At 51.8% G+C, this 57292-nt stretch carries 54 protein-coding genes and 4 pseudogenes (1 of these 58 cut by a window edge); 32 read left to right on the plus strand and 26 right to left on the minus strand.

Going from position 1 to position 57292, the window contains the following annotated elements; translation table 11 throughout:
- Nucleotides 1–746: 746 nt before the first annotated feature.
- Together WG31_RS14070 and WG31_RS14075 are read left to right on the plus strand one after the other, a co-directional pair.
- On the plus strand, nucleotides 747–989 hold the full coding sequence (locus tag WG31_RS14070; protein WP_063355034.1) for a type II toxin-antitoxin system Phd/YefM family antitoxin: 243 nt from the start codon (nucleotides 747–749) through the stop codon (nucleotides 987–989).
- Nucleotides 986–1411: a type II toxin-antitoxin system VapC family toxin gene (locus WG31_RS14075; RefSeq protein ID WP_063355035.1), complete on the plus strand. Its 426-nt coding sequence runs from the start codon at nucleotides 986–988 to the stop codon at nucleotides 1409–1411. The genes WG31_RS14070 and WG31_RS14075 overlap by 4 nt, the downstream gene beginning before the upstream one ends.
- Nucleotides 1412–1983: 572 nt before the next feature.
- On the opposite strand, the gene WG31_RS14080 is transcribed toward WG31_RS14075, so the two are convergent.
- Nucleotides 1984–3063: an IS5 family transposase gene (locus tag WG31_RS14080; RefSeq protein WP_063355063.1), complete on the minus strand. Its 1080-nt coding sequence runs from the start codon at nucleotides 3061–3063 to the stop codon at nucleotides 1984–1986.
- A gap of 158 nt (nucleotides 3064–3221) precedes the next feature.
- Here WG31_RS14080 and WG31_RS14085 point away from each other — a divergent pair, with 158 nt between their 5' ends.
- Genes WG31_RS14085 through WG31_RS14105 form a run of 5 tightly spaced genes read left to right on the plus strand, consistent with a single transcriptional unit; the run spans nucleotide 3222 to nucleotide 10575 of the window.
- Nucleotides 3222–3821 (plus strand): restriction endonuclease subunit S domain-containing protein, encoded by a 600-nt coding sequence (locus WG31_RS14085; protein WP_063355036.1) that lies wholly within the window; start codon nucleotides 3222–3224, stop codon nucleotides 3819–3821.
- Nucleotides 3822–3858: 37 nt separating this feature from the next.
- The gene (locus tag WG31_RS14090; protein ID WP_063355037.1) at nucleotides 3859–5385 is read left to right on the plus strand and encodes a type I restriction-modification system subunit M; all 1527 of its coding nucleotides are present in this window, start codon (nucleotides 3859–3861) and stop codon (nucleotides 5383–5385) included.
- Complete coding sequence (locus tag WG31_RS14095; protein WP_063355038.1) at nucleotides 5375–6508, plus strand: restriction endonuclease subunit S; 1134 nt, start codon at nucleotides 5375–5377, stop codon at nucleotides 6506–6508. Before WG31_RS14090 ends, WG31_RS14095 begins: the two co-directional genes overlap by 11 nt.
- Before the next feature lie 31 nt (nucleotides 6509–6539).
- Nucleotides 6540–9836 carry a type I restriction endonuclease subunit R gene (locus tag WG31_RS14100; protein WP_063355039.1) on the plus strand — a complete coding sequence of 1099 codons (3297 nt, stop codon included), beginning with the start codon at nucleotides 6540–6542 and terminating at the stop codon, nucleotides 9834–9836.
- Nucleotide 9837: 1 nt separating this feature from the next.
- Complete coding sequence (locus WG31_RS14105; protein ID WP_063355040.1) at nucleotides 9838–10575, plus strand: M48 family metallopeptidase; 738 nt, start codon at nucleotides 9838–9840, stop codon at nucleotides 10573–10575.
- Nucleotides 10576–10754: 179 nt separating this feature from the next.
- Here WG31_RS14105 and relB read toward each other — a convergent pair whose 3' ends face one another.
- Together relB and WG31_RS15620 are read right to left on the minus strand one after the other, a co-directional pair.
- A complete protein-coding gene (gene relB / locus WG31_RS14110) occupies nucleotides 10755–10943 on the minus strand; it encodes a type II toxin-antitoxin system RelB family antitoxin (protein WP_063355041.1) in 189 nt (62 codons plus the stop codon).
- Nucleotides 10944–11225: 282 nt separating this feature from the next.
- Nucleotides 11226–11675 carry a hypothetical protein gene (locus WG31_RS15620; RefSeq protein ID WP_157884545.1) on the minus strand — a complete coding sequence of 150 codons (450 nt, stop codon included), beginning with the start codon at nucleotides 11673–11675 and terminating at the stop codon, nucleotides 11226–11228.
- A 179-nt stretch (nucleotides 11676–11854) separates the two neighbouring features.
- Here WG31_RS15620 and WG31_RS14120 point away from each other — a divergent pair, with 179 nt between their 5' ends.
- Together WG31_RS14120 and WG31_RS14125 are read left to right on the plus strand one after the other, a co-directional pair.
- Nucleotides 11855–12133, plus strand: coding sequence for a BrnT family toxin (locus WG31_RS14120; RefSeq protein ID WP_063355043.1), 279 nt, complete (start codon nucleotides 11855–11857; stop codon nucleotides 12131–12133).
- Nucleotides 12121–12450 carry a helix-turn-helix domain-containing protein gene (locus WG31_RS14125; RefSeq protein ID WP_063355044.1) on the plus strand — a complete coding sequence of 110 codons (330 nt, stop codon included), beginning with the start codon at nucleotides 12121–12123 and terminating at the stop codon, nucleotides 12448–12450. The genes WG31_RS14120 and WG31_RS14125 overlap by 13 nt, the downstream gene beginning before the upstream one ends.
- A 198-nt stretch (nucleotides 12451–12648) precedes the next feature.
- On the opposite strand, the gene WG31_RS14130 is transcribed toward WG31_RS14125, so the two are convergent.
- The 3 genes from WG31_RS14130 to WG31_RS14140 all read right to left on the minus strand — a co-directional run bounded on the left by WG31_RS14130 (nucleotide 12649) and on the right by WG31_RS14140 (nucleotide 14402).
- On the minus strand, nucleotides 12649–13728 hold the full coding sequence (locus WG31_RS14130) for an IS5 family transposase (RefSeq protein WP_063355045.1): 1080 nt from the start codon (nucleotides 13726–13728) through the stop codon (nucleotides 12649–12651).
- A gap of 90 nt (nucleotides 13729–13818) precedes the next feature.
- Complete coding sequence (gene mazF / locus WG31_RS14135; protein ID WP_063355046.1) at nucleotides 13819–14163, minus strand: endoribonuclease MazF; 345 nt, start codon at nucleotides 14161–14163, stop codon at nucleotides 13819–13821.
- Nucleotides 14160–14402, minus strand: a complete 243-nt coding sequence (locus tag WG31_RS14140; RefSeq protein ID WP_063355047.1) for an AbrB/MazE/SpoVT family DNA-binding domain-containing protein — start codon at nucleotides 14400–14402, stop codon at nucleotides 14160–14162. Before WG31_RS14140 ends, mazF begins: the two co-directional genes overlap by 4 nt.
- Nucleotides 14403–14708: 306 nt before the next feature.
- Here WG31_RS14140 and WG31_RS16225 point away from each other — a divergent pair, with 306 nt between their 5' ends.
- Both WG31_RS16225 and WG31_RS14150 read left to right on the plus strand, forming a co-directional pair.
- Complete coding sequence (locus tag WG31_RS16225) at nucleotides 14709–14963, plus strand: DUF6538 domain-containing protein (protein ID WP_342446847.1); 255 nt, start codon at nucleotides 14709–14711, stop codon at nucleotides 14961–14963.
- Nucleotides 14964–15013: 50 nt separating this feature from the next.
- Nucleotides 15014–16093, plus strand: a complete 1080-nt coding sequence (locus WG31_RS14150) for an IS5 family transposase (protein WP_063355049.1) — start codon at nucleotides 15014–15016, stop codon at nucleotides 16091–16093.
- A 92-nt stretch (nucleotides 16094–16185) separates the two neighbouring features.
- Here WG31_RS14150 and WG31_RS14155 read toward each other — a convergent pair whose 3' ends face one another.
- On the minus strand, nucleotides 16186–16698 hold the full coding sequence (locus WG31_RS14155) for a DUF6538 domain-containing protein (protein ID WP_245191583.1): 513 nt from the start codon (nucleotides 16696–16698) through the stop codon (nucleotides 16186–16188).
- A 677-nt stretch (nucleotides 16699–17375) separates the two neighbouring features.
- On the opposite strand from WG31_RS14155, the gene WG31_RS14160 reads away from it, so the two are divergent.
- The gene (locus WG31_RS14160; RefSeq protein ID WP_063355050.1) at nucleotides 17376–18230 is read left to right on the plus strand and encodes a 5'-methylthioadenosine/S-adenosylhomocysteine nucleosidase family protein; all 855 of its coding nucleotides are present in this window, start codon (nucleotides 17376–17378) and stop codon (nucleotides 18228–18230) included.
- A gap of 170 nt (nucleotides 18231–18400) precedes the next feature.
- Entirely contained in the window at nucleotides 18401–20431 is a 2031-nt protein-coding gene (locus tag WG31_RS14165) for an STAND family AAA ATPase (protein ID WP_157884546.1), read from the plus strand.
- A gap of 225 nt (nucleotides 20432–20656) precedes the next feature.
- On the opposite strand, the gene tnpC is transcribed toward WG31_RS14165, so the two are convergent.
- The 4 genes and pseudogenes from tnpC to WG31_RS14185 form a co-directional block, all read right to left on the minus strand.
- Nucleotides 20657–22267: an IS66 family transposase gene (gene tnpC / locus WG31_RS14170; RefSeq protein ID WP_063353329.1), complete on the minus strand. Its 1611-nt coding sequence runs from the start codon at nucleotides 22265–22267 to the stop codon at nucleotides 20657–20659.
- A 63-nt stretch (nucleotides 22268–22330) separates the two neighbouring features.
- Nucleotides 22331–22678 (minus strand): IS66 family insertion sequence element accessory protein TnpB, encoded by a 348-nt coding sequence (tnpB, locus tag WG31_RS14175; protein WP_020944072.1) that lies wholly within the window; start codon nucleotides 22676–22678, stop codon nucleotides 22331–22333.
- Nucleotides 22675–23034 (minus strand): IS66-like element accessory protein TnpA, encoded by a 360-nt coding sequence (gene tnpA / locus WG31_RS14180; RefSeq protein ID WP_063353330.1) that lies wholly within the window; start codon nucleotides 23032–23034, stop codon nucleotides 22675–22677. The genes tnpB and tnpA overlap by 4 nt, the downstream gene beginning before the upstream one ends.
- 103 nt (nucleotides 23035–23137) lie before the next feature.
- Nucleotides 23138–23599 (minus strand): annotated as a pseudogene (locus tag WG31_RS14185) (transposase); the annotation flags it as partial.
- 96 nt (nucleotides 23600–23695) lie between these two features.
- Here WG31_RS14185 and WG31_RS14195 point away from each other — a divergent pair.
- Nucleotides 23696–24834 (plus strand): IS3 family transposase gene (locus tag WG31_RS14195; protein ID WP_145912893.1). Its coding sequence is split into 2 segments (ribosomal slippage): nucleotides 23696–23951 and nucleotides 23951–24834, totalling 1140 coding nucleotides; the frame shifts between segments, so codons are not numbered across the junction.
- A gap of 40 nt (nucleotides 24835–24874) precedes the next feature.
- Here WG31_RS14195 and WG31_RS15265 read toward each other — a convergent pair.
- Nucleotides 24875–25114 (minus strand): annotated as a pseudogene (locus tag WG31_RS15265) (transposase); the annotation flags it as partial.
- A gap of 435 nt (nucleotides 25115–25549) precedes the next feature.
- On the opposite strand from WG31_RS15265, the gene WG31_RS14200 reads away from it, so the two are divergent.
- On the plus strand, nucleotides 25550–27124 hold the full coding sequence (locus tag WG31_RS14200; protein ID WP_063355052.1) for a hypothetical protein: 1575 nt from the start codon (nucleotides 25550–25552) through the stop codon (nucleotides 27122–27124).
- A 529-nt stretch (nucleotides 27125–27653) separates the two neighbouring features.
- On the opposite strand, the gene WG31_RS15875 is transcribed toward WG31_RS14200, so the two are convergent.
- Nucleotides 27654–28490 (minus strand): hypothetical protein, encoded by an 837-nt coding sequence (locus tag WG31_RS15875; protein WP_167348744.1) that lies wholly within the window; start codon nucleotides 28488–28490, stop codon nucleotides 27654–27656.
- Nucleotides 28491–28833: 343 nt separating this feature from the next.
- Here WG31_RS15875 and WG31_RS14210 point away from each other — a divergent pair, with 343 nt between their 5' ends.
- Both WG31_RS14210 and WG31_RS14215 read left to right on the plus strand, forming a co-directional pair.
- Complete coding sequence (locus tag WG31_RS14210; RefSeq protein WP_063355053.1) at nucleotides 28834–30342, plus strand: tyrosine-type recombinase/integrase; 1509 nt, start codon at nucleotides 28834–28836, stop codon at nucleotides 30340–30342.
- 521 nt (nucleotides 30343–30863) lie between these two features.
- A complete protein-coding gene (locus tag WG31_RS14215) occupies nucleotides 30864–31880 on the plus strand; it encodes a replication protein RepA (RefSeq protein WP_244183984.1) in 1017 nt (338 codons plus the stop codon).
- Here the strand turns inward: WG31_RS14215 and repB are convergent.
- Complete coding sequence (gene repB / locus WG31_RS14220; protein WP_063355055.1) at nucleotides 31877–32884, minus strand: plasmid partitioning protein RepB; 1008 nt, start codon at nucleotides 32882–32884, stop codon at nucleotides 31877–31879. The two genes, WG31_RS14215 and repB, sit on opposite strands and share 4 nt — an antisense overlap.
- A gap of 51 nt (nucleotides 32885–32935) precedes the next feature.
- Nucleotides 32936–34138 (minus strand): plasmid partitioning protein RepA, encoded by a 1203-nt coding sequence (repA, locus tag WG31_RS14225; RefSeq protein ID WP_063355056.1) that lies wholly within the window; start codon nucleotides 34136–34138, stop codon nucleotides 32936–32938.
- Between the two features lie 487 nt (nucleotides 34139–34625).
- Here repA and WG31_RS14230 point away from each other — a divergent pair, with 487 nt between their 5' ends.
- Nucleotides 34626–39752 carry a DEAD/DEAH box helicase family protein gene (locus tag WG31_RS14230; RefSeq protein WP_063355057.1) on the plus strand — a complete coding sequence of 1709 codons (5127 nt, stop codon included), beginning with the start codon at nucleotides 34626–34628 and terminating at the stop codon, nucleotides 39750–39752.
- Nucleotides 39753–39939: 187 nt separating this feature from the next.
- Nucleotides 39940–41850: a ParB N-terminal domain-containing protein gene (locus tag WG31_RS14235; protein ID WP_035362435.1), complete on the plus strand. Its 1911-nt coding sequence runs from the start codon at nucleotides 39940–39942 to the stop codon at nucleotides 41848–41850.
- Between the two features lie 64 nt (nucleotides 41851–41914).
- Here WG31_RS14235 and WG31_RS15625 read toward each other — a convergent pair whose 3' ends face one another.
- A complete protein-coding gene (locus tag WG31_RS15625; RefSeq protein WP_003625676.1) occupies nucleotides 41915–42193 on the minus strand; it encodes a helix-turn-helix domain-containing protein in 279 nt (92 codons plus the stop codon).
- On the minus strand, nucleotides 42162–42434 hold the full coding sequence (locus tag WG31_RS15630; protein ID WP_003625670.1) for a BrnT family toxin: 273 nt from the start codon (nucleotides 42432–42434) through the stop codon (nucleotides 42162–42164). Before WG31_RS15630 ends, WG31_RS15625 begins: the two co-directional genes overlap by 32 nt.
- A gap of 350 nt (nucleotides 42435–42784) precedes the next feature.
- On the opposite strand from WG31_RS15630, the gene WG31_RS14250 reads away from it, so the two are divergent.
- Nucleotides 42785–43183: a hypothetical protein gene (locus tag WG31_RS14250; protein WP_020936783.1), complete on the plus strand. Its 399-nt coding sequence runs from the start codon at nucleotides 42785–42787 to the stop codon at nucleotides 43181–43183.
- 153 nt (nucleotides 43184–43336) lie between these two features.
- The gene (locus WG31_RS14255) at nucleotides 43337–46135 is read left to right on the plus strand and encodes a DUF4132 domain-containing protein (protein ID WP_003625666.1); all 2799 of its coding nucleotides are present in this window, start codon (nucleotides 43337–43339) and stop codon (nucleotides 46133–46135) included.
- A gap of 331 nt (nucleotides 46136–46466) precedes the next feature.
- On the opposite strand, the pseudogene WG31_RS15275 reads toward WG31_RS14255, so the two are convergent.
- The 4 genes and pseudogenes from WG31_RS15275 to WG31_RS14275 all read right to left on the minus strand — a co-directional run bounded on the left by WG31_RS15275 (nucleotide 46467) and on the right by WG31_RS14275 (nucleotide 49017).
- A pseudogene (locus tag WG31_RS15275) lies at nucleotides 46467–47191 on the minus strand (IS5 family transposase).
- 152 nt (nucleotides 47192–47343) lie between these two features.
- Complete coding sequence (locus WG31_RS14265; protein ID WP_003626726.1) at nucleotides 47344–47919, minus strand: MucR family transcriptional regulator; 576 nt, start codon at nucleotides 47917–47919, stop codon at nucleotides 47344–47346.
- Nucleotides 47920–48042: 123 nt separating this feature from the next.
- On the minus strand, nucleotides 48043–48321 hold the full coding sequence (locus tag WG31_RS14270) for a hypothetical protein (RefSeq protein ID WP_003626728.1): 279 nt from the start codon (nucleotides 48319–48321) through the stop codon (nucleotides 48043–48045).
- 441 nt (nucleotides 48322–48762) lie between these two features.
- The gene (locus WG31_RS14275; protein ID WP_003626732.1) at nucleotides 48763–49017 is read right to left on the minus strand and encodes a hypothetical protein; all 255 of its coding nucleotides are present in this window, start codon (nucleotides 49015–49017) and stop codon (nucleotides 48763–48765) included.
- A 286-nt stretch (nucleotides 49018–49303) separates the two neighbouring features.
- On the opposite strand from WG31_RS14275, the gene WG31_RS14280 reads away from it, so the two are divergent.
- The 11 genes and pseudogenes from WG31_RS14280 to WG31_RS14320 all read left to right on the plus strand — a co-directional run bounded on the left by WG31_RS14280 (nucleotide 49304) and on the right by WG31_RS14320 (nucleotide 53789).
- A complete protein-coding gene (locus WG31_RS14280) occupies nucleotides 49304–49606 on the plus strand; it encodes a hypothetical protein (RefSeq protein ID WP_003626733.1) in 303 nt (100 codons plus the stop codon).
- Nucleotides 49599–49745, plus strand: a complete 147-nt coding sequence (locus WG31_RS15880) for a hypothetical protein (protein WP_020936778.1) — start codon at nucleotides 49599–49601, stop codon at nucleotides 49743–49745. Before WG31_RS14280 ends, WG31_RS15880 begins: the two co-directional genes overlap by 8 nt.
- Before the next feature lie 70 nt (nucleotides 49746–49815).
- Complete coding sequence (locus WG31_RS15635) at nucleotides 49816–49962, plus strand: hypothetical protein (protein ID WP_157884547.1); 147 nt, start codon at nucleotides 49816–49818, stop codon at nucleotides 49960–49962.
- A gap of 68 nt (nucleotides 49963–50030) precedes the next feature.
- Nucleotides 50031–50177, plus strand: a complete 147-nt coding sequence (locus WG31_RS14285) for a hypothetical protein (protein ID WP_003626735.1) — start codon at nucleotides 50031–50033, stop codon at nucleotides 50175–50177.
- A gap of 657 nt (nucleotides 50178–50834) precedes the next feature.
- A pseudogene (gene ssb, locus WG31_RS14290) lies at nucleotides 50835–51323 on the plus strand (single-stranded DNA-binding protein).
- Between the two features lie 62 nt (nucleotides 51324–51385).
- A complete protein-coding gene (locus WG31_RS14295; protein ID WP_003626739.1) occupies nucleotides 51386–51826 on the plus strand; it encodes a hypothetical protein in 441 nt (146 codons plus the stop codon).
- Nucleotides 51823–52239, plus strand: coding sequence for a hypothetical protein (locus tag WG31_RS14300; protein ID WP_003626740.1), 417 nt, complete (start codon nucleotides 51823–51825; stop codon nucleotides 52237–52239). Before WG31_RS14295 ends, WG31_RS14300 begins: the two co-directional genes overlap by 4 nt.
- Before the next feature lie 72 nt (nucleotides 52240–52311).
- A complete protein-coding gene (locus WG31_RS14305; RefSeq protein ID WP_003626741.1) occupies nucleotides 52312–52584 on the plus strand; it encodes an antitoxin in 273 nt (90 codons plus the stop codon).
- A complete protein-coding gene (locus WG31_RS14310) occupies nucleotides 52581–52991 on the plus strand; it encodes a type II toxin-antitoxin system VapC family toxin (protein ID WP_035362716.1) in 411 nt (136 codons plus the stop codon). Before WG31_RS14305 ends, WG31_RS14310 begins: the two co-directional genes overlap by 4 nt.
- Nucleotides 52992–53127: 136 nt before the next feature.
- Complete coding sequence (locus WG31_RS14315; protein ID WP_020936773.1) at nucleotides 53128–53592, plus strand: hypothetical protein; 465 nt, start codon at nucleotides 53128–53130, stop codon at nucleotides 53590–53592.
- Complete coding sequence (locus tag WG31_RS14320) at nucleotides 53589–53789, plus strand: hypothetical protein (RefSeq protein WP_006560470.1); 201 nt, start codon at nucleotides 53589–53591, stop codon at nucleotides 53787–53789. Before WG31_RS14315 ends, WG31_RS14320 begins: the two co-directional genes overlap by 4 nt.
- Before the next feature lie 589 nt (nucleotides 53790–54378).
- On the opposite strand, the gene WG31_RS14325 is transcribed toward WG31_RS14320, so the two are convergent.
- The 5 genes from WG31_RS14325 to WG31_RS14345 all read right to left on the minus strand — a co-directional run.
- Nucleotides 54379–54732 carry a hypothetical protein gene (locus WG31_RS14325; protein ID WP_003626745.1) on the minus strand — a complete coding sequence of 118 codons (354 nt, stop codon included), beginning with the start codon at nucleotides 54730–54732 and terminating at the stop codon, nucleotides 54379–54381.
- Nucleotides 54733–54791: 59 nt separating this feature from the next.
- Nucleotides 54792–55595, minus strand: coding sequence for a hypothetical protein (locus WG31_RS14330; RefSeq protein ID WP_003626746.1), 804 nt, complete (start codon nucleotides 55593–55595; stop codon nucleotides 54792–54794).
- Between the two features lie 96 nt (nucleotides 55596–55691).
- Nucleotides 55692–56156, minus strand: a complete 465-nt coding sequence (locus WG31_RS14335; RefSeq protein WP_020936768.1) for a hypothetical protein — start codon at nucleotides 56154–56156, stop codon at nucleotides 55692–55694.
- 2 nt (nucleotides 56157–56158) lie between these two features.
- A complete protein-coding gene (locus tag WG31_RS14340; RefSeq protein ID WP_035362718.1) occupies nucleotides 56159–57007 on the minus strand; it encodes a hypothetical protein in 849 nt (282 codons plus the stop codon).
- 117 nt (nucleotides 57008–57124) lie between these two features.
- A protein-coding gene (locus WG31_RS14345) for a hypothetical protein (RefSeq protein WP_231862529.1) crosses the window boundary here: on the minus strand, nucleotides 57125–57292 show its 3' portion. 549 nt of this gene lie beyond the right edge of the window; the window shows 168 of its 717 coding nt (coding positions 550–717); its start codon lies off the right edge, out of view; it ends in the stop codon at nucleotides 57125–57127.

A 57292-nucleotide genomic window follows, 5' to 3' on the forward strand; every position in this document is an offset into this window, starting at 1 on the left:
TTCGGTTTTTCGTCGGTAATGCCAGACGCACGCGGGATGGCTTTATGGCCACGCAAGCTCTCCTGACCCGACAAATGTTGACCGACGGTTAAGTGGAAGACGGCCACTATCAGTCATACGGAATGTCCGCTTTCCGGATCGCGCCAAGAAGCTCTAAACGACCAACATGAAGGCGTAAGCAGACCCATCCGTTGATAAAAACACTATCGCAATTTGTAATCTAATTAAGGGCTTTTTTCGCATCAATAAGGGAGATTCGCATAATTAAGAGAATCAATAACGTACTGAAATATATGAGTATTCACTAACATAATTAAGGGTTTTCGACATTTGTCGAAACCCAGAAGATAATGATAATCCGCTGCTGACTGCCTTTTTTGTCACCGCAAAAACCACTTAATCGCGATAAAAATCCACTGATTGATGATAAATAGACACAAGAGGCTACAAGCCAAACGGTGCGTTGACGATCCGTCGCCCCGTATTCTCACCTTGGGGGGCAGCCAGACCATATAATTGTCTGCCGTGAGTGGTTCATTCGCCTCAAACAGAGGCTCAAATTAGATTGACTGCAATTAAGGGGCCCAAATGGCGCCAGATTCTCCTCACAGTAAGCGACTTTTTCCAACAGAGTTTTTTGTAAGCGGATATTCACTTGGTAAGTCGGCTGATCTCGGCTGAATTTTGATATACTGAAAAGAATGTTCATGCTATAAAGTGACCAGTTTAGTAGTCAGGAGTGTGATATGCAGACTGTGAATTTGGTAGATGCAAAAGCCCACCTCAGTCGCCTGATTGATCAGGCAATGCAGGGCGAGCCTGTTCGCATTATGCGTCGAGGAAAGGTTATTGCACAGATCAACAAGATTACACGCGAGCGTAGACCTATAAACTTGAATGCTTTACGCGCTCTAACGGCAAACATGACACCCCAGACAGTACCAGCAAGAGATATGATGCGGGATATGCGCGACGAGGCACGATATTGAACGTCTATATCGACACATCCGTGCTGGTTGCGGCGCTGACCAACGAAGCCGAGACAGAGCGGATGCAGTCGTGGCTTGCCAGACAAACTCCAGACGATTTGTTTATCAGTGACTGGGTTGCTACTGAATTCTCTTCAGCGCTTTCAATCAAGCTACGGACAGCACAGATCACAGTGACCGATCGTGCTAATGCTTTAGCCCTATTCACCCGCCTTTCCGCTGAAAGCTTCGAACTTCTGCCTGTAACCACCCAGCAGTTCAAAACGGCAGCTCGTTTCTCAGATCAATATACTTTGGGGCTGCGAGCAGGTGATGCTTTACATCTCGCAATCTGCGCGGATCATGGAGCGACGTTATGCACTCTGGATCGACGCCTCGCTGAGGCAGGACCTCATGTCGGTCTTAGGACAGAATTACTGTAATTTGTTTGTTATGGGAGAATTCTGTTGGAAAAGTCAGGTCGAGGTGCCCGGTTAGAATTTCATATGCAATCAGGAATGAAAATTCTCCACGATTACAGCATTCTAAATGTTGCAATATCGGACCTGATTGCTGCATAGAAGCTCTGTCGTGACCTTTTTAACAGAATTAAAGCAGGCATGCCACTTCCCCCCCATCGCCGACATAAACGCTGTAAAATAAGAGCTTAAATTTCACTTGCTGTTTTTATCACTGATTAGTGGATTTTTCTCGCCTAAATAGAACATTATCTATATTAAATGGATTCATAACTCACTGATAAATCAGCATTTTAATTATCATTATCTTCTGGTTTTCGACAAGGTTTGTCGAAATTCCTTAATTAGGTGAATCCCGGCTTCCACACCGCCAAACCCCACAAAAAGTAACCTTAATCAGGTGGAGGGATCGAAGAACCGTTGGTTGATGCGCCTGGCTCTTGATTTTGAGCTTTTGGCGATTTGATTTACGGTTCTTGAAGTAACATTCGCTCTGCGTTTTGAGCAGATCGGGAACTGCCTTCCCTGCTGGATAACTACGCGCTCGCGTTCAACCTTTCGAGGAAGAGGAAGCGGCGCATGTTGTAGACGATATTGGCCAGCCCGATCCTCATTGTGGCCCGGGTGATACCGACAGTTCGGATGAATAGTCCGGTCTGTGACTTCTGGTCGGCAAAGACATGCTCGACACGCGAGCGGATCACTGACTTTCCAGCATTGGAGCGCTGGATATGTCGTGGCATGGGCTTGAAATGAGGCTTTTTCCTGTGAACCTTCGAGACAAAGCCATGCTTTTCCATGGAATCCTTATTGGCTTTTGAGCGATAGGCCGTGTCAGCCCAAACGCTTGAGGTCGTATTGGTTTTATCCAACAGCCCCTCTCTCAGTCGCGCACCATCACTGGCGGCCGCATCCGTCGTCTTCCATTTCCGGATGAACCGAAACTTCCGGTCGATGGAGACGTGGGATTTGTAGCCAAAGAACGGGATGGCGAGATCCGTTGCGGGGATCGTCCCATCGTCCTGCCGCTTCGCCTTCGTGAACTTTAATGTCCAGCGTGCATGGCGGTCCTTGTGGGACAGCTTTGCGGGTTTGTCCTGCCAGTCTTCGGGGATACGCCCTGCCCGGAGATCCATTTTCTCAGCGTTGGTATTGCGCTGCTTTGGAGCGGCCACAAGTGTGGCATCCAGGATCTGGCCCGACATCGGGAGATAACCGGCGTTGCGCAGGGTCGCATCAAATCGGTCAAACAGTCTTTCAATGGCACACGCCTGTGTCAGACGCTCGCGAAACAGCCACACCGTTTTGGCATCAGGCACACGGTCCGACAGCCCCAATCCCAGAAAGCGCATGAAGGAGAGACGGTCGTTGATCAGGTATTCCGTCCGTTCATCAGACAAATTGTTCAACGTCTGGATCACCAGGATATTGAACATCAGCACCGGATCAAATGGAGGACGACCCCCTTTACTTCCATCGGAATACGCCACAGCCTTCTCCAGATCAGGGCGGAACACCTCAAAATCCACAGTCTGGGAAAAGACTTCGAGCTGATCCCCCAGCTCGCTCAGACGCGCCAGCCGCTCTTCAACATCAAAGAAACCGGTCTGCTTCATCTTCCACCATCCCCAATCAACGCCGAAGAAATGGAACCACACAAAATAGCTCAGAGCCAAGAGGTTTTTCGAACCCTCCAGGTCCCAATTCGCACCAATTGCTATGGTGCGAAAAATAACACGTTGACAGGGAGAATTTCCCTGTTCATCATACATCTATGACCAATGACATTCATGTTCAGAAAGTGTTAGTTTCTGCACTCTGCACCGTTTCGACAGGATGGTCGTTCAGAGGACGGATCGACCCGACCGATGGGGCTGAAACGGCTGTCGTGCAGATGCGGGACACCTCACCTTCTGGCGTGGACTGGGCGTCCTGCGTGCGCACCGAGGTGTCTGGTCGCCGTGAGCCGGACTGGTTGCGTCCGGGCGATATTCTCTTTCCGGCCCGTGGCAATGTGTCACAGGCAGTTCTGATTGATGAGAGCATCGGCAGCCTTCAGGCCGTCGCCGCTCCGCACTTCTTTTTGCTGCACGTGAAGCGGTCGAACGTCCTGCCGGCTTATCTGGCGTGGTGGCTCAATCAGGAACCGGCGCAGCGGCATCTGGAGCAGAACGCCCAGAGTTCCACCCTTGTACGTAATATCGCCCGGCCGGTGCTGGAGGCGACCCCCGTCGTGCTGCCTCCTTTGCCTCGACAGGAACAGATTGTCGGTCTGGCCAGCGCCATGCAGCGCGAGGAAGAGCTTCTGCACCGCCTGCGCCAGACCAACCAGCAGATCATGACCGGGCTTGCCAGAGACCTTCTGGCGGGCTGACACTCCTCTTACGTTTTGAAACAGGATCAGATTTCGCGTGACCGAGCAGATTTCACAGGACACCATCAACAAGGCGCTGTGGAGCGCCTGCGATACCTTTCGTGGCACCGTTAGCCCTGACACATACCGCGATTACGTGCTGACCATGCTGTTCCTGAAATACATCTCCGATGTGTGGCAGGACCATTATGACAGCTACAAAAAAGAGTATGGCGACAACCCCACCCTGATCGAAGCGATGATGGCGCAGGAACGCTTTGTTCTGCCCAAGGGCGCGGACTTCTATACGCTCTATAAAGAGCGCAACGCCCCCGGAAACGGTGAGCGGATTGATAAGGCCCTGCACGCCATTGAAGAAGCCAACGGCACCAAGCTGAAGGACGCAGGCAAGAGCGTCTTCCAGGACATCAGCTTCAACTCCGACAAGCTGGGCGATGAGAAGCAGAAGAACACCATCCTGCGGCATCTTTTGGAAGATTTTCACAAGCCGGATCTGAACCTGCGCCCTTCCCGCGTGGGCAATCTCGACGTGATCGGCAATGGCTATGAGTTCCTGATCAAGAACTTCGCCGCCAGTGGCGGGCAGAAGGCCGGGGAGTTCTATACCCCACCGGAAGTCAGCGAACTGCTGGCCCGTATTCTGAACCCGCAACCGGGCGAGAGCATCTGTGACCCAGCCTGTGGCTCGGCATCCCTCCTCATGAAGTGCGGTCGGCAGGTGACGCAGAACCACAAGGGCAGCAAGGATTACGCCCTGTATGGGCAGGAAGCCATTGGCTCCACATGGTCGTTTGCCAAGATGAACATGTTCCTGCATGGCGAGGACAATCACCGCATTGAATGGGGAGACACCATCCGCAACCCCAAGCTGCTGGATGATAAAAACCACCTGATGCGCTTTGACGTGGTGACGGCCAACCCGCCCTTCAGCCTCGATAAATGGGGGCATGAAGACGCAGCGGAAGACGTGCATCACCGCTTTGCCCGTGGCGTGCCGCCGAAGACCAAAGGCGATTACGCCTTTATCCTGCACATGATCAGCACCCTGAAAGACCGCACGGGCCGCATGGGGGTTGTGGTGCCGCATGGCGTGCTGTTCCGGGGCAGTTCGGAAGGCAAAATCCGCCAGAAGCTGATTGAGGAAAACCTGCTGGATGCGGTGATCGGCTTGCCGGAAAAGCTGTTCTTCGGTACGGGGATTCCAGCCGCCATCCTGATTTTCCGCAAGGACCGCAAGACGAAGGATGTGCTGTTCATTGACGCCAGCCGGGAGTTCAGGGCGGGCAAGAACCAGAACGTGCTGACTGAAGAGAACATCACGAAGATCGTGGACACCTACCGTGCCCGCAAGGACGTGGACAAATACGCCCACCTCGCCACGCCGGACGAGATCAGGGAGAACGACTACAACCTGAACATTCCGCGTTATGTCGATACGTTTGAGGAAGAAGCGGAGATCGACCTGAACGCCGTGCGGGCTGAGCGGGCTGAGATCAAGGCAGAACTGGCAAAGCTGGAAGCCCGGATGGACGCTTATCTGAAGGAGCTGGGTTATGCTTCCTAATGGGTGGAAACGATCAACACTTGGGAAAGTCTGTAATATTTCTTCCGGAGGAACTCCTGACCGAAAAAATATGGATTATTGGGGCGGTGATATACCGTGGATTACTACTTCTGAAATCGACTTCAGGCCAATTTACGAATCAAAAGAGAAAATCACTCAGAAAGGTTTACTCGAATCATCCGCGAAGATTTTTCCTGCTGGCACCCTACTTCTCGCAATGTATGGACAAGGAAAAACACGCGGCAAATCTGCCGAGCTTATTATCTCTGCCGCCACCAATCAGGCATGTGCAGCCATTATTCCAAAGGAAAATCTCAATCAGATTTTTTTGTTAAAGTTTCTCGAATTTAAATACGATGATATCAGAAATCTATCACATAGTGGTAGCCAAGAAAATTTAAGTACTGGTATTGTAAAAAGTATTCCTTTACCCTTCCCCCCTCTTCCCGAACAGAAGAAGATCGCGGCGATCCTCTCGACGTGGGATCGTGCGATTGAGGGGACGGAGAAGCTTCTGGCCAACAGCCAGCAGCAGAAAAAAGCCCTCATGCAGCAACTCCTCACAGGCAAAAAACGCCTGCCGGGGTTCACGGGAGAGTGGAAAACCAAATATCTCGGAGATATTGCCGACATTCAGACCGGCAGTTCGAACCGCCAAGATTCACTCACAAATGGCGAATATACATTTTTTGATCGTTCGGAAGATATTAGAACAAGCAACAGGTATTTGTTCGATTGTGAAGCTGTCATTGTACCGGGAGAAGGACAGGATTTTGTCCCTAAATATTTTGTGGGAAAATTTGATCTACACCAAAGAACTTACGCTATCTCATGTTTTCGAGCATGTGATGGAAAATTTATTTTTTACACGGTTGGTTATCATAGATCCCACTTTCTTTCCCAAGCGGTTGGCTCAACCGTAAAATCGTTACGGCTGCCTATGTTCCAAAAGATGCCTTTAAAACTACCGCCGCTGTTAGAACAGCGGGCCATCGCTGCCGTCCTGGCCACCGCAGACGAAGAAATCACAGCCCTTAAATCCGACCTTTCCCGCCTGCGTGCCGAGAAAAAAGCCCTGATGCAGCAGCTTCTCACCGGCAAGCGCCGCGTGAAAGTCGATTAAGCCATTTCAGTTCGCAGGATATTTGAAAACCATGCCTCCCGCCCCAAAATTTCAAGAAGAATACAGCGCCAAACTGCCCGCACTGGCCTTGCTCAACACGCTCGGCTGGCGGTTCCTGTCCCCATCCGAAGCACTGGCCTTGCGGGGCGGCAAGCAGAGTGCCGTGGTGCTGGACACACTCCTGCGGGCGGAACTGAAAAAACGCCGCTTTACGTTTGAAGGACAAGACCACGCCCTGTCAGATCAGGCCATTGAGCGGCTTGTCTCCATCGTCACGCACCCGGACTTTGTCTCCGGCCTGCGTGACGCCAATGAGAAGATGACGACGCATCTGCTGTTCGGCATCGCCATCACCGAGTTCATCAACGGGCGCAAGGCCAACCCGACCATCGCCCTCATCGACTGGCAGAACCCGGAAAACAATAGCTTTACCTTTACCGAAGAATTCAGCGTCCTGCGCACGGATCTGACACAGACGCGCAGGCCGGATATTGTGTGTTTCGTCAACGGCATTCCGCTGGCGGTAATCGAGGCCAAGCGCCCCGATGGCCAGCCGGGCAAAGGCCCAACGGTGGACGCCGGGATTTCCCAGAGCATCCGCAATCAGAACAAGGATGAAATCCCCCAGCTTTTTGCCTACAGCCAGCTTCTGCTTTCCATCACCGGGCATGACGGGCGCTATGGCACCTGCGGCACGCCCAAAAAGTTCTGGGCCAGCTGGAAGGAAGAAGACATTCCTGAAAGCCGGATGGAGGCTCTCAAGAACACACCGCTTTCGGCTACCCAGAAAGACGCGCTGTTTGCCGACCGGAAGCCCCCTGCACGGGACTGGTTCGAGGACTGGGCGTCCCGCCCGCTGCATGTCACGGATCAGGACCGTCTGCTGATCGGCCTGCTCTCGCCCGAGCGTCTGCTGGACATGGCGCGGTTCTTCACGCTGGTCGACCGCAAGGCAGGCAAGATCGTCGCCCGCTATCAGCAGGTCTTTGGGATCAAACGCCTATTGGAACGCATCAAGTCCCGCCGCAGCGATGGCGGGCGTGAGGGCGGCGTGGTCTGGCACACCACAGGGTCAGGCAAGTCCTTCACCATGGTGTTCCTCAGCCGCGCCCTCATTCTGGATGAGGACCTCAAACAGTGTCGCATTCTGGTGGTGACAGACCGCAAGGATCTGGAACGCCAGTTGAGCACGACCTTCTCCACCGGCGGTGAACTGGCGGACAAGAAGGACAAGGAAGAGGCACTGGCCACCTCAGGCCGCCGTCTGGCGCAGCAGATCGGGCATGGTCAGGAGCGCATCATCTTCTCGCTCATCAACAAGTTCCACACAGCGACCACGCTGCCCGAATGCCATAATGACAGTGCGGATATCATCGTGCTGGTGGATGAAGGCCATCGCAGTCAGGGCGGGGAGAACCATGCCCGCATGAAGCATGCCCTGCCCAACGCCGCCTTCATTGCCTTTACCGGCACGCCGCTGCTCAAGGGGAGTGAGACGACCAGTCGGTTTGGCAAGATCATCCACTCCTACACGATGCAGCAGGCTGTGGCGGACAAAACGGTGACGCCCCTGCTCTATGAAGAACGTAAACCCGATCTGGATGTGAATGACCGCGCCATTGATGCGTGGTTCGAGCGCATCACGCAGGGGCTGACGGAAGAACAGGTCACGGACCTGAAGAAGCGCTTTGCCCGCGCCAATCAGGTTTACAAGGCGGATGACCGCATCCGGCTGATCGCCATGGATCTGGCCACGCATTTCGACAGCAATATCGACAGCGGCCTCAAAGGCATGTTGGCTTGCGACAGCAAGCTCTCCGCCATCCGCTACAAGCAGTATCTGGATGAAGTCGGTCTGTTCGAGAGCGCCATCGTCATGAGCCCACCTGACACGCGCGAGGGTCATACGGAAGTGGATGAGCGCAAGCAGCCCGAGATTCAGGACTGGTGGAAGAAGAATGTTGGTAGCCAGAGTGAAGAGAATTACACACGCGGCGTTATTGAGCGGTTTGAAAAGGACCCGGATCTCCGGCTGATCATCGTGGTCGACAAGCTGCTGACCGGCTTTGATGAACCGAAGAACGCGGTGCTGTATATCGACAAGCCTCTAAAGCAGCACAATCTGTTGCAGGCCATTGCCCGCGTGAACCGCCTGCATGACCAGAAGAAGCACGGGCTGCTGATTGATTATCGGGGCATTCTGGCGGAACTGGACACCACGCTGGCCCGGTATGACGAGCTGGCAGCCGAGAATGTCGGCGGATATGACCCGAAGGACATTGCCGGGCTGTATAGCCAGATGAGCACGGAATACCGCGAACTCCCCGCCCTGCACAAAGCGCTGTGGGCCATTTTTGAGGGCGTGAAGAACAGGAGCGACCTCCAGCAGCTGCGCGCCGTTCTCATGCCCCGCATGGTGGAAGAGCACGGCCAGATGGTGGACGTGAACCTCAAGCGCCGGGATGACTTCTATGAAGCGCTGACGAAGTTTGCCGCTTGCCTGAAGGTTGCGCTGCAATCTGTGGCGTTCTTTGAGGACACCAGCTTCACGGAAAAAGACCGCGCCACCTACAAGGAAACGCTGAAGCAACTGAGCAGCCTGCGCCAGATGGTCATGCAGGATACCGGTGAGACGGTGGATTTTGACCAGTATGCCGAACAGGTGAAGAAGCTGCTGGACCGGCATGTGGCGGGCGTGAAGGTGCATGAGTCCCAGGGGCTCTATGCCGTCGGCAAGATGGGCCAGAAGCCCGAAGACAATGACCCCGAAAACTGGAGTGAGGACAAAACCCGCAACGAGACGGACCTGATCCGCACCCGTGTGACGAAGATGATCGACCACGAGATGCAGGATGACCCGTATGCGAAGGAAGCCTTCTCAGCTCTTCTGCGCAAGGTGATTGAAGAGGCAGAAAGCCTGTTCGACCATCCGCTCAAGCAGTTCATGCTGTTTCAGGAATTCGAAGATCAGGTAGCGAAACGCAAACTGGAGAACATCCCGCCTGTTTTTGACGGGCACCGTCATGCGCAGGCCTATTATGGCGTGTTCCTGAAAACACTGGCGGCCATCTTCAATCATAAGCAGACGGACGAGGAGAACCAGCGCTGGATTGATCTGGCGTTCGAGATCGACACAATCGTGGACAAGGCCGTGCGGGAGAACTCGCTCAGCCGCCCGGATATGGAAAAGGCGGTCAGGAAAGAACTGCTGCCGCTGCTGTTCAGCACCGGCCAGAAAGCAGGCTTTGGGGTGGACAAGGCGCAGGAGATCATCGAGCAGGTCATCCAGATCATGCGGGCTGGTCCTGCTGATACCCTACGGGGCTGAAATGGAAGAAACCCCATCTCGCATTCTGCCTTATGGAGGGGAGCAGATCCGCATAAATCTGATCCCCCGAGCACGCCCCGGCACAACCCTGCGGATCAAGGTGCATCCGGACCTACGTGTGGAGGCTTCTGTCCCAGATGGCACGACAGAGGCTGATCTGGACAAGGCTCTACACCAGAAAACCCGCTGGATCTGGCAGAAGCTGCGGGACTTCCGGGCGGTGCAGGAACATGCCACGTCGCGCGCCTATGTCAGCGGGGAAAGTCATTTCTATCTGGGGCGGCGGCATCTTCTGAAGGTGCATCATCAGCCGGATAAGCCCGAGACCGTGCGCATGCTGCGCGGGCGGCTGGAGGTGTCCGTGCAGGAACGACAGGCGCTGCGGATCCAGAAGCTGCTGGAACTCTGGTATTTTACGCGGGCGCAGGAGGTGTTCCGCCACCGCTTGTCCGCCCTTCTCCCCACAACACTGTGGGTGACAACGCCCCCTGCCCTGAAACTCCAGGTTATGCAGACCCAATGGGGCAACTGCTCACCAGGTGGCACCATCACGCTGAACCCGCATCTGGTCAAAGCTCCGCGTGACTGCATTGATTATGTCATCCTGCATGAGCTTTGTCATTTGAAGGAGCATAACCACGGACCTGCTTTCTGGGGACTCATGGAACGTGTCATGCCTGACTGGGAGCGGCATAAGGCACATCTGGATGGAATGGCGGAATTGATCCTCTCCTGTTGATTCGACAGCAAGGGAGGAAAGCTACCGTGCAGAAGGCCGTCATGATTCAGACCAACAAGGGCTGGATGGACGCAGATGATTTTAACGCAGCGACAACGAATTAGGAACTCGCTCTCGTGGTCTGCGGTGTCAGAACGTAATTTCGCGGCCAGCTGTTTCTGTCCAGACGATAGGTAGCATCAGGAAGTTTTGCGCTTGTGTAGTTTGGTCAGTCGTTCAGCCATACGCCGTTCAACTTCATCGTACTGAATTGGCGGACGCGGGTCAGCCAGACTGGCGGCGACTTTGGCCTGAAGCCATGCAGTATAGGCCGTTTCCTGTTCGACCGTCTCGAACTCGGAGACGGTGGGGGAGAGTGCTCCGCTCATCATGTGACTCCCGTCGTTGGTCTTGGTAAATTACCATATCAAAAAATTAGGTTTGGCGCTGAACTGCTTGCCTTCATGGAGCATGGTCGTAGGTATTGCCGAAGGAACAGTGAAGTCTGGTCGTATCTGGACGCTTTCTGAAATCAATGTTGCTGATATTCGGAAGCGAACGGGGCTTAACCGACTATCCGCTCTCCTGAATTACCCTTGGTTTTGTGGAGACAGTTAGAATATGGGGCAATTCATTTGATACCATTACAGACGAGGAATCCGAACTGTCCGTTAATATCCGACACCAAGATTATCTAAACGATGATAGAATTCGAACATTCTTCGTTCATTCGTAATATCTTGATCATGCATTACATCATCCGCAAACGGATCTGGATGTGGGACGTGGTCGGGCATGGGTGAATATGTTGCCCAAAATTTCTTTGCTTCACTCCAGCATGCCCATTGTTCATCTTGATCTTGAATCGTTGGGCAGTGACTTTCGTAATAATCGAAAATCTTACCTTGTTGTTTCTTAATCCGGCTATTGTAGTAGTAATTTTGATCTGCGTCTGAGACATAATTTTCGTGCTGGATGCGTTCAACATGTGCAGCTTCTTGTTCTGGGGTTTCTGTGGCACAGGCTGTTAATCCTAATATACCGCATGCTAAAATTGTCCTGATTAACCTGGAGCATTCTAAAAAACCCTTCTTTTTTCTGATATGAAAATCGTAAAACATTGATATTGCTACCTCTCGAAAGTGCAAAATGAGGGTTTTTAGAATCCTTTACCTTGCAGGACTTCCACAAATTCAGGAAATGACCAGCTGACACGTGATAATATCAATTATGACGTCTTGACCATGTAGAGGACGAAATTTCATTGCATTTCATACGCTATTAGCGTATGAAATGATTTATGACAGATGGGCCAAAACTGTTCGAGTGGGATGATGCCAAAAGCGATGCCTGCTTTGAAGAGCGCGGTTTTAGTTTTGCTGATGTCCTGATAATTTTTTCTGGTTCCATTATCGAGCGACAAGACGACCGTAGGGACTATGGAGAGACACGCATAAGGGCTGCTGGCCTGATTGAAGGCGTGCCCTTCATGATTGTCTATACACCCAGAGGTGACAACATTCGCATTATCTCAGCCCGCAAAATGCGCCAGAAGGAGTGGTTAAAATGGCAAGAATGACCATAGCTGAAATTAAAGCACGGCCTTCCCGTATTGACTGGAAACGAGTGAACGCGACCACAGATGAAGACATTGACCGGCACGCCAAGGAAGATGGTACAGATAACGAATTGCCCGGTCTGCCTTACCCGACACCGGCAACAGTGCGCCGTCATTTGAAGTTAACCCAAAAGGAGATTGCCTCTCTAGCTGGAGTGCCGGTTGCAACGTGGCGGAACTGGGAGCAAGGCCGTGTAGGGCTAGATCCTGCCGTGAGGACGCTTTTGCGGGTTCTTTGGCGTGAGCCTGATGCTGTGCGCCGAGCAATGGTAGCTTGAGATAGTGTTTCATTCCCAGCTGATGCTGATTCGTAGGCTGTTGAGCGTGTGCTTATTGGGAGGTGGAGGGATCGAAGAACCGTTGGTTGATGCGCCTGGCTCTTGATTTTGAGCTTTTGGCGATTTGATTTACGGTTCTTGAAGTAACATTCGCTCTGCGTTTTGAGCAGATCGGGAACTGCCTTCCCTGCTGGATAACTACGCGCTCGCGTTCAACCTTTCGAGGAAGAGGAAGCGGCGCATGTTGTAGACGATATTGGCCAGCCCGATCCTCATTGTGGCCCGGGTGATACCGACAGTTCGGATGAATAGTCCGGTCTGTGACTTCTGGTCGGCAAAGACATGCTCGACACGCGAGCGGATCACTGACTTTCCAGCATTGGAGCGCTGGATATGTCGTGGCATGGGCTTGAAATGAGGCTTTTTCCTGTGAACCTTCGAGACAAAGCCATGCTTTTCCATGGAATCCTTATTGGCTTTTGAGCGATAGGCCGTGTCAGCCCAAACGCTTGAGGTCGTATTGGTTTTATCCAACAGCCCCTCTCTCAGTCGCGCACCATCACTGGCGGCCGCATCCGTCGTCTTCCATTTCCGGATGAACCGAAACTTCCGGTCGATGGAGACGTGGGATTTGTAGCCAAAGAACGGGATGGCGAGATCCGTTGCGGGGATCGTCCCATCGTCCTGCCGCTTCGCCTTCGTGAACTTTAATGTCCAGCGTGCATGGCGGTCCTTGTGGGACAGCTTTGCGGGTTTGTCCTGCCAGTCTTCGGGGATACGCCCTGCCCGGAGATCCATTTTCTCAGCGTTGGTATTGCGCTGCTTTGGAGCGGCCACAAGTGTGGCATCCAGGATCTGGCCCGACATCGGGAGATAACCGGCGTTGCGCAGGGTCGCATCAAATCGGTCAAACAGTCTTTCAATGGCACACGCCTGTGTCAGACGCTCGCGAAACAGCCACACCGTTTTGGCATCAGGCACACGGTCCGACAGCCCCAATCCCAGAAAGCGCATGAAGGAGAGACGGTCGTTGATCAGGTATTCCGTCCGTTCATCAGACAAATTGTTCAACGTCTGGATCACCAGGATATTGAACATCAGCACCGGATCAAATGGAGGACGACCCCCTTTACTTCCATCGGAATACGCCACAGCCTTCTCCAGATCAGGGCGGAACACCTCAAAATCCACAGTCTGGGAAAAGGCTTCGAGCTGATCCCCCAGCCCGCTCAGACGCGCCAGCCGCTCTTCAACATCAAAGAAACCGGTCTGCTTCATATCACCATTCCTTCAATCAGAACTGGAAAAATAGAATCACAGTAGATGCCTCAATACCAAGAGGTTTTTCGAACCCTCCACTTGCTTTTATTACCCGACCAGCAATCTGATACGCTGTCGGATGGCCTCAAGTTCTTCTGGTAAAACTTTACCTTTGAGCTTTGCCTTTCTAACGCGCCAATCCAAACTTCTCACCTGATCTGACAAGGCTACACTGGCAATTTCTCCAGTCAGAGCCACTTCAAAAGGATAGCCTTTGATTTTGGTCGTTGTCGGGCAGCACAGCATCATACCCGCCTTGACATTATAGCAGGCAGGGCTCAGCACAACAGCAGGCCGGTGCCCTGCCTGCTCCCTGCCAGCCTGAGGATCAAATTCCAGCCAGACAATCTCCCCGCAATCAGGAACCCAGGCAGTCTTTGCTTTGGCACTCACCAGCTTTCACCACCAACAGACGAACCGAAGTCCATTTCATCATGGCGGTTCTCGTTTGTAATACCGGAAACTAATTCTTCCAGTTTAAGAGGAACTGCTCTGACTGGTTCTATGATGATGCGTCCATCTTCTTCCCGCACATCGACGGCCTGATCAATCTTCAGACTGACGGCGTCAAGCACGCCAGCAGGGAGACGTATGGCTGCACTGTTCCCCCATTTCCTGACAACACCCTGCATAATGACTTTCCTTAGCTGGAGTTTATACGTCGTATATACATCATATTCCCACCAAAGGCCAGACAAATCCCTCTCTTGACTGCCCCACGGGTTTGCCCGCAGAGTGAACCCGCAGTCACCATGTGAAGGATGATTTCATCAGAAATTATCGTTCTGTTTCAAAGGGTTGCCTAATTAGTCGCGACCAAAGCGAGCGGGTTCGAGTCCCTCAGACTTTTACGCCAACTCCTTGAAAAGACACCATAAAGCCGGATTGTGATGGGTGAACGGGACTTTCCCGGTTGTCTTCCCAGTCTGGGAACTCACATGCTGCGTCTTATCGGCTCTCATTACCACTTTCGCCGTGCCGTCCCGGTCGTCCTGCAAGCCTGTCTTGGCAAAACAGAAATCTCCCTCTCCCTGCAAACCGAAAGCAAGTTTCTGGCCCGCCAACGGGCTGCTGCCCTCTATGCCCGCACAGGTGAAGTTTTCCATAAGGCCAGAACCATGCAGGGTCGGTTTTCAGGCAAAGAACTGACGTCCCTCCTCACCTGGAGGGTTCGAAAAACCTCTTGGCTCTGAGCTATTTTGTGTGATTCCATTTCTTCGGCGTTGATTGGGGATGGTGGAAGATGAAGCAGACCGGTTTCTTTGATGTTGAAGAGCGGCTGGCGCGTCTGAGCGGGCTGGGGGATCAGCTCGAAGCCTTTTCCCAGACTATGGATTTTGAGGTGTTCCGCCCTGATCTGGAGAAGGCTGTGGCGTATTCCGATGGAAGTAAAGGGGGTCGTCCTCCATTTGATCCGGTGCTGATGTTCAAGATCCTGGTGATCCAGACGTTGAACAATTTGTCTGATGAACGGACGGAATACCTGATCAACGACCGTCTCTCCTTCATGCGCTTTCTGGGATTGGGGCTGTCGGACCGTGTGCCTGATGCCAAAACGGTGTGGCTGTTTCGCGAGCGTCTGACACAGGCGTGTGCCATTGAAAGACTGTTTGACCGATTTGATGCGACCCTGCGCAACGCCGGTTATCTCCCGATGTCGGGCCAGATCCTGGATGCCACACTTGTGGCCGCTCCAAAGCAGCGCAATACCAACGCTGAGAAAACGGATCTCCGGGCAGGGCGTATCCCCGAAGACTGGCAGGACAAACCCGCAAAGCTGTCCCACAAGGACCGCCATGCACGCTGGACATTAAAGTTCACGAAGGCGAAGCGGCAGGACGATGGGACGATCCCCGCAACGGATCTCGCCATCCCGTTCTTTGGCTACAAATCCCACGTCTCCATCGACCGGAAGTTTCGGTTCATCCGGAAATGGAAGACGACGGATGCGGCCGCCAGTGATGGTGCGCGATTGAGAGAGGGGCTGCTGGATAAAACCAATACGGCCTCAAGCGTTTGGGCTGACACGGCCTATCGCTCAAAAGCCAATGAGGATTCCATGGAAAAGCATGGCTTTGTCTCGAAGGTTCACAGAAAAAAGCCGCATCTCAAACCTCTGCCCCGACATATCCAGCGCTCCAATGCTGGAAAGTCAGTGATCCGCTCGCGTGTCGAGCATGTCTTTGCCGACCAGAAGTCACAGACCGGACTATTCATCCGAACTGTCGGTATCACCCGGGCCACAATGAGGATAGGGCTGGCCAATATCGTCTACAACATGCGCCGCTTCCTCTTCCTCGAAAGGTTGAACGCGAGCGCGTAGTTATCCAGCAGGGAAGGCAGTTCCCGATCTGCTCAAAACGCAGAGCGAATGTTACTTCAAGAACCGTAAATCAAATCGCCAAAAGCTCAAAATCAAGAGCCAGGCGCATCAACCAACGGTTCTTCGATCCCTCCATCTCCAAAGGCTTGCAGGAAAAGGTCTACGGCCCGTTGTGTGGCTTTCTTGGTGTCGGCGCTGGCATGAGGACTATCCAAGACAAAGCGTTTCAGAGCACCGGAGAGCATTAAAGGTTGGGCTTTTGGTGCTTTGGTCATTTTCTTCACTGTTAGGGGTTTTGGTATCGGTTCTGAAACTGGCACGGACCCCGTTTCATGAGCAGATGAAGGCAGGTTCACACTCTGCAAATCCCGCAGTGCAACCCGCAGTCCCTCAAGCCTGCTTGAAGCGTCCGGTTCAGCGAGAGACAGATGGGCCTGAGAGAACAGTTCTGTGGTTCTGGCATGAAGCAAAGAAGCGCGTTTGCGGGCTTCGTTTTGATAGCCCGTTTTTAAAGAAACCCAGATTTCCCGCCGGTTTAAGGCTGTTCTCAGGGCAGGAGGAACAATACGGCGGAAGTGGTAGGTGGTGCCTCGGACATGGAGCATAGAATCTTCCCTCGGTGGGGAAGGATGATGGAGCAAAGACAGCCTTTGCTCCTCATTCAGCCGAAAAATCGTGCTATTTCAGGTGTCTGTGGTGCGAACTGCGGGACTCGAACCCACTGAAGTAACCTGCATGACCTATAACATATTGTTTTTAAACAATATTCTGAAAGTTTACGTAAGAGTTTTTGTAAGACTTTGTGTGAGATCGGTCAAGGCTTTTAATAGAGTGGTTGCCGTGACAGGAAACCTGATCTCGCGGGCATGGATGACCTAAGAAAATGTTGTTTTTATTTTGTGAAACGTCATTAGAAGCTTCTGGGGGATGAACTTATTTGTCGGAGCATTCGCTTCAACATGAGAGGGTAAGTTACGACAGTTTGGCATTTGGTAGGTATGAGTTTTGATATTTTTGTGTATCTCATAATTTCTGCCATACTAATTCCTCTGGCTTTCAGAGGTCTAAAGTGAATTTATGTTAATAAAAATAAAACATATAGAAAATAATGATTTATTTGGAAATAGGGCAGGCTATCATATCCAATTATTCTAGATTTTCAATGGAAGGCAGAGATGTAAAGCGACATAATTTGATGGTGATAAAACAAATTAAAATGTTGTCTTGTTACGGCGTCTTGCTACATTATTGCTAATATCTTCTGGGAATTAAGGTGATTAAAATGACGGATGAAGATTCAAAGCCGAGAGTTTTGGCGATTATCGCATTAGATGAAGAGTATTCCGCTTTTTTGGAGGAATTCCCAGATAAAAAAGATTTATCAACGGATACTCAATTGCGTTTTGAGCATGAGACAGGCGAAGCTCAAGTTAGATTATTCTCTGTCTTATCAAACAAGATGGGAGCAAAAAGTGCAGGATTTTCGGCAGAAGAAACGATCAAATTGTTAAAGCCTCAAGCTGTTGTAGTAATAGGGATTGCAGGAGGATTGTCTAACGATGTGAAATTAGGAGATGTCTGTGTTTCTAACGAAATTATAGATGTTCTTCACAATAATAAATTTGTTGATGGTCCTAACGGTCAAGGTGAGTCAAATGTTCGATTTGCTCCAGACTTTTATGCTGTAAACGCTGAGTATCTTTCGTCATTTACTTTTTTGAAAATTCATCCAAAGCTAAAAGAAAAGTATTTTCAATGGCAAGAAACTGCTAAAGGAAATGCGCTGTCATTAGATATTACTCCAGATGCTGATGCAGAATATAATCTGGTTTTGGGGCCAGTTGTATGCGGTCCAGTTTCTGCCAGCAAAAAATTTAATGAAACACTAAAAAATATTAATCGAAAATGCATTGCTTTAGAAACTGAATCGGGAGGAGTTTTTTCTTGGTGCGATAAGTTTCATGTGCCAGTCATCGCTCTACGAGGAATTAGCGATATGGCTGATGAACATAAAAATAGTTTGGAAACTAATCATTCTGGAAATTATCGTAAACTTGCTATGAAAAATGCGATAGATTTACTGAGATGTCAGCTTGCGAATGATAGGTTCATCGATTTTCTCAAAAAAAAACTCTAGAGGCAGATGAGTTATTTTCGTCTAATTTTGAATTATATGAAGATATTCTACCTAAGTTAGAAAATACGATTCGAGGACAGTTATGTGAAATATGTACTTCTTTTCGTAGTAAAGGAGATACATTTTATATACCGCTTCCACGTGTACAAAGAGCTTTGCCGGGTTCCTCAGTGGAGAATCATGCATTTATTGTTCCGCAAAATATGTTTGATGCGGTAAAAGAAAACAAAAAGATATTTGTTCGAATTCCACGTACATTTTCTGGAAATAATTTAGGTTGGTATTTGTCGTATTTCTTAATAAGAACTCAAATTAATGATAAGCAAGTTTTGCCTATAGTTATTGAAGGGAAAGATATTGTTCCTCCTCAAAAAAGCTTAAATAAATTGTCACCGAATTTCGCTATGGATGAAAAAGTAAATAGCGATTTATATGAGAAAATATACATTATAGAAGAACCAGTTTTTTCATCAAAAACTAGGATGGATTTTTTATCACAACAAATTAAATCATTAGATGGCTACATAATTATCGTATCGAAAACTGAAGACAGAATTGCAACAATTAGTAATTTCATTCAGGAAAATTCCTTAATAGAATACACTATATGCCCTATATCGTTTTCTGAGACAGCAATTTTTTTAGAAAAAAATTTCGATATGCAACCATTTGAAGCAGAAGCGGTTGCATTGCGGTTAGATAATACATTTAGAAAATTTCGTATTGAAGTTGATCCATCGTATTTCACGCTTATAGGACAGGACACATTATTGGCACTGATCGATGCTAATAAAAGGGCGGAGTTAATACAGTTGGCTGTGCATGGATTGCTAAGTTTAATTGTTGCTTATGATCCAGCGTCAACTAGTTTAAGTAGAAGCACACGAGAACGATTTTTAAAGAAAATATGTCTTCATAAGATAAAATTAGAAGAATCTTTTATAGAAGATACCGACTTATCTGCTTTAGCGTTAGAGTTTATACATGAGTATGGTTTTAAGATTGATCAATCTGAGTTTTTGAGCCCATTTTTTAAATCTGGGCTTTTATATAATTGTCATGGAAAAGTTTCTTTTGCATATCCTTATTTAGAAAGTTATTTAATAGCAAAAGTATTAAGAGACTATCCAGACATCGCGGTTAATTACTTTAATCCTGAAAGAAGGGATTTTGATGTTTATTCATTTGATTTGTATTGTGAAATGGGTCCTGGGCAAGATGTTGTTGACTCGATTTCAAGATATTCAGATTTTTTTGTAAATGCAGGTCAAGAAAAATATGGAAAAGAATCTATTTTTATAAAAAATAAAAAAATTATTGACTCTTCTGTGGTAGATATTGGTTTTGTGGATATTACAAAACGCATAAGTGAGATGGCTGATAAACTTGAAAATGCTGATAATAGTCAAAATATAAGAGATGAAAAGCAACGTATTCTTGACACTCAAAGTAAAGTTATAGGTAGTTTATCTCAAAGAAATTCGTCAAAAGATTCAGAACTCGAAGATGAGATACAAGTTGAGTTTTTTATTCTTGATGGATTGTCTCGTGCATCAATTTTATGTTTGACTTTATTAGGATCGGGATCTGAATCTATTAATAAGCATATGAAAGAAGATCTTCTGAAAACTTCCATTGATACATGTAGTATTTTTATGGATATTTGGATGTACAATAGAATGCGTATTGATTTCAAAGATATAAAAAATAGTCTTTTGTCAGATACTAATATTAATGCATTTGTAAAAAGTATTAACGCTGATGAATCATCAATCGAGAAAATAAGAAAAGATCTTGCAACATTTTTGGCTTTTTTTCAAAGCAATGTTTTAATGGAGCCTATTAATCGTGTTTTATCTAATTTGTGTGGAATCGCGGGAGTGCCTGTTTTGAGCCCCATTATTTCTCACTATGAGGCGACAGATATAAATGCGAAAATTTTACAATCTATTTGGTTATTAGAAGCATCACCAGATCAAGGATTTCAGCATATTAAATCAGTTTTCCAAAATTATAATGGAGCATCTTTGTTGAGGGTTGCTATAAGTCGTTTTCTATTGGACCGTTTATATTGGCAACATTATCAAACTGATAATTCACGATTTTTTGCTAATGCTGTGAAGCAAGTTATTAAGCGTACTGGCCTCCAGTACGAAGAAAAAACTTTAAAGGAAGCAATTCAAGGTCCTGTGAATGCTTAATTTCTGAATTATCAAACATTAATACAAAGGAGAGTTCTAAAAACTCTCCTTTCATAATTAAGATGGAGGGATCGAAGAACCCTTTATTGATACGCTTGGCTGGTGATTTCAGGTTTTTGGTGATTTGATTGACTGCTTTTGGGGTCGTTTTCGATCTGCGTTTTGAGCAGATCGAGTGCCACCACCCGCTGGATTGCTGTAACGGGCCGTTCTGGGCCGCCTTGATTATGCGGCCTGTCTGTGCGGTGTATTCAGGGGTTGCCAATTCCATGGCAATAGTTCGTGGAGCCGATTGATCTTGTGCTCGTTGATACGGGCCAGGACGTCGGCGAGGTAATCGTGCGGGTTGATGCCTGAGAGTTTTGCGCTTTCGATAAGCGTCATGGCATCAGCGATGTTGTCGCCCCCGGCGTCTGAACCGGCAAACAGATAGTTTTTCCGCCCGATGCATACCGGTCGTATGGCCCGTTCGGCAGGATTGTTGTCGATGGCAACACGACCATCTTCGAGGAAGAGGGTAAAGGCTGCCCACCGGTTGAGCGCATAACGGATTGCTTTTGCCAGTTCCCCCTTGCCTGGGATACGGGCGAGCTGTGTTTCGCACCATGCGTGGAATGCTGTGACACGAGGGCGGCTTTTTTCCTGTCGGACAGCCAGACGATACGGAGCAGGAGACCCGGTGAGCTGCCGCTCGATATCGTAGAGTTCCCCGATCTGCTCGAGTGCTTCCCTTGCGATTGTCGAATCACTGCCCTTCCAGACATCATGGAAGGCCCTGCGGAGATGAGCCCAGCAGGCCGCTTCGCGCACATGCACGGTTCCCGTTGCATCGGGTTTATACAGATCCCTGAACCCCGCGTAGGCGTCAGCCTGCAGAATGCCCCGGAACTGTGCCAGATGGGTCTGGGGATTGATCCCCTTGCGATCGGGAGAGAACCAGTAGGCCACGGCGGGCGGATCACTCCCGCCCCAGGGGCGGGGATCGCGCAGATAGGTCCAGATCCGCCCTTCCTTCACACCACGTGGTTTACCAGCCTGGCGCAGACGGGAATCAAGAACCTGGATGGGTGTATCATCGGCATGCAGCAGGTCTGCCCCAACGACATCCTGACGGATCAGATCTGTGAGAGGACGCAGAACGGCAACGGCCTGACCACACCAGTCGATCAGGGTTGAACGGGGAATGTCCACACCCTGACGGGAAAAGATCTCATTCTGACGATAAAGCGGAATGTGATCATCGAATTTTGAGACCAGGATATGGGCCAGCAGCCCGGGGCCAGCCATGCCCCGTGGGACAGGGCGCGACGGTGCTTCAGGCTGTACCATTGTTTCGCAATGACGGCAGGATTTCTTCAGCCGTGCCGTTTCGACAACTTTCAGTTTTGCCGCAATAAAGTCCAGTATTTCGGTGACATCTTCGCCAACGAGGCGTAGGCGACCGCCACAGGTGGGACAGGCCTCGCCCGGGTCGAGAACAATACGCTCCCGTGGTGTCGTGTCGGAAACCTTTGGTTTGCCGCGCCGTCTGGGGGAAGAGACCACACCATCGCTGTCATCGTGCTCCCTGATGTCAGGAGAAGGATCGGCTGCCGCGATGGCGATTTTCACATCTTCAAGAAGCAGTTCGAGCTGTTCAATCTCACGGTCTATCTTTTCTGAACTGGCCCCGAATTTCTGTTTCTGAAGACGCGCGATCCGGATTTTGAGAGACTGGACAAGAGCTTCATACGCACGGGCTGAAGCGGAAAGCCGAGCCACTTCAGTCTGAAGGGAAACAATCATTTCCCTCAGGATATCTGGATCATCAGGCAGGACCGCGGGCGCATGCGTCATTATGAAAAAATAGCAGAAAACCCAATAAAAGACAAAAGGTTCTGCACGATCACGCCATAAAAATCAGGCCACGCGAGACGGTGGCGCAGACCAGGAAGGTCGTCTCCACTCCATGCCTTCCCACAGCATGGCCATCTGTGCGGCTGTCAGGCGTGCAACGCCATCTGCCGGCGAGGGCCATGGAAAACGTCCTTTCTCAAGCACCTTGTAATAAAGGCAGAACCCCTGACCGTCCCACATCAGAAGCTTGATCCTGTCCCCACGGCGACCACGAAAGGCAAAGAGCGCTCCCGATGTCGGGTTCTGACGCAGCACGTCCTGTGCCAGTGCAGCCAGACCCGATATCCCCTTGCGCATATCCGTAACCCCGCAGGCCAGATAGACGCGCACACCGTTGCCCACGCCAATCATGCTGTCTCGGCAATCCGGATGATCTTCGCCAGAAACTCTTCTGCAGGATGTCCACTCACCCTGATACTGCGGCCATTACGCAGCATAATGGCCAGCCCTTCATTATCATCGCCAGAGACCAGAGCAGGTGTCTTCACTGCAGCGACAGGAACAAACGCCACAGACTGATCCGGGGAAGACAGTCTGTGGCGGAAAGACGTCCGCCATTGGTAAAGATGTTGACGGGTCAGGTCATGCCGACGGGCCACATCCGATACACTTGCCCCGTCCACACCAACTTCAGCCAGTATCGCAAGCTTGCGTTCATCCGACCAGCGGCGACGGCGTTCAACGCCAATCAGGATTTCTTGAGCCATAGCTACCTCCCAAACAACGTCAATAACGACGTCGTTAACGACGGTAACTTACCAGTCACAATCCTCACTCATAAGGCGGTCTCAAGCGGCCGCTTACGGATTGCTATGCATTCGCGCTGATCCGCTCCAGGAAGAGGAAGCGGCGCATATTATAGACGATATTGGCCAGGCCGATCCTCATGGTGGCCCGGGTGATACCGACAGTTCGGACGAACAGACCCATTTGCGATTTCTGGTCAGCAAAGACATGCTCGACGCGGGATCGGATCACGGACTTTCCTGCATTGGACCGCTGGATATGGAGTGGCATGGGTTTGAGATGCGGCTTCTTCCTGTGAACCTTTGAGACAAAGCCCTGCTTTTCCATGAAGTCTTCATTGGCTTTTGAGCGATACGCTGTATCAGCCCAGACGCTTGAGGCCGTATTGGTTTTATCCAGCAGCCCCTCTCTCAATCGCGCGCCATCACTGGCAGCGGCATCCGTCGTCTTCCATTTCCGGATGAACCGATACTTCCGGTCGATGGAGACGTGAGATTTGTATCCAAAGAACGGAATGGCGAGATCACTCGACGGCATGGTTCCGTCATCCTGCCGCTTTGGACGTGTCACGGTTTAGTTCCGGACCTTTAAGACCGAAGATGGTCATGAAGGAGATTTGGAATGGGACGAGTTTATAAGGCTGAGTTCAGGCACGAGGCGGTGCGTTTAGCTCTGAGCAGCGGTCTGTCACGTGAGCGTATTGCCCAAGATCTGGGTATCGGCTCTTCGACGTTGAAGAAATGGATCCGCGATGCGCAGAAGCTTGATACTGTCGTCGCGGACACAACAGATCATACGGCGTTATTGCGTGAGAATGAGAGATTACGCCGTGAGAACCTTCTGCTGCGGGAGGAGAGGGAGCTGTTAAAAAAGGCGACACAGTTCTTCGCGAGCCAAAGGTCGTGAGGTTTGCCTTTATTGCTCGCTATCATGGGCCCCTTTCACGCGAACGGGTTTGCCGTCTGTTTGGTGTCAGCGACCGGGGTTTCAGGGCCTGGCGACGACGCCCGGTCTGTGCCCGCAAAAGACAGGATGACATCCTGATGGTCCATATCCGCGCCATTCACGCTCAGAGCAGGCAAAGTTACGGACGTCCCCGTATGACAGAAGAACTCAGGGCTGCTGGTCTGTCTGTCGGGCATCGTCGCGTTGGACGTTTGATGCGCGCGTATGACATTCGTGTTGTCAGGACACGACGCTTCAAGGTCACCACGAACAGTTCGCACAAGCACAGTATTGAACCCAACCTTCTGGGCCAGGATTTTTCAGCACCAGCGCTTAACCGGAAATGGACAGCAGACATCACATATATCTGGACACGTGAAGGCTGGGTTTACCTGGCTGTGGTGCTTGACCTCTTCTCACGCAGAGTCATCGGCTGGAACCTAGGGAGCCGTATGACCGCAGACCTTGCTACGACCGCGTTACAGCGCGCTATTGCCTTGCGTCAGCCACCACCAGGCTGCGTCCATCATGCGGATCGTGGCAGTCAGTATTGTTCAGAGGATTACCGCAAACTCCTTTCTACCCATGGTTTTATCGTGTCCATGAGCAGAAAGGGAAACTGCTGGGACAATGCAGTGACGGAAAGCTTCTTCAAGACCGTGAAAGCTGAACTTCTGTGGCGGCACGCATGGATGACGCGTCAGGAGGTCGAGCAGGCTATCACATCCTACATCAATGATTTCTATAATCCTCAGAGGCTGCATTCCGCACTTCAATGGAAAAGCCCTCTGGATTATGAGCGCAACGCCGCTTAACAGATAACCAAAGGTCCGGAACTAAACCGTGACACGTCCAATACTCCGTCCGTTCGTCGGACAGATTGTTCAGCGTCTGGATGACCAGAATTTTGAACATCAGCACCGGATCAAACGGCGGTCGCCCGCCCTTACTCCCATCTGAATACGCCAGAGCCTTCTCCAGCTCCGGGCGAAACACCTCAAAATCCACAGTCCGGGAAAACGCTTCGAGCTGATCACCGAGCCCGCTTAGCCGAGCAAGCCGCTCTTCAACATCAAACAATCCCGCCTGTTTCATCTTCCATATCCCAATCAACGCACGAGAAATAGAATCACAGAGCAGACCTCAAAACCAGAGGGTTTTTCGAACCCTCCAGCTGACAGGAATCAGGATCCTGCCAGCGCAGCGTCTCAAAGACTGAGAAGTGATATTTGAAGCGGTAGAAAGTACGGCGTCCGCTTACGCCTCATTCAAGACATTATGTCTATCGGCGACGTGACTGTAAAGCCGACACCTACGGGTGGTTTTTGTCACAGCAACATTGCAGGAGTTGATCTCATGACAAGGCAAGTAGGAGAGAAATGATCTCCATCTGCTGACGTTAAAACGTTACATTGATATGACGCAATCTTCATCGGATGATGAATGCCAGAATATCAGCGTTGCAGACGTCTATATGTGTCGTATGCATGCCTTGCGGATAACGTAGAGCCTTGAGGACTGTAGAAATAAATGGATGTTGAGGAAGAACTTGCAGGCTTCCTAGGTAGCTTTAAGAAGGTGCCCGGAAGGCCGCGATTGGACGGTACGCCGCGCAAAGTGCGTGAAGAGGATCCGACCCAGCGCGAACGCAACGCGGAGATTGTACTAAGTCACTTCGGCTTCGGGTCAGGACCGCACTTCTGGCCCACGCTCGATCAAATCGCTGAGCATTATCCAGAGATCTCCACGCGGGAGCGGATTCGGCAAATTATCGACAGGACGTACTCACAGCGCCGTCCCGCCTCACCACTGCCCGTCGCCACTCGTACGGCGGCCGTTCTAGAGGAACGAACACTGTGGCTCGAGAGCGAATATTTGGAAGAGCTACAGGAGCGCGGGCTCTGTGGTCCGCTGGAACACGCGATTGGGCTCCTGAATTATCTGCAAAGTCAAGGCTTGGCGGAAAACTACTCGATCCGCCTTCCCAATCTGGCGAGTGCTACGAGGTCGTTATACGATTACAGCGAGGAACGCTTTATCGTTAGTGACCAGAAGGCTCGCGCGCTAGAGAAAGACCTGACCGCGGCGCGTAAAATGCCGGGACAGGTAGGACTTGCAAGGCTCTCAGCAGTGACGCGCAACGGAGCGAGCGTGGACTCGGAAGGGCTCGCTGAGTTACTTCGGCTCAGCCCCGACGCATGGACTGGCACCCACGATGACGAACTCTGGTTCTTCTTCGAGGACCGCGAGAACGTGCTCGTGAATCTTGCATCGAAGATCTTCGCAATTGTCGACTCAGTGTCGGTGACGAAGCTCGCAGCCTTACTCACAAACGCGCTCTATCGGCGCGCAAATCGTCATGGCTATCCGCCACCGGAGCTCGTGGAGCGCTGGATATCTCAGTCACGCTACTTCACTGTTTTGGATGGGATGGTGACTTACAATGAAAAAGCGGGCGAACTCACCGATATTGAAAGAGTGATTAGTCGTTTTGCAAAGGGACAGGGCGCCATCAGATGGCCAGAGGTTCGTGATCACCTTCGAGCTTTGGACTTCGGAGATCCGCTTATTACTTCTTCGGTCTACCACTCACCGCTGCTTCTGGTGGACCGGTCAGGTGGAAGGGGAAACTTTACATTCACACTCATATCGGAAGTAAATAGCGCACCCGTGCATCAACCGGACCGATATGGCCTCTTCCTCGCGAAGCTCGCAGCCCTCGGCTCGACCGACCGCGAAGGAAAAGGCCTCTCAAGACGGGAGCAGGCGATCCTCGCTGACTGGGTATTCGACGGACAGCCCAAAGCTAACTGCGCCGTCTGCGGACGGACTTTTGCACGTCGGGCACTGGTCGTCGCGCACAAAAAGAAGCGGAGCCGCTGTTCTGACACGGAGCGTTTGGACCCGCACATTGTATTCCCGCTATGCACGTTTGGTTGCGACTATCTGTACGAGCATGGCTACATCATCGTCCGGAACGGTTGTGTAATTCACGGTAGGCGCGCCACGGGCGATACCGAGCACGAAAGAGCAGTGCAGTTGGTCGGCCTGAATCTGGATACGAAATGGATTCAGGGGCCAGCGCACTACTTCGACAACAGCTGATGCAAGCCGGTGGATGAGGCCGCCTCCGCGATAGGGAGCCAGCAATGCAAATCTCAAATGCGAAGTCCAATACAATCTTTAGAGCAGGAGTTGGGCCTCTTGCCGACTTTTAGATTTCGGACATGAAACTGCTGATGCAGATGTTTGTCTGGTTCCGACGTAAGCTGCCATTCCAGCATTCGGACAGGGACGGCCTGAGTTGGATCGATAGCTGTCATGAACGTGAATACTGCGAACTGCTGCTTTCTGTTTGCCCTTTCCGATAACCGACTATCCGCTGCCCCCCCTGATCTGCCTATCAACTCAGAGATGCAGCAACAGGCAGGCGGCAGTCGCCTATAGTCTAGACATACGGAGCTGCTGCTCCCGTCTTCATCTCGCTAGCGGACATCACCGCTTTAAAGGCTGCCGACTTACCTCGGACCACGGCAAAACTGGAGCGTAAGCGATCATGAGGCGTGATTTGCGGGCAGTCGTCACGTTGCGATATCGCGAGTGAGGTTTAAGGAGCGCTCACGTCCTTTAGAGGCTATCTGTCGTCTGTTTGATATCCACGAATGATGGCAATTAACCTACGGAATTCTCCATCATTCGAAGCCTGTTTCCAGAAGTTGATGAAACGGCAGACGAGCTGTAGGTTCCCCCTCGCGTAATGCCCTTCGCTGTTGATCCGGTCCAAGGAGGGCAGCATGTTATCGTCTATCTGTGCCCCCCGGAATTGGAACGGCAGACCAGTGATGGCGCATCGGTCTTTTTGGATATTGAAGAGGTCTCGGATCAGCTTGTCCAACTCGGTGTCGGACATATGGAGTTCCTTGTTCTTGACGGTAGTCGGGACCATCTGACCGTTGGAAGTGAAAACTGTCTTGCCGACCGAATCCTTGATCTCCACAATCGATTTCTCCTTGCCCCCAAGATACCGAGAGTCGGCTTTTTCATCTTTGGCCAAGTCGCCCTTGGCTTCCTTGCGTAACAAGGTTGGGACGGTGTTGATGGCATCAACACCGTCGATAGGATCAGGCGTATTCGGTTCCTTAGCGTGCGTGCCATCGTACCATTCGAGGAAGCGTTGCAGAGCTGTTGGGCTGTCGATTTCTGCCCGCTGTGTATCTGGCCGTTTTAAGGGGGCAAGGGGACCGTTGATATTCGAGTTACCGTTCTTGGGTTCCGACAGAAGCGCGACGCCGACCATCTGTGGTGGTGCGGGCGGCTGAAACCAGACGCAAGTGGTCTTGTTGGTACGATGAATTGCAAGGACACGACCGACCGGATTTTGGAAGCCGATGACGTAGCCTGTCGGTGCCTTTGCAGGTTCGCCGTAACGTGAGCGGAGGAGGCGTTCGGCCTCTGCGGGAGTAAGCGTCATTCGGCAGCTTTCAGGGTTTCGGTGACGTGGACACCGCGGCTTCAAACCGGGAGCGGAGGACCATAGATTACAGGGGTGGATTGCAGCGGTGCAATGGTCCCCTCAGTTGGACGTAAATGTCAGCTTTCTGGTTTATTCGGCCAGAAAGTGGACAGTCTGCCATCCCCCCATTGTTACCGTTCAGTAGAGGTTGCTATTATCTTAGGGCACCTTGGTCTTATAGGCTCAGGCATACGATGGACCTCGTGATGCGGCGGACGCGCTCGTCGCGGTGCAGCGACTGTGTCAGGATATTGCTGAGGGGGCTGACTATGCTGGTTTTTCGGGAAAAGGATAACGAGCAATGCTTCATGCTCTACACCTGACCGGATCCTGGCCTGTTCTCCGCTCGCGTGTTCTAGAACAGGTAGACCGCCTCACCAGGCAGCGTTTGGCTCAATCCGACATTACGATCGACGTCCTGCGTCCCATTCTCTCGACAGCACGCTTCTCCCCGCCCCTTCCTGTCTTTATCGCCGGCAGCATGCTTCCAGATGGCTCTGCTCTCCCCGATACTGAATTGCCCGACTGCGCCGAACACACAGCCAGTGCGCGTAAACTTCTTGAGGGCACCCTTTCCTCTCTCCCCAGCGGCTACCATCTCGAAGTAGCTCTTGAGATCGATCGACAACGCTTGGCGTTTGTCGCGTCGCTTGTTTTGTCGGACCAGAGTGAAAGACCATCTTTCCTTCCGAGCAAGGACAAGGTCAATTCTATCCCGACACCTGCACCTATCGGACAAGCTCCAGCCAATGTTGCGCGTTGGTTTTCGGCTTTGGCCGAAGCTGAGATTCCGAAACATGACGGCCAACTGGAGACATCACAGGCAGCCGTAGGCACATTTGTTCAGATGGGTAAGGCTGCTAACACCCGTCGCGCCTATCGCTCGGCCATCCGTGGCTGGTGTGCATTTGCCGAACGTCATGACCTCCCTGCCCTGCCTGCGCGGAGTGAAGACGTTGCAACCTATCTAGCTGATCTGGCTTTGCGCGGACGCAAGCCAGCAACTATTGAACTCTATAGGGCTGCGTTGCGCTATCTTCATCATGTGGCACATCTACCCATACCTACGACACATGCTCTCGTCTCTGAGATGCTGGCCGGAATTCATCGCTCACCAAGCAAGACGCCACAACGCCGGGTAAAAGGTTTGACTTGGGAAATGCTCTGCGAGGTCGTTGATAAGATCCCTATGACATCGCTGGTGGATACACGTGACCGCGCCATTTTGCTGGTTGGCTATGGTGGAGCGCTTCGTCGCTCTGAACTGGCAGGGATCCAGCTCGAACACGTCACGCTTGATGAAGACTGCATGCGGATCACCCTTCCCTACTCTAAGGGGGATAAGAAGCATCAGGGCACCACAATCGTTATTCCCCGTGGAATAACCAGACATTGTCCAGTTCGTGCGTGGGAGACGTGGCTACGGGAGTCAAAACTGACACCACGAAAAAACAAGTCAAACGATTCAAAGACAGAGAGCACAAACGAGACGACTGCTGCCTTCCCAAGAATTTGGCTGCCTGCAACAGCGAAAAAAAATGGGACTGCTCCTGATCCTAAAATCGGCACGCAAAGTCTTTCGGACTTTTCGATAGCCACAATCATCAAACGCCGCTGTCAGGCTGCGGGGATTGAGGGCGATTTTAGCGGGCACAGTCTACGTCGGGGTGCCATCACGACAGGCGCTCAGGATGGCATTGACCTGATGTCGCTCAAACGATTTTCCCGTCATCGCGATTACCGAGTTCTGGAAGCATATGTTGAAGAGGATCAGTCTTTCGTGAAACATCCAGGAAGGACTAGATTTTAAAATCCAAAGAAGCTTGGTGATTTTGTGTTCATTGCCGACGCAGGCCATCTGTGTTCATTGCTGACGCCATCATATCAACCGTTGGCCAGCCTCAAGATCGACTCGCATACGATTCTACAAATACGTTCACATTGCGGCTGTTAAAGCGGCACTTTGTGTTCATTGCCGACAATTATTTGGGTATAGTTATCCATGTGTTTTCTGCCGACACTCGAATGGAATCATCGAAATTTTAGGGGTTATCCACATAAATAGAAGTGTTCATTGCCGACGGGCTAAAAGAGCTACAAAAAAAATACCATAATTTCAATAAACTATAAAATTATTCACGTGTTTGTTGCCGACGAAACAATAATACATACAATATTCTTTAATCTTGTCTCTCTGTCGGCAAAGAACACAGAGGAATAGTAAAAGCGTCAGAAACAAACACATCTTGCAATATGTCAGCAAGAAACACATCGACAGAAAGATCAGGGCATGCATTTTCTGGGTATCTAAGAATAGCTTGGATATGCAAATTGAAAGACCGAGCCCCAGAACAAGATGATCTCTTTGAAAACCTCCACGGTCTCGTTGAGACACATGGAGCTAGTAACGCTCTGTCTTTCGCTCAGTCTTATGCCGCTAATCGTCCTACTCCTCGACCGCCTTCATTACTGGACGTTGTTGCTGGACGCTCAGGACGTAAAGTTATCGATGCCGTATCTTCATCTCTCGTGAGAGAAGCTGAGGGTGGAGGAGAGATCGGATATACTTATACCGCTTGGTGCCTTGCAGGATTACCACATAAGGATCGGGAACCAGGTCAAGATTGGCTAATTAAGACTGATTATGCACAACTTCTTGTGAGGCCAGGAGTTCGCCTTCGAGACGACGATGTAAGAGAAGATCTTTCTGTTCCATCAGGCTCCATAGCAAGACTACTTTTGATTGATTGGCAATCGGAAGCTCTAGAAAATAAAAGTAGAGAAATCTACCTTGGAAAAAGCCCTGCGGCACTTCTCAAAAAACTTGGTTTAAGTCGTGGTGGACCAATCTCACGAAAGCTATTGGAACAGATCGAACGCCTCGCGACATGCACCATTGACTTCAAGTTCGGAAATGATCAAGCTGGCGTTGTTGTAAACGAACGATTGGTAGAGAGCTTTCGTTATGTAGGTGAGGTAGATCCTCGCACCAAACGAACAACAAGAATGATCGAACAGATAACACTTTCTGAGGCGTTTTATAACGAGTTACGTCGCCATCCCGTTCTTATTGATCGAGCTGCTATTAAAGATATCCAGACATCACCAAGAGCTATTGATGCTTACCTTTGGCTTGCTTTCCGTTTGCATGCTTTACGTGATGAAACACCAGTCTCGTGGGCTGCTCTTTGGAAACAATTTGGTCGCGAATTCAAACTTCTTAGGCAGTTTAAGGCGGAATTTCAGGAGCCTCTTGCGTTAGCCTTAGCAGCCTATAGAGCGGCTAAAGTCAAGGTTACGGAAAGAGGAGTAGTGTTGTCACCTTCTCCTCCCCCAGTAGACCATTAAGTTACTTTCTTAGAGTTTGAATAATCTGCATACAGTTCAGGCATTTTTTCCAACAAGAAAGAAACAAACTCTGGAGATTTATCCGCGCGAATATCCATACGACCCTTCCTCGCACCAGAGCCCGCCTTCACAACCAAATCTTTATCAGGGGAATACCAAGATAAAGATTCATGGTTTTTTTTCGTGCCCGTGAAAGTTTCAGATCCTATAGCGGCTTTGTAAGCAGCAATAAAACACTTTTCATCATCCTGCTTCCGTTCGCCAGCTTCACGAATGAAATTCAGACATCTTTTACGTCCGCCTGGAGACTTTAACGCATCAGCAAAGTCCATCCATCGTTTTCTACCGATTGTAGGGCAACGTCCAAGGTATTCTACGATTTCATCATCAAGTTCTCTCACGACGGCAATCAACCGTGATAATTCAGTCTTGTCTATCCCTAAAGCTGCCATTGCTACTTCACGTCCAAAACCCTGTGACTCTAATTTTTTTGCAAACAGTGCTCGTTCTAGGAATGAAAGATCTGTGCGCTCACTGTTCTCCTGACCTTGAGCAATTAATAGGGCTGTGTCGCTAAGTTCCTTGACTATCGCTTTAACTGTGATGCCGAGCTCAAAACACGCTTTTAATCTACGATGCCCAAAGGCGACTTGATATCGTCCTGATTTACCAGGGTTTGGACGGACCAATATGGGCGACATCTGCCCGTTTTCCGCGATGGCGTCTTTTAATGATGAGAAGGTGTCGTCAGACACATCAAGGCGGTCTGGTAGAAATGAAGGATCAACTTTTTCAGGATCGAGCTCTATCACATGTGCTCCGTCCCTTAATTTCTCCTCAAGCTTTTCCGCTTCCCCAGCTTTGGCTTTAAGATCACCAAGACTTCTGGCTACAGATCCTAACGCACCGCTTCTACTGAAGGTGCCTGATGGTTTAACTTCGTTGGGACGATTGGTGTCTGTTGAACTAGGTATTAGTTTTCCCAAGGTGTGGTTACGGGCCATGATCTCTCTCCTTAGATTTTTCAGTTGTAGTTGACAGGTGTCAACTCTGGATTAGTTGTCCCTGCCCCATGCCCGGAAAATTAGATCACGTATCTCGCTGTTAACTGAGTTTACTGATTCTAGAGCCCGATCGTAAGTCGATCCAGTGAATTGCTTCCTCTCAATTTCAAAGAGTGACTGCTTGGTAATTGCAGCATCAGAAATAGCCGTAGTTTTTAACATGGGATGTGTAAGGACATGGTCTCCGAATAATGAACGCATAAAGGCAGCCATTTGAGTCTGTGGTCCATCAGAAGGTTCAAATCGAGTGAGAAGGTATCGAACCCATCGGTAGGATACGTTCGCGCCGGCGTTGCGCAAATGTGTCATGACGTCGCTCATCATCATAAGAAATTGACACATAGACATAACGTCTAACATCTGCGGGTGGACTGTAATCAGAAGCCCTGTTGCAGCGCATACCGCTGACATTGTTAAATAACCAAGTTGTGGAGGACAATCGATTACAACTACATCATAGTTATCTTCTACATCTTGCAGAGCTTCATCTACCCGCGAGAAAAATATTGCCCCAGCTTGATCAGAGGAAGCCAGCAATTTCGGGGTCTCGTATTCGAACTCCATTAATTCAATATTGCCAGGTACAATATCTAAACCGGGGAAATTGGTTTGGCGCACTATTTCCGACAGAGGTCGTCGCTCATCGTCATATCGAATTGCCCCATAGAGCGTTTCATTGGAATGCACGTCAAATTCGGGCTGAAAACCGTGGAGCGCTGAAAGACTAGCTTGTGGGTCAAGGTCAATTGCCAGGACACGGAGACCATCAAGAGCTAAACCTTGAGCTAAATGAGCTGCAGACGTAGTTTTGCCGCTCCCGCCTTTGAAATTCACAACGGCAACGACTTGAAGCCCCTCGTTTTTATTGCGTGTGGGTAAGTAATTTCGACCATTGCGAGTGTTCGAAGATAAAAACTGGCGTAACTCCCAGATTTGCTCGGCAGAGTAACTACGCCTCCCCCCCTTCCCGACATGGGGCCGTGGCCCCTTCCCCTCTAATGCGAGGTTTCGAAGGTAGGCTGGGGTCAAACCGACGAGTTTGGCTACTTCACCAATCTGAAACTGCCGCAAACCTTTTCGAGCATTTGGTGGGAAAAGCTCCATACGATGAGCTTGCAGTTGGGCGGACAGCATTTCTGCTTGTTCGGAGAGTAGGACATCCATGCCCTCTTCTAGTGGGGTCGTAAGGTTCATTATAAAAATCCTTAAAGGCGCAATTTAGCGCCGGGTGCGGTATATTGCGGTCAAAAATACTAATACCGCATTTATCTGGAGAGTTGACAGGTGTCAACTTGGTTTCAGACGCAAACCGGGCTTTAGCGTGCATTTCGCTGAGAGTTGACACCTGTCAACTGACAGAAGGACAGAAGGACAGAAGGACAGAAGGACAGAAGGACAGAAGGACAGAAGGTTCACCAGCCCTGAGCGTGCGCCGCAAGTGGTAGGTGCTCGCCATGCTCGTCCGCTACGCGGTCTGTGCGTGGCTCCGCTCCCGGCGCTTCGCACCGCACTTGCGCCCCCCACTCCGGCCCGGTTTTCAGGAAGGCATAAGGGACAAGGGATGAAGAGAGTAGACGCTCCCCTTCCCGCTCCTTGCCACTAATTCCGACAAACCTATGCAATCAGGCCCCCGACCCTTTCTGAGGCGTCGGGCGATGCCGATTGGACGGAGTGCGCCATCATGTCCATGTCAGCCTCGCAACTCAATCTGTTCGATACCACTGTACTGTCCGGTGAGCTCGCATCCCTCTGGTCTCTGGACGATGACCAGCCCATTCCCGAAGTCAGCCTCCCCTCCCCTCACTCTTTCCGTATTCCTCAGCGAGATTTCCGGCTGAAAGGACTGCGTGGTCTTGCAAGCGGATGGAAAGCCCGTGCTGAAGGTAATCTGGCTGCGATTGCCCTTCTCGGGGAACTGGAGCGCGAGGATCGTAACGCCACCGAGGCAGAGCAGGAGGTGCTCGCCCGTTTTACTGGTTTTGGTGCGGGTGAACTTGCCAACAACCTCTTCCCGCCAACAGGCAAAGAAGTGCGCAAGGGATGGGAAAGTCTTGCTTCAGAACTTGAACAGCTTACGACGGAGACTGAAAGGGCTGGCCTGCAGCGCGCCACACAATATGCCCACTACACCCCGGAACTGATTGTTCACTCATTGTGGGATATGGTGCAGCGTATGGGGTTTCGTGGTGGTTCGGTGCTTGAACCGGGTTGCGGAACCGGGGTCTTTATAGCCGCACGACCTGAAAAACTGGAAGGCAAGATCGCCTTCACAGGCATTGAAAACGATCCAATCTCTGCCCGCATAGCGCGCAAACTCTATCCAAACCAGTGGATCCGCAGTGAGGATTTCACACGAGCCCAGCTTTCGCATGGCTATGATCTGGCTATTGGTAATCCACCCTTTAGCAACCGCACGGTGCACGGTCGGGACGGTTTGGAGAAGCAGGGATTAAGTCTCCATGACTTCTTCATTGCCCGCTCACTCGAAGCTTTACGACCCGGCGGTATCGCCCTGTTCGTGACCTCCAGATACACACTGGACAAAACGGATCCTAAGGCACGACAGATTATCGGGGAGAGCGCAGACCTGCTTGGTGCTGTGCGTTTGCCTGAAGGCGCAATGCGTGACGATGCCGGGACAGATGTGGTGGTCGATATCCTGGCATTCCGCAAACGAGAAGTGGGAGAAGTGCCGTCTAATGAGAGCTGGGTTGAAACTGCAGACATCCCAGACTCAGACGAGGGAAATGGTCCGCTCGTCATAAACGGGTATTTCCTTGACCATCCCGAACAGGTGCTCGGCAGTCATATCTGGACGACAACGCAGTTTGGTCCCGGCTACACATGCTCTGCCACCGCCGGCGCAGAACTAGATCTTCTTCTTCCGCAAGCCCTGAGCCGGATCGCGCCCAACGTTCATTTTCTACAGCCGCTGGAGGCGCGCATTGTCCGGCCAGCAGGTGAGGGCGTTACGGTTGGAACCGCGGCAAGTGGTGCAGACCTCAAGGAAGGAAGCTACTTTGTAGACCGAGGTGTTCTGCACCAGATTAGCGAGGGACAGGCCCAGATCGTCCTGATCCGCAAGGCAGGTCAGGCAGAGGGGATTTTTGCCAAGCATGCTCGGATTATCCGCGGGCTGGTGCCCATCCGTGATGCCGCACGAAGTGTGTTGCGGGCGCAGATGCAGAACCTGCCTTACGGATCACAGCAGCGCACATTGAAAACAGCGTACCAGAGTTTCGTGCGTGAATTTGGCCCCATCAATCATACCCGCACCACGCTGCGCGAGAACCCTGAAACTGGGAAAACACGGGAAACCCAGCGGCGCCCGAACCTGCAGCCTTTTATGGATGATCCTGACGTCTGGCTGGTGGCTTCGATTGAGGAGTATGACGAACGCACGGATACGGGCCGCATGGGGCCGGTATTCTCTGAGCGTGTCATTCATGCACCGACAGAGCCTGAAATACACGGAGCCCATGACGCACTGGCTGTGTCCTTGCATGAAACGGGATGTGTGGATCTGACTCTCATTGCCGAACTGTTGGGACGGAGTGAAGCCGATACGTTGATTGAACTGGGCGAGAGTGTTTACCTTGATCCAGAACGCAGCGCGCAGGGCAGGGACGTCTGGGTTACGGCAGATGAGATGCTCTCAGGCGCCGTGCGGACCAAGCTGGGTTTGGCACGTGACGCCGCACAACTTGACCACCGGTTTGCACGCAATGTCAGTGCCCTGGAAGGCGTGCAGCCCCCGGATCTGCGACCCTCTGAAATTACAGCCCGTCTGGGAGCGCCCTGGTTGCCCGTCACGGATATTCAGGACTTCGTACAAGAGGTCATGGGGATTGAAACTACCGTTCGTCATACCCCGGAAGTGGCATGCTGGAGTATCAACAGAACGCCTTTCCTGTCTCGCGCTGAAGCAACATCTGTCTGGGGCACGGAACGACGGAATGCAGCGGAACTGTTGGAAGACGCGCTCTCCCAGTCCATTCCCAAAATCTGGGATCATTGGCGCGATGAAAATGGCAACGAGCGACGCGAACTCAATACGCAGGAAACGGAAGCGGCCAAAGAAAAACTGGCTGCTATTAAAAGCGCGTTCGAAAAGTGGGTGTGGCAGGATCCCGACCGCTCTGACCGTCTCGTAAAGCTCTATAACGAGACTTACAACAATCTGGTGCCACGGGCCTTTGATGGCAGTCATCTGCGTCTGCCGGGCGCAAGCAGTGCGATTACCCTTCGTGCGCACCAGAAGCGCGTGGTCTGGCGGATTATTGCCTCAGGGCGCACCTACATGGCCCATGCTGTGGGGGCAGGAAAAACCTTCTCCATGGCGGCTGCCGTCATGGAGCAGAAACGCCTTGGACTGATCAGTAAGGCCGTTATCGTGGTTCCCGGTCACTGCCTTGCACAGATGGCGCGTGAATTTCTCATGCTCTACCCTACGGCGAGAATTCTCGTGGCGGACGAGACAAATTTCGTCAAAGCGAAACGTCAGCGTTTTATTGCCCGCGCAGCAACCGAAAACTGGGATGCGATCATCATAACCCATGACGCTTTCAAGTTTATTCCGGTGGAGGCGGGTTTTGAACGGGAGATGATTGAAGACCAGATTGCGTCATACGAGGCCATTCTGTCTGGCCTGGATGGCGATGACCGTATCTCCCGCAAGCGTATTGAACGCATGAAAGAGGGGATGGAGGCTAAACTGGAAGGATTAGCCGCCCAGAAGGATGATCTCCTTCATATGGGTGAAATGGGCATCGATCAGATCCTTGTGGATGAAGCCCAGCTCTTTCGGAAACTGTCTTACGCGACCAATCAGTCCGATCTGAGAGGTGTCGATCCTAACGGCTCACAGCGCGCATGGGATCTTTTCGTAAAAACGCGTTACCTTGCGAAGACTGACCCAACACGTCCACTGATCATGGCTTCAGGTTCGCCGATTACGAATACGATTGCCGAATTGTGGAATGTCGGACGGTATATGGATCTGGATGCTCTTGTCGCCCGCAATCTCCACGAATTTGATGCTTGGGCAGCCAACTTTGGGGAAACACGCACAGAACTGGAGCTTCAACCCAACGGTCTCTACAAACCGGTCACGCGCTTTACCGAATTCGTCAATGTGGCCGATCTGATGGCCATGTATCGTGACTTTGCGGACGTCGTTCAGTCAGACGAGCTGGCACGATATGTCAAACTGCCCTCTGTTAAGGGCGGCAACAGACAGATTGTGGTGGCCGAAAGCACAGAAGACTTTCGGGCATTCCAGCAGACCCTTGCAGAACGGATGCGCGCGATTGAAGCCCGTTCAGGTCGTCCTCAGAAGGGGGACGACATCATTCTGAGTGTGATGAATGATGCCCGGCATGGCGCGATCGATCTGCGGTTTATCGCACCGTGGGCGGATGATGACCCACATTCCAAGCTGAATGTGATGATTCGGAAGGTGTTTGAAATCTGGCATGAGACATCTGCCAATCGTTACACTAATCCCGAGACGGGCAGGGCTTACGATTTGCCGGGGGCGGTGCAGATGATCTTCTCCGATCTCGGCACACAGGCCTCCCAGACCAAGCGCGGGTTCTCGGCTTATAACTGGATCAGGTCAGAGCTGATCCGCATGGGTGTCCCTGCCGAGCAGATTGCCTTCATGCAGGATTACGACAAGGCTGCAGCCAAGCTGCGTCTGTTTGGTGATCTCAATGCAGGCCGCAAGCGTATCCTGATCGGTTCAACAGCCACAATGGGAACAGGGGTCAATGCCCAGCAGCGCCTGAAAGCCCTGCATCATCTCGACGTGCCCTGGCTTGTTGCCGATATCATGCAACGTGAAGGTCGGATTGTGCGTCAGGGCAATCAGCATGACGAAGTGGAGGTTTACGCATACGCCCAGCAGGGATCCGTGGACGCCACCAACTGGCAGCTCCTTGAACGGAAGATGCGATTTATCGGCCTTGCAATGTCGGGAGACCGGACCATCCGTCGTATTGAGGATGTGGGCGGTGAAGGCAACCAGTTTGCAATGGCCAAGGCGCTGGCATCAGGCGACATGCGTCTGATTCAAAAAGCCGGCCTGGAAGCCGATATCGCGCGTCTTGAGCGTTTGCAGGCCGCACATTTCGATGATCAGTTCAATGTGCGCCGCCAGATCCAGAGAGCTGAACGCGACATCAAGACAGCCCAGGCACGCATTCCGAAAATTGAGGCGGCACTCACACAGCGTATCACCACGAAAGGCGAGGCGTTTGCGCTGCACCGTGACACCAAGGTGGTTGAGAGCAGTGAAAAAGCTGGAGCATGGATACTGTCGCAGGCGCGGCTTGCTGAACGGGAAGGCCGGACCGGGCAGTGGAGCATGGGTCGGATCGCCGGCTTTGAAGTGATGTGCGAAGCTCATGAACAGCAGTTCAGAACGTCCGACAAGAGAAAACCAGAAGTCGTCTCCTCCATCTATCTGGATACACCTGCAGGAGAAATCGAGGTTGAGACCGATCGTGAGACCAAGCCTCTGGGACTGATTTCACGGATTGAGCACGCAGCCTTACGTCTGGACAGCGATCTGGCTGAAGCACGTCGCAGTCTGGATGAGGCACAGCGCCGACTGCCAGCTTATCGCGCACGGGAAGGACTTCCTTTTGCGGAAGCCGACGATCTCACGGCGAAATGTGCCGAGCTATCCGCATTGGATGCTGCGCTGGAAGCGGAAGGCAAGGAAAAAGAAGCTGCGCTGAAATCGGCCACAGCAAATGATGATACTGCTTCTGCTGTTGCAGAGAAAATTGAACAGGTGGCCTAAGAAAATAAGAAGAGCACAAAGCCGAAAAGGGAAGGGCGGGCCACAGGCCGCCCACACGCCGCAAGGGTATGCCCCGTTCCGGGGCCTCGCTGACGCTCGCCCTTGCCCCGTGTAGGCGTCTGTGACCGTGCCGAAGGTATGAGGTCAGAAAATGACACCTCATGACCCTGAAAGTGAGGAGAGTATCATGACGGAACTTCGCCGCGTCGATCCCAAAACACTCGTACCAAACCCGAATAATCCACGTAAGACCCAGCCAGATCCTCGTGCGGAACATCAGCTTGCGCTGAATATCAAGACAGTGGGCCTGATACATGCGCCCTGCGTGCGGGAACTTGAGGACGGTCGGTTGATGATTGTCGCTGGTCACAGGCGGGTGCGGGCCTGTATTGCGGCGAAATTGACTGAAATTGACGTGCATGTCCGTTCTGGTGATGAAAAAAGCGATACGATGGCCGCTGTCGCCGAGAACGTCGTGCGTGCCGATATGACGGAATCCGAACAATGGCGTGGTGTGCTGGATATGCGCGCGAAGGGCGCTACTGATACGGAAATCAGTCGGGCTTTTATGGTCACACCAGCCTATCTTCGTGGCCTGATGCTGTTGTCCCAAATTCATCCGCCCATTATTGCGGCAATCGATAGTGGGATTGGGCCTTCCTATACGGACCGGAACGCAATTGCGCGCACTCCGCTGGAGCGCCAACGCGATGTATGGGCCGAGATCTGGGCGGAAAGCGCTGACGAAGGAGCAGATCCGGCCGACTATGAGATGAGTAGGGAAGACGCCACACATTTCGATTGGTCGGAATTTGTAAGATATCTTGATCAGGTCGAATTATATGCTCGCAACTACGAGTTTGACGACGAGACTGCAAAAGAAGCTGGTGTCGTCTGGGAAGAAGATCTCTTCGGGCAGGGTGGAGAAGATAATCGATACTGCACCCAATATGCCGCTATGTTTAAGGCGCAGCAGATTTGGGCTGAGAAAACTAAACCTGAAGGAACCATTTACCTCCAGAGCAACGAATATGGGGAAGGAATTGCGCCAGACGGATACCGGAAGGTGGGGGCATGGGAAGCGGAATGGGACGAAGATATCCCGGCGATCTGGGTTAACCCACGCACACTGCAGATTCAAAAAGGACGGCTTCGCGAACTGGGAGAACAGTCCACCCGCAGGACAGAAAATGGTTCCCTTTCTTTACCGTCAGCCCAAAAACCCGAAAAACCTAAAGAGCGCCCCGATATTTCAGGCACAGGGCTTAAAATTATCGGGGATGTTCGGACACAGGCTTTGCGTCAGGCGTTGGATGCAGCGCGAGAAAATGCAGATCCCTGGGATCTGGTTGGTGCTTTCATACTGGCTTTGAGTGCCAATAACGTAAAAATCCACGGTGATGATACATATGAGCCTTATGGGAGTGTTACGGAGCGTGACCTGGCTGTCGCACGCATTTTCCCAGAAGGTGTGTTGGTTCGTGACCCGGATCTTCTCAGAAACGCAGCATTGGGTGTGCTTAGCACGTTCATGAATTGCGGCCTCAGTCAGCATAGCGGTAGCGGTTTGCCCGCCCAGATCCTTGGGGTGTTGTTTGGTGCAGACGCGCATATGCCCACAATGGCCTTCGAAGACTTTCTTAAAAGTTACAGTAAACCGGGAATTACCAAAGCTGTTGAGGCTGAAGGTCTGGAAGAAAAACCCACTGGTAAAGCGATGCGCGAAGCACTTATGGCTCACATTGGCGAAAAACGATGGGTGCCGGAACCTGCAACATTTACAGCGGGGCTCTCAGAATGGAAATCCAGGTTAGAGAACCAGGCTGCGCGGCTGGAAGCTCGGGCACGTTTGGCGGCGCAGATGGAGGAAGAAGAAGGTGATTCTGATTTTGATACTGACGTCACAACTGACAGTGAAGAGGATGAGAACTGTGAGGAGCGAGTGGATCTAGACGAAGGCCAGACTGATCAGGAGAGCCTGTCTGATGGTGATGAAAGTGCGCATAACGCTACTATTCCCGACGATCCACGCATCCCCAGTGAACTGACAGAACTGGCCCGTGCGATGCCTGATCGTCTTGAAGTTATTATGGTCTGAGTAATAAGGTCTATCCGGCATTTGGGGTTGATGGGCTGAATCTCCGGTTCGTTGGGAAGGCAGCTCAGGCCACCGCCTGAGCTACCATATCGGGGTGCCGTCCGATGACCCGAACGTAGGCGACAGCGAAGTCGGGGGCCATCGCCCGTGCCTGCTCCCAGTCCCGTAACGTGCCGACAGGAACGCGGAAACGGCTGGCAAACTCGACCTGAGACAGACCGAGATCGTTACGGGTTTTACGGATCAACCGTGCCCTTTGCCCACGTTCCATGCCTTCGATGGATACTGCGCGGTCTTCGGAATCCGCCGGATCAGCAGGCAGAATGATATGCTCTCTCTTCACCTTTGTTACTCCTTCTCACGGAAATAAAGCGGGGCAGATCGTCCCGCCAGACAAACACACCGGTGAACAGCTTCTCGCCCACGACGCCAACCACTTTGTAGCGATCCTCCTCATCCTCAATGCGGATGGTGGGCAAGATCAGGTGATTATCGTCCTCGAAAATACGGTCGCCAAAGGCCAGAGACAGTTTGTGCTTTTTTTTGTTGGCGAGGTCTTTTGCGGGGTCAAACCTGTTATCCATGAGACGATAATACGGGATGCCCGTAGTTACTGTAAAGTGAAAACTACGGGCATCCCGGAACTTTTAGCCATTTCGACAGGTTGCCATCAACCTCGTATGCTCGATAGCAGTAATAAGGCGATCCGTCTCTATGGATCGCTTTTTTGTAACACCCTTTGATCATTCAAAAGAACATTCACACAGTTGAGAAAATAAAAGGAAATATTTGAAAGAGAAGGGCCATAGTCTGGAGGCTGAGGCAAACGGTGGGTTCTCTCCATGCTCGACCGCAAGCGGTCTGTGCGTGGCTCCGATCCCGGTGCTGACGCACCGCTCTTGCCCCCGCCACGGCGCTCCGGTCGTGCGAAGGTATGCATCCAATTTTTGCACGACGTATGCTCCATGACCCGCTCTATTACGCACCTCTTCCTTCAATCGCACCGCTGGTTAATACAACAATCGAGATCTCGGTCCTTAACGAAATGACACGGTCTCAAAAAGAGACGCCTTCAGATGACGGACGCGTTTACGTTCACCTTGGAAGTGCCAGTGCAATGGCAAAGCATTATCGTGTTTCTCGCGGTAATATCGCCCGATTACTGTCAAAGGTGCAAAAAGCCGGTCATTACGGACAAAATGACAGCGGCACATGGGTTTCAGCACAGTTGCTGCGGGACCATCATCTTTTGCAGGCTCTTAAAATGGCGCATAGCGCCACAGCCTATATCGAAGCGCAACAAATGAGAACGCGGGAGCTGTTGCATCAGTAACGTTAAAATGTTCTGACAAAGCCATCCTCAAAAAAGATCTCTGTTGCAAACTGAGTGTTGGTGGCTTCTCTTACAGGATCAACGATTTGTATATTATCTTATTATAGTTGTTACTGAATTGTTAGACGAGAGAACAGCGGGACGTTCACCAACATGACACCAGCACAGCATGATCTTCTTGATACGGAACTCGCAATCGCTCGCATGATTCTGGCAGATGTTGGGCGTATGGATGAGCAGTTAATCCGCTGGAGGAGCGAGATGGAGAAGGTTGATCCGCAGATATTCTCAAATTTGGAAGCTGCCTGGGTTAAGCGCCATAAAAAGCAGATTCGTGATTACTATATGATTCCAGAACATTCTCTGTCTGATTACATGATTCAAAATCATATGCCTATCGCTGCGTGTATGGATGAGACGCTGATTGGGATCAGTCAGCTTCCTCGACCTCCTCGCTGGTTGCGAAAATATGCCAGAGAAAATGTCAGTCATACGCTAGGGTTTGCGACATCAAAACTTTATCCGGATACGAGCGGACGTGATATCCCCGGGCAGCCGAAGCGCTCTTATGCCAAAAGTGGTATGCATGCTTATTTTCGGTTGTTCAGCCGTGCAGCTCATAGTTTGCCGAATGAGGCATGGTTCGATCAGGCATGCCACGACAGAGAAGAAATGGCACGCAGTTTTCCGCATCTTTACTGGCTTGCTCGAGAACTTGTCTTTCGTGAAGATCCGGCCTCTTCATTGGAGGCGATGGATGATCGTCTCGAATTTTTTCAGGTGCCAGAGGTACCGCGTCCTTCAAAAAAGACTCTCGCACGATTTTTGGATAAACTGAAAGAACCTGACGGGAGCAAGTTCCTGGCCTTCGCTCGCGGCGTCATTCAGGAGCTTGACAGGATCGGGGATGATCATTCGACCTATTACGGTATACTGGGTATCCCCTCTCTCTATCGTGCGGCTATTTTTCCGCGATTTATACGTCTTCTCAACGTTGCCTTCAAACAGGCCGGATCTGTTTCAGTTATTGCTGAAGTTCTGATCCAGAACCCGAGTTTCTACACTTTCCAGCTCGGGCGGCCACAGGGTTCTGGAATCATGCAGCTTGGTCGATTCCATTTACTCAGAACAAAATTTCCAGACAGAAATCCAAAACCCGTCGCCCAAAAGCAGGAAGGGTGCGTCATTCGTAAACCGGAATTATCAGACAGCATATTTCCCGGATGTCTGTGGATGATCGCGGCCGCACGGGACCCGGCGGACGTTGCCTGGCTGTTGCCAGTGTGTGCGAAGGCTCTCAGGAACGAAGATGTTGCCCACTTCAACCGTCTGGTTACGACGGTAGGCGAAATTGCTTCTCCTGATGCTATCCGGGGGCTGGCACGGCTTAGGGCAAAAACCCGTCACGCCACCATGCTGAAACAGTTGAATGTTGCTTTGGCTCAAGCCGCCGAGCGCTCCGGTCTGACGACAGCTGAAGCAGAGGAGCTCGTAGCGCTGACGTACGGCCTGGATGAGCAGCATTGCCGCGTCGAGCCATTGGTGGGAGGGGTTACGGCGACTCTGACCCTGGCGGGTTCGGGGCAGGCCGTTATTCGTTATGCCGATCCGCTTGGTGCTCTGCTGAGCAAACCTCCTGCCTCCATCAAAGCAGACGCTCAGTCCGAAACAACGTTACGTGACCTTCGCGCTGATGCAAAATCGCTGACAGCCGATATGGCCATCCATCGCCAGCGGCTCGAGCGATCTTGGCTGACAGGGCAGAGCTGGACGTGGTCAGCTTTTCAGCAGCGCTGGCTTGCCCATCCCGTCCTGAGCTGGCTTGCACGACGCCAGATATGGCTCGTAGCGTATCCCGACCTGACTGTCTTCACTTGCATGATCGGAGAGGATGGCGGGCTTTACGGTTCGGATGGTACGCGCCTCCCGGTTCCGCATGGGGACTTACTTCTGAGCCTTTGGCATCCTCTTCATAACGGCGTTCAGGATGGTGCAGAGTCCTCCTGCGTTACACTCTGGCGTCAACAGCTTAAAGCACTGAAGATCGAACAGCCTATCCGTCAGGCATGGCGGGAGACATACACACTCACGCAGGAGGAGCGAGAAAGCTCACCAGCATCTTATCGTTATGCCAGACGGATCCTCAATCAGGCTCAGGTCGTTGAAATAGGCCGTAAAAGAGGGTGGCGTATCCGTAATCTCTCGCCTCATATGCCTTCTTCTGAAAGTGCTCCGTGGGCGTTCAGCCTGCCAGCTCATGGCATTTATGCCGATTGGCGTACCGGTGGGGTGGGGATTGATCACTTGCCGCATGGTGCGGGAACATTTTCGCATATCATCACAGACAGGTTAAGGTTTTGCGTTCTGGAAGATGGCGGGAACTGGCTGTATGATGGTGGGCGTAAATTGAAAGAAATGCAGACGCCGGTGCGGCTGGGAGACATTCCTCCCGTTGTTTTTTCCGAAATTATGCGTGATCTTGATCTTATGATTTCGATCGCTGCCAGCGACGTCTCTTTTAATGCTGAAACGATCTACGCGATTCCGGATCTGGGTGTCTGGCGGCGTCAGGCCGGACTGGCTGACATTCCTTTGCCTAAAGAGCCTCACTTTGGAGCGCTTGCCGCATCACGACGCGATGAGATTGCAGTCATCGTTAAGAGTATGAAAGTCGATGATCGTTTGCGCTTTGAGGGGCCTTACATCATGATAGAAGGGAAACGACATCAGTATCGGCTTCACCTGGGGAGTGCTGATGTCATGATTCTTCCCGACCTTCGTCATCTTTTTCTGAGCACAACTCTGTCAAACTCAGCGCGGCAAAAGGGATCTGCCTACAAGCCTCTGCATGATGATGATCGGCTGGACCTTATCCTGCAACGCATAATCATGCTGCTGAACGATGACCGTATTCGTGACAAGGATATTTTGGCTCAGTTCGCATCCCTTTAGGGGTAAGCTGAATATGCCGTATTCTTTTCGGACTGGTTGATGAGTAGAGCATTACCCCATCACGTGGAGGCAGTGTTTGTGAAACTGCTGTCAGAGTGTGCGCCCTCTTGTCAGCCTCATCGCATGTGGAGGGATCGAAGAACTGTTGGTTGATGGGGCTGGCTCGTGATTTCAGGCTTTTGGCGATTTGATTGACGGTTCTTTGTGTTGCTTTTGATCTGCGTTTTGAGCAGATCGGGGGCTGTTACCCACTGGATTGCTATGCTGTGGTGCCGATCCGCTCCAGGAAGAGGAAGCAGCGCATATTATAGACGATATTGGCTAGGGCCTGTTATGGCTTGATCCAGTCTGCTGCGGCAGCGATGTGGATGATGGCGAGGAACGACGTTGCTGTTTTTTCACATCTGGTTGCGACAGCGCGCCACTCCTTGAGGCGAGCCCAGCGGTTCTCAACGAGATGCCGGCACCGATAGACCCATTTTGGGCAGGCGACCGCCCCATCGTGTCGTTTCGCAGGAATGGCGGGGAGGCTGGCGAGCATGGCTGGTGCCAGGGACAGTTCGTGAGCCTGTCCGGGGGCCAAAGCAAAACCGAAGGCTTTTCCATGCCCATCCGCGATCACGCAGACTTTCGTGCCATAGCCGCCGCGAGAACGGCCAAGTGCTTCACGATGGTCTCGCTCTTCGAAAGAGGCCCCTTTTTTGGGCTCCCGCCGCTTTGTGGTGAGCCCTGATGTTTGTACCATCCAGAAAAGTCATGCCGAGTGCCACTACCTGTTGGTCCTGAACCAGGTCGAGCAGGCGTTCCCACACACCCAGTTTCGCCCAGCGGATGAAAAGTTGTGCTGCCCGCCACCAAGGGACCGAGTTCAGCGGAGATACTCCGCCATTTCGCGCCATTCTCATGACGCCAGAAGATCGCTGCTATCGTGCGCTGCAGATCATGGGACGGCGTCTTGCCCCTTGGGCGAACCGCCTCAATCAGAGGTTCCCAGATCGCCCATGTCTCGTCCGTAAAAGGGCCGGTGCCAGTGCCAGTTCCGTCGCATTCTCCCATCCCTGTAATATAGGAAGAATTTCAAGCCCTAACAGGCCCTAACACTATCGCTATCCATGTCTCGTTTCCCATTTGTGTATCGATGCTTCAGGTGTCATCCATCGTCATGCGACCGAAAACGAGAAAGGGACTTTATTATTGAATGGTCAGACTTATTTCGTTTTGCGCCCACGTGCTTTACGATTTGACGCGATATGAGATTCACCTGATGAGAGTGTGGCATTGGTGTCATCGCCGCGTCGCCCCAGTGAGTTGCGCTTGGCAATGGCGGCCCGCTGTGCAGAGTAGTTTGGTGCCACCATAGGATATTCCGGGGGCAATCCCCAGCGTGTGCGGTAATCCTCAGGGGTCAGGTTGAAATGTCTCTGAATGTAGGATTTCAGCATCTTGGTTTTCTTACCGTCCTCAAGACAGACGATATAATCTGGGAAAACCGAGCGTTTGATGGGTACCGCCGGTGTGTGTTCTTGAGACACGCTTTTTTCGGGAACTGGTGGTTCAGGTATCACGTCAGAAACTGGACCAACTGCGGGTGTTACGGCTTTCTCAGGGGCTTTAGGAGCAGATTGGGAGAGTGAGAGTGTATCGAGTGTCGCATAGACAGATCTGATCAGATCTGGGAGGGCTTCGGTGCTGACCGTGTTGTGGCTTACATAGGCTGATATGATTGTAACGGTCTGTTCCACCTTTTGTGTGTCAGGTTCGTAAATGGATGTGGACGCTGCCATTGTGCCTGTCTTTCTGTTGTCTGAATGTCGTCTCAATACTAAATCTCTGACCTGTAACGGAAAAACCCATTTAACATGCCGTAAATCATAGGCAAGGTATTGTTGCTATCGCATAGAGGGGACTTAGCCCGCCAACGATCCTTGGGGTTGATCGTTGCACTTCGCACAGGCCACGCCCCGTAGAACATGTGTTTTGTTCTGACGCTCAATCCAGCCACTCTCCCAACCACAGCGGGCGCATGAAAACAAGGCAACGCATGTATTGCCCGGTTCGTAAATACAGCCGTGATCTCCAACATCAATCATGTGTGCCAGATAGCGCTGTGGTGCGCGTGGCTTGCGATATCCAAACAGATCCGGCTGGCGGGGTTTGTATTTCGTCGTGGAGCGTGGAGAAACCATGAGCCGCTCACTGGCTATCTTCGGGCGGGGTGTTCTTCGTGAGAGACGGGTCACTTCTTGGGTCTGTCAGGACGCAGAAGGAGGTCATACCCGCTTTCGATCTTATGAGCGTAAAATGGTCGGATGGCTCTCGCGGAAAGAGAGAGAAGGGGTTTTCGCCAGATGTGAGCTCAATAATACAGGGTGTGGCCCAGGGGCTTTTGCGGTGTGCTTCAGATGTCATCTTGTTGTCCTTCCACATAATAAAATTCCGTTCTGCGTTTCTGTCAGGCCATGATGCGACCGAATAGAAAAAACAGACCTTCATCAAAATTATGAAGAGAGTTCATATCCGGTTGGGTTTTTCCAGTTGCAAGTTTCTTGTTCCCGACAGCGCTTGGGTCATACGGGCCGGCCTCCATACCGGCACACAGTATGACTCCGACGAAAAAACCCCAGCGCTTAGATTTCTTCGATCATTGAAGCGAGAAGATCCAGAAGCCAGCCCCCAAATCCGGCCATCAGCGCCACGTGGAGAGCACTGAGCGCCTCTTTCTCATGGCCCAGAAGATAGAGGCCGAGCGAGAGAACAGTGCACAGCGCCGTAACCGGAACAGCTAGGAAAAGAGCGTAGCGGGTTGAGCGGCGAAGCCATAGCATCATCGTCGCCATGCCCGCAGTAGCGATATCGAAAAATGCAAAAGGAGTGCCGAGCAACTTGGCGTTGTTTCGCTCACGAATGGCCGCGATGACCCACTGGAGACCAAACAGAAAGAGAAAATAAGGCCAGAAATCGGAATGGTCAGCATCTTTATCATATCCTTTTTACAAAGCAGATGCCTCGGATGAGGGCGTTTCTTCTGTGGAAGCCCTACAGCCGCAATTCCGCCCGCTCTCTTGATCGTCAGATCGCCGATGCACAGGCAGACGCTCTGGGCTTCTGATACAGCGGCCGGGCGGCTTCGCCGCCCGGTTCTTTTCCTTCACGCCGGATGAGTATTGGATGAACACGAACCAGATTACAGACCGGGAGCGCCGCTTTCTCAGGGCTATTCTGCCCCCAAGGCAGACCCGGAAATCTCAGGAGGATCGGCTCAAGGCCCTTGCTGGGGCTTTCCAAACTACAGCACTCAGTATTTCAGGTGCAGGTATCATCACCCCACTTTTTACGGGGCAAGTCCATGTGAGTGGTCACAGTATGATCTTGGCGGGCTGTATTGCTCTGATCGTCGAAACCATTTCCTTGCTAATTCTCACCTTTATCCGTTATCCTGAAGACGGAAAGGAGGACTCAGGCCATGAATGATTTTATTTCTAACATGTTGCTGGTTGTTGTGCCTTTCTTAGGCGGGACTTTGATTTTTGGTCTCGCTCTTGGCCCAATCCTGCGTCGCCTGAACAGGTTACGCGATAGGCTCGAAGCACAGACTTCTCATAATCCATAAAATATCTAGGGCTGCTTGTGTGCCGCTGTCCCAACGGCCCTATATCCTCCAGACGAGGAGAAAACCGGTCATGGATAATTTTACGGTTACCATGGTGGTGGTTTACGGAATCTTTGCCGTTGGAACTCTCGCCTTCGGCATCGCTCTTGGCCCAATCCTGCGCCGTCTTAACAAATTGCGCGACAGGCTCGAAGTACAGACTTCTCATAATCCATAATATCTAGGGCCGCTTGTATGCCGCTGTCCCAACGGCCCTATATCCTCCAGACGAAGAGAAAACCGGTCATGGATAATTTTACGGTCAATATGATTGGTATTGTCGTGCCGTTCTGCATCATTACCCTTGTAGTGGGGTTTGCTCTCGGCCCAATCCTGCGCCAACTGAACAAATTACGCGACAGGCTCGACGCTCAGGCATCCCATCATTCCTGACAACCAGGCGGCCTCAGTGCCGCCTTTCTCTTGCGCCCCGGCAGCTCTTGGACTGTTCTCACGCTCTGACGCTTTAGGTTCCCCGTTAGCTCCGATTGCCTCTGCTCATGAAGGGGATCACTGCACCTTTTTCCCTCTTCATACGAGGCTGGGTGCGGGGGAGGGCGTTCTGGATCCTCTCACGCTTTTGGCTGTAAGCCTGAATCGTTCTGGTCTCGACCGGCATGGCCTTGGATTTCCTGTCGGGTTGCTTCCTTTTTTTCAATCTGTTTCAGCTTTTGCGGGTGATCTTCTGCAGTGTCCGGGGCGCCCCTCTCGGGGTGCGTTCGCCCAGCATCTCTAAGCGGCATAGCCGCTAAGAGATGTCGAGCCCCCTAAACGGGGTCTCGCCACTTTCGTGCTAATGCTCACCGCCGTTCTTTCCTATACTTGTCATTTACTTATTAATTGGTAAGTAAATAAAGGGAGTTCGGAAAAGAAAGGTTTGTGTGGTTAGGATTTCCTTGAAAAAACTTATATTTTCTTGCGTTTTCCTGTCGTTTTTCTTGCATTATTTCAGTATACGTACTATCTTTTACTTGTAGACGGAAGAAACAATACCGCCAACGGCCAGTAAAGCCGGTTTCATATGAAGTATAGCAGGGTAGGAGAAGTGTTGTGTCTGGTTCCGTTAATAAAGTTATTCTTGTCGGCAACCTCGGCAAAGACCCGGAAGTGCGTCACTCCCAGTCCGGGCAGAAGATTGTTTCTTTCTCTCTGGCCACGTCCGATACCTAGAACGACCGCCAGTCTGGCGAACGGCGTGAGCGCACTGAATGGCACAAGATCGTCGTGTTCAATGAACGTCTGGCAGATGTGGCGGAACGTTTCCTGCGCAAGGGCCGCAAGGTCTATCTCGAAGGCTCACTCCAGACCCGGAAATGGCAGGGGCAGGACGGCAAGGACAACTACACAACCGAAATTGTGCTGCCTCGTTTTGGGGGCGAGCTGACCATTCTGGATACGCGGCACACTGAGGAGGGTGAACAGAGTGGCGGATACAGCAACGCCCCACGGAACTCTGGCACCCGCAATAACGGCGGTCAGGCCGGTGGGTGGGATGCGCCGCAGTCAAACGCTGGTATCGATGACGAGATCCCGTTCTGAGTGCCAGTTTTTTCCTCTAAGGCCGGGGAGGTGCCCCGGCCAGTCCAGCCAGAGTAACCTCTATGTCAACTGTCGCAGATCTGTATGAAACAGCCAATACCGCAGCAAGCAAAGGCTGTGGCTGCTCTTATGAACTCTATGTTCAGAAACTGACAAGAGAGATTGATCAGACTGCCTCTCGGCTCGCTCCCGATCAGGCCGCAGCCCTGCAGGACTATGCCAGACAGAAAGGGGACTATGCCCCGGATGTCGATGACTTCCACCTTGAGGGCTTCTGCTGCCACGGTATTGAATACGGATGCTGCCCCGCAGGATGCGAAGTGCCTGGTAATGAGGAATGGGACAGCCAGGAGGACGAAGAGGCTGTCAGAATAGCACTCAATCAGATGATCATGGCAGAAATCGAAGAGGAAGCAAAACAGGCAAGGTTGGTCGCAATCGCCGCCCGTGATGCGCGGGTTCTCGATCGCATTGGCATGATCCGCAGGAGAGTGGCGGCATGAGACAGCTTGTTCAGGAGCTGGGGCGCACGGCATTCCATATCGTGAATGGAATGCCCACACCTTCCTTTCTCAGGCTCAACACACTCAGGCGGTTTGAAAGGCTGCTGCTGGCCATTCAGGAAGACCGAGTGGCCTCTTCGTTGCTCCGATCCAAGGTGCCAGAGCCGGAGCCCACCCCACATGATGTCGCCCGCGGGCTGGCCGACCTTGTCCCGTTACGGTTTCAGCTGCGCGAGGATGAATCCTTCAGGCCTTTCTCAAGAGGGAGTGCGCTGGCTTTTATCGCCTCACGCCGAGACGAAGCCCGTCTGGAAGGGTTGCAGGGGGTAGCTATGCCGCTGTCCATAGCGGGCGTCGATTATATGGTGCACTACATGCGGGGGCGAGATGGTGTGACTGTCGGGCACCTTTAATGGGCAATTAAAAAGCCTTGAGGTCAGCATGTTCGGCATATACAATTAGGGATATACATAAAGGAGGCTCTAATGCCTGTTCCTGAAATGACTCCCCGACCGCGCGAAGTGAAACTCTTTCGGAACAATCGCAGTCAGGCTGTGCGTATTCCGGTCGAATTTGAAATGCCTGGAGATCGCGTGTTGATCCGCCGTGACGGTGACAAGCTCGTTCTGGAGCCTGTGAAAACCCCTTCAACGTTGAAGGAGCTTCTCATGGCATGGCGCGAAGAGCCGCAGCTGGCCCCCGAAGACGATTTTCCCGATATTCAGGACGTAGCCGCCAGACCGGAAGATATTCTGTGAACGCCTATCTCCTTGATACCAATATCATCAGTGATCTTGTCCGAAATCCTTCCGGCCCATGTGCGCGTCGCGTCGAACGTATCAATCCCGCCGACCTTTGTACCAGCATCATTGTGGCCGCTGAGTTACGATATGGATGTGCTAAAAAAGGCTCTGCAAAGCTGTTAAACCGGGTTGAAAGCGTGCTGGCGTTTGTCCCCGTGCTGCCTCTCGATATTCCTGCCGACTGTGAATACGGTGGCATCCGCGCCGAACTCGAAGCCGCAGGGCAGACGATCGGCATGAATGATCTGCTCATCGCGGCTCACGCCTACACCCTCAAGGCGACCCTGGTGACGAACAACACACGTGAGTTTATGTGCATCCGAGGCTTGAAGGTTGAAAACTGGCTGGAGGATGGGACGTGATTGTCTTTTGCCCCAGAAGAAACAAATGGTCAGTATAACAAGAAGACCTAACCAGACTGTCTGAAAAGATGACGGTTTACAGACACAGGAGCGTCAGGTACAGAGAGAGGTTTATCAGCCAGAGACGATTGTCTCCATGACTGTGGCGGATGATGAGGCTGAAGCACAATTCGGCAGTCTTATGAAAGCAGTCCGGAGAGAAAAAAATTTCGATCCCTCTTTGCCTTTGACCATTACTGTCGAGCAAAAACCAGCGGGTTATGCGAAGTCCTTGGAAGGATGCTATCATGTATCCTTGAAAATAGTGGCTTTACTGGGCGCCAGGGTTTCCGGGATTGAGCCTCACGATTCGAAGCACGAAGACAGTTCAGACGTTCTGTGGCTGTCAGGGCATCCGGAGACGGAATTGTCTGCCGGACGCGCCATCTTCGTGACACCCGCGACAGCCATGGAAAATCATTGGATGATTGACGAGTGCAACGTGAGTAAGGTCGGCAGGAATGGAACATACTGGACCGTCACAGTGCCTGGGTCAAAAGTTATCGGCGTCGTGGAAAAGCTCTACAGCGGCAGTTCAGCTTGCGAGAGAGGTGTGTCATGAATCTTGCCCGTGCGATCATGATCCGCAAGGAGCGGAAACGGCAACGCAGAGAGGGGGCAACCCGGCGAGAGAGGCTGTCCGTCTCGCCTTTGCTATGGGATAGCCTTGCGGCAGACAGGCAACTCCAGCGGACATGGAGGGCAGAAGGGGTGCCATTCTGGAAGCGGTTGCTCCGGGCCTTCCTGATTCAGGGATAAAACACAGTGAAGGTTGGCCGGTCGCATCATGGCCAGCCAACATCACACTATGAAAACGACAGACACCCCCTCTTCTTCCGAACGCCCGGCTCTACGGCTCTCCGGTCGCCGACTGTTCCAGTGTCTCATGGTGCTGGGCTGGACGGAACGTCTCGCGGCCGAGAGATGCGATATGCATCGCACACAGTTTCGACGCGCCATTGCTGGGACATCGTCATTGCCTCCTGATCTCTCGGCATGGTTGCTCGATCTGGAAGCAGCAATTCTAGCGCGACCATCTCCTCGAAAACGACTGCATGATCCGGCATTTCAAGAGCGCAGTTTGAGCACAGCCAGCTGATCCACAAAAAAAGCCGCCTTATGGCGGCTTTTCTGTGGGACAGAACTGATGCGGAAGACGCTTTCAGTGTCCAGAGAGATAGGCTTTGGCAATCACCATGCCCAACGTCACTGCTCCAGCTATGGTGAGGCCGACTGCTTGCCTGCGTTGGATAGAGCTATTTCTGGCTTCATATTTCCGCCCACCCGTGAAGATGAGAGCAGACGCCACACAGGGCAGGAGCAGTAACGCAAGAATATCCGCGTGGGTCTAATGTCCGAAAATGAATCCGAGCTTCCCGTCATCCATCACGTAGGGCGTACATGTGTTCCCCGGATGAACCTTAGCATAGGGTTTGACATATTTGGCTGGAACCCATCCAGTCTTGAATGCAAGGTTCATGCTCTGAACATAGCCATTCGTTTCTGGAACGTTCGTGGTTACGGGTAGAACACCAAGCGCTGGTGCTATCATCGGCGCTCCATCGCGAGGCTCAGTCTGGAGCGGGATGGGATGATCAAAATTCATCATGACGGAATCAGGCGCATCAAGCGCCATACAGACATATCCCGATACCGGCTTGATAGGCTTATGTTCTGCTGCCATCACGATTACAGGCGTCATGTGCAAGATCGCCATTCCTAAGGCGAGACGTAGATGTTTCAGTGTCATGCTGTCTTATCCTACGAGCTGAGAATTGGAGAACTGGCGGCGGAGCCCATCTTTGCGGCGATGGAAGATTTCCACTGACCGACTGTTTCTCCTGATGAGATTCCGTTGCTAGCAAGCTGGTTACTGGGAACATAACTGGACATCAATGCGCTGTCATTCGCAGTAGCGATTTGCGCGCCTCGCTGTGGGCCGAAATTGTAATAGGCTCGCGTGTCTAGGGCGGTCGGGTTGCTTATCCCTGCATTTTGAAGCGATGTCGCAGCATCCTTGAGATACTGTGCCGCAGCAACCGCCTGTGTGGCCGGATCTTGCTGGCCAGAAATTCCCGTGTTGGTGATACTGGATGCAAGGCTGGGGTTAGAGGCCAACGCCTTTTGCAGAGCTTCATTGTAGGTGCCGTTCGACATTTGAAATGCACCTGTTATGGATGAATTGCCGTTTGCTGTATAAACGTTGCGACATCCTGACTCTACAACGCACGTTGCCGCCAGAGCATCTGGAGTTACCCCAAGGGCACTGGCATTTTGGGCCGCGGCATATCCCCATGATTGGGAATACATCGATTGCAGAGCATCCGTACTGCTTCCGTTTGTTGTGGTTGTAGAGACTACGGACCCACTTCCACTAATCTGCCGTGTTGTGGTGGAGGTCGGTGGTGTCCAGCCGCCCATCCCAACTTCCTGATAGGTTGCATTGACCGTTGGCGGCAGACCTGCCGGGACATTGACGGTTTGTGCCAATGCAGGATAAACCAAGAAGGAAGAGGCAAGCACAGGCCAGACCTTCCACGCGGTTCGTCTCTTTTTCACGAGCATCTCCTTTGGTTGCGATGCGGTGATTTTTCCTCATCATGATGCGACGAGTTTAAAAAAAGAGCGGGCAGGGAAAGTGTGTCCATTATGGTCACACTTTCATGGAAGACGCCCCAGCACGAAACCGATGAGAACAAGAACCATCCCCCAGAAGATGATGATCCCAGTGGAGCGCCATTGATACCGGTCGGCAATCAGTTTTGCCCGCCGCCCGATTTCAGGTTTCAACGACTGGAAGACCTTGCTGACAACATCCAGAACACGTTGCTCAACCATCCGTTCGTTGATCTGGCTCAGCGTCTTCGCTGCATCCACACCGTCCTGCAATGTAAGCTCGATTGAGCGACGTTCTGCCTTAACCAAGACGAGGGCCTCATCGAGGCATCTGGGCATAGCTTCAAGGGTGCGGTTTTGTGCTTCCAGCACGGCCAGTATCGCTAAGAAGAAACGCCCGTTCGCAGTATCCGGCCTGACAGTGAAGTGCTGAAGCGCATGCTTCAGCTCCTCAATCGCCTGCGCGGGAGTGGGTGGATTGTCCGGCTGTCTGTCGTTTTTCTGACTCATGGCTACTCAAAGTCTTTCGGGACAGGCAGACCTTTGGGCATGTCGGGAAGGAGGCTAGGGTCAATCTGTGCAAGAAACTCGGGGAAAGAGCGGTGAAACCAGACTTCTGCGCGCATCCGGTCAAAAAGACCGCTGGGGGGATGGCCCTCGACGTTCTTGTCATCAATGAAGTCTGCGTAAGACATCCGACGATCCGTGATTTCGTCCATACCGTCCAGTTCCGGCAAGAAGTAAATTCCGCCATTGTCATCTGACGCATCTACCGTGGCGTTCATGACGGCCGGTGTCTGACGGATTTTGTCGAAATGGCTGTTGTTTGAGTAACCAAGCGGCAGCAAGCCACGGTTCATCACGATGATGCTGTGACCGGGCAGGAAGCGCCGTTTCTCTTGCAGATCCTGCAGGTAGTCAGCATCGGCCAGTTCCGTGCCGAGCATATATACCACGACAACCTTGATCCCCAGCTTGGCCAGTTGCGGCACAAGAGGGGTGCTATTGATGATTTCGTGGAAGGCAGTCCAGCCGCCGCCGATATCCAGTATCACGTCTTTCTGGCGTTTCACCATGCCTTCGATCTGCTGTTCCAGCCAGGATTTCTGCTCCTTGAGATTGCCCGTAGCGGGTTTCCTTGTATTGGGGTGGAAGTGCGCGATGGAGTGGGAGACGTTCAGGAGGTCTGTATTCCAGACTTCTACATCACCGCCTTGACGCATGACTGTCTCAGTCAGGGCATTGAGGAAAACGGTCTTGCCCGTGCGTTGCCGACCGACTGCGGTCAGGAGCACAGGGGGTTTGGTGCGGGCTGGCTTGGCAGGTTGGGTCTTCGCTGGATCCGTTCTGGTTGCAGTCATTGAATCATCCTTTTCTGGTGCGGCACCGCGCAATCATGAGGGTGCCGTTCAGAAGGATTTCACCGTGTCATCATGCGACCAGATAGGATTTCTCCAGAAAAAAATGAAAAAGCCTCTTCAGTCCGAATACTGGTCTTCCTCTCTCTCGCGAGGTGATTTGAATTCCAGTTCTGCCTCAGGAACATCCTCGCCTGCGAGCAGACGATCATAGATGGCGCGCCTTTGCTTGATGATCTCTCTTAGTTCAGGGAGTTTTGCCTCTACTTCCTTGATCAGCATCGGCGC

The organism is Acetobacter oryzifermentans, from assembly GCF_001628715.1.
GTDB lineage: Bacteria > Pseudomonadota > Alphaproteobacteria > Acetobacterales > Acetobacteraceae > Acetobacter > Acetobacter oryzifermentans.

Bases quoted from the DNA above. Each gene is read 5' to 3' on its own strand.
- WG31_RS14070 (WP_063355034.1), top strand. From the start codon at position 747: ATGCAGACTGTGAATTTGGTAGATGCAAAAGCCCACCTCAGTCGCCTG.
- WG31_RS14080 (WP_063355063.1), bottom strand. From the start codon at position 3,063: ATGAAGCAGACCGGTTTCTTTGATGTTGAAGAGCGGCTGGCGCGTCTG.
- WG31_RS14085 (WP_063355036.1), top strand. From the start codon at position 3,222: ATGACCAATGACATTCATGTTCAGAAAGTGTTAGTTTCTGCACTCTGC.
- WG31_RS14095 (WP_063355038.1), top strand. From the start codon at position 5,375: ATGCTTCCTAATGGGTGGAAACGATCAACACTTGGGAAAGTCTGTAAT.
- WG31_RS14100 (WP_063355039.1), top strand. From the start codon at position 6,540: ATGCCTCCCGCCCCAAAATTTCAAGAAGAATACAGCGCCAAACTGCCC.
- WG31_RS14105 (WP_063355040.1), top strand. From the start codon at position 9,838: ATGGAAGAAACCCCATCTCGCATTCTGCCTTATGGAGGGGAGCAGATC.
- relB (WP_063355041.1), bottom strand. From the start codon at position 10,943: ATGAGCGGAGCACTCTCCCCCACCGTCTCCGAGTTCGAGACGGTCGAA.
- WG31_RS15620 (WP_157884545.1), bottom strand. From the start codon at position 11,675: ATGTTTTACGATTTTCATATCAGAAAAAAGAAGGGTTTTTTAGAATGC.
- WG31_RS14120 (WP_063355043.1), top strand. From the start codon at position 11,855: ATGACAGATGGGCCAAAACTGTTCGAGTGGGATGATGCCAAAAGCGAT.
- WG31_RS14125 (WP_063355044.1), top strand. From the start codon at position 12,121: ATGGCAAGAATGACCATAGCTGAAATTAAAGCACGGCCTTCCCGTATT.
- WG31_RS14130 (WP_063355045.1), bottom strand. From the start codon at position 13,728: ATGAAGCAGACCGGTTTCTTTGATGTTGAAGAGCGGCTGGCGCGTCTG.
- WG31_RS14140 (WP_063355047.1), bottom strand. From the start codon at position 14,402: ATGCAGGGTGTTGTCAGGAAATGGGGGAACAGTGCAGCCATACGTCTC.
- WG31_RS16225 (WP_342446847.1), top strand. From the start codon at position 14,709: ATGCTGCGTCTTATCGGCTCTCATTACCACTTTCGCCGTGCCGTCCCG.
- WG31_RS14150 (WP_063355049.1), top strand. From the start codon at position 15,014: ATGAAGCAGACCGGTTTCTTTGATGTTGAAGAGCGGCTGGCGCGTCTG.
- WG31_RS14155 (WP_245191583.1), bottom strand. From the start codon at position 16,698: ATGCTCCATGTCCGAGGCACCACCTACCACTTCCGCCGTATTGTTCCT.
- WG31_RS14160 (WP_063355050.1), top strand. From the start codon at position 17,376: ATGACGGATGAAGATTCAAAGCCGAGAGTTTTGGCGATTATCGCATTA.
- tnpC (WP_063353329.1), bottom strand. From the start codon at position 22,267: ATGACGCATGCGCCCGCGGTCCTGCCTGATGATCCAGATATCCTGAGG.
- tnpB (WP_020944072.1), bottom strand. From the start codon at position 22,678: ATGATTGGCGTGGGCAACGGTGTGCGCGTCTATCTGGCCTGCGGGGTT.
- tnpA (WP_063353330.1), bottom strand. From the start codon at position 23,034: ATGGCTCAAGAAATCCTGATTGGCGTTGAACGCCGTCGCCGCTGGTCG.
- WG31_RS14200 (WP_063355052.1), top strand. From the start codon at position 25,550: ATGGATGTTGAGGAAGAACTTGCAGGCTTCCTAGGTAGCTTTAAGAAG.
- WG31_RS15875 (WP_167348744.1), bottom strand. From the start codon at position 28,490: ATGACGCTTACTCCCGCAGAGGCCGAACGCCTCCTCCGCTCACGTTAC.
- WG31_RS14210 (WP_063355053.1), top strand. From the start codon at position 28,834: ATGCTTCATGCTCTACACCTGACCGGATCCTGGCCTGTTCTCCGCTCG.
- repB (WP_063355055.1), bottom strand. From the start codon at position 32,884: ATGGCCCGTAACCACACCTTGGGAAAACTAATACCTAGTTCAACAGAC.
- repA (WP_063355056.1), bottom strand. From the start codon at position 34,138: ATGAACCTTACGACCCCACTAGAAGAGGGCATGGATGTCCTACTCTCC.
- WG31_RS14230 (WP_063355057.1), top strand. From the start codon at position 34,626: ATGTCCATGTCAGCCTCGCAACTCAATCTGTTCGATACCACTGTACTG.
- WG31_RS14235 (WP_035362435.1), top strand. From the start codon at position 39,940: ATGACGGAACTTCGCCGCGTCGATCCCAAAACACTCGTACCAAACCCG.
- WG31_RS15630 (WP_003625670.1), bottom strand. From the start codon at position 42,434: ATGGATAACAGGTTTGACCCCGCAAAAGACCTCGCCAACAAAAAAAAG.
- WG31_RS14250 (WP_020936783.1), top strand. From the start codon at position 42,785: ATGCATCCAATTTTTGCACGACGTATGCTCCATGACCCGCTCTATTAC.
- WG31_RS14255 (WP_003625666.1), top strand. From the start codon at position 43,337: ATGACACCAGCACAGCATGATCTTCTTGATACGGAACTCGCAATCGCT.
- WG31_RS14265 (WP_003626726.1), bottom strand. From the start codon at position 47,919: ATGGCAGCGTCCACATCCATTTACGAACCTGACACACAAAAGGTGGAA.
- WG31_RS14270 (WP_003626728.1), bottom strand. From the start codon at position 48,321: ATGGTTTCTCCACGCTCCACGACGAAATACAAACCCCGCCAGCCGGAT.
- WG31_RS14280 (WP_003626733.1), top strand. From the start codon at position 49,304: ATGAACACGAACCAGATTACAGACCGGGAGCGCCGCTTTCTCAGGGCT.
- WG31_RS15880 (WP_020936778.1), top strand. From the start codon at position 49,599: ATGAATGATTTTATTTCTAACATGTTGCTGGTTGTTGTGCCTTTCTTA.
- WG31_RS15635 (WP_157884547.1), top strand. From the start codon at position 49,816: ATGGATAATTTTACGGTTACCATGGTGGTGGTTTACGGAATCTTTGCC.
- WG31_RS14285 (WP_003626735.1), top strand. From the start codon at position 50,031: ATGGATAATTTTACGGTCAATATGATTGGTATTGTCGTGCCGTTCTGC.
- WG31_RS14295 (WP_003626739.1), top strand. From the start codon at position 51,386: ATGTCAACTGTCGCAGATCTGTATGAAACAGCCAATACCGCAGCAAGC.
- WG31_RS14300 (WP_003626740.1), top strand. From the start codon at position 51,823: ATGAGACAGCTTGTTCAGGAGCTGGGGCGCACGGCATTCCATATCGTG.
- WG31_RS14305 (WP_003626741.1), top strand. From the start codon at position 52,312: ATGCCTGTTCCTGAAATGACTCCCCGACCGCGCGAAGTGAAACTCTTT.
- WG31_RS14315 (WP_020936773.1), top strand. From the start codon at position 53,128: ATGACTGTGGCGGATGATGAGGCTGAAGCACAATTCGGCAGTCTTATG.
- WG31_RS14320 (WP_006560470.1), top strand. From the start codon at position 53,589: ATGAATCTTGCCCGTGCGATCATGATCCGCAAGGAGCGGAAACGGCAA.
- WG31_RS14325 (WP_003626745.1), bottom strand. From the start codon at position 54,732: ATGACGCCTGTAATCGTGATGGCAGCAGAACATAAGCCTATCAAGCCG.
- WG31_RS14330 (WP_003626746.1), bottom strand. From the start codon at position 55,595: ATGCTCGTGAAAAAGAGACGAACCGCGTGGAAGGTCTGGCCTGTGCTT.
- WG31_RS14335 (WP_020936768.1), bottom strand. From the start codon at position 56,156: ATGAGTCAGAAAAACGACAGACAGCCGGACAATCCACCCACTCCCGCG.
- WG31_RS14340 (WP_035362718.1), bottom strand. From the start codon at position 57,007: ATGACTGCAACCAGAACGGATCCAGCGAAGACCCAACCTGCCAAGCCA.